This is a genomic window from Candidatus Methylomirabilota bacterium, from assembly GCA_028870115.1.
In the GTDB taxonomy this organism is placed as follows: domain Bacteria; phylum Methylomirabilota; class Methylomirabilia; order Methylomirabilales; family Methylomirabilaceae; genus Methylomirabilis.
Map to the genome: position 1 here is coordinate 1 of JAGWQH010000105.1, position 57671 is coordinate 57671.

Here is a 57671-nt window from a genome sequence, read left to right on the forward strand (position 1 = left end):
GGGACAGGACGTGACGACCCGTGCTATCTCACGGTCTCACCGGACCAAGACTGACGCGGTCTGTCACGTCCGGATGTGTTAGATCCTCGACCACGACTCTATACCTGTTCATGACGCTACTGTAAAGATACAAGACTGAAGGCTGAAGAATGAAGAGGGAAGGACAAATACGATGGTGAAATTGATGGCTCCCGGGGGCACACAGGCGATGGCGATCGCCGTGTTGGAAGCCGGCGCGGATGCCGTCTATGTGGGCCCCGCGGGCTGGAGTCGGCGACCTCCTGAGGATGAGCTTCAGGATGAGGAGATCCGGGATGTCCACGAGTTTGCGCGGAGCAGAGGGCAGGAGGTCAAGGTTGCGCTGAACAGCGTGCCCGGTCCGCACGAGATCGACCGCCTGTACCAAAAGGTTGAAAAGTACATCGGCTGGGGTCTGTCGAGCTTCATTCTTAACGATGTCGGGTGCATCCGGCAGCTTTGCCAGCGATTCCCCGGCGTAGACATCCACGCCAGCGTGACGTGCGCCGTCTGCAACCGGGAGGACATCCGATTCTACCAGGAGATCGGCGCCAACTTCGTCATCCTCTCGTATCGATGGGGCGTAGAGGTCGATCAGATCCGCACAATCAAGGCCGAGGTCCCGGTTGGCATCGAGGTCTTCCTCTTCACGTCGCTTCAGGAGGGGATCATCTGCCCAGGGCGGTGTACGATGAGCAGCTACCTCCGCTTTGATCGATGGGTAGACTCCGAGGGGAAAGACCATTGCTTTGGCAGTTCCAATCGCGGGGGAAGCTGCCATCGGGTCTGCCAGGCCGGATGGGATCTCGACCCCACGAATGGGTCTCCCGCGAAACGGCTAGGCCTCAAAAGCAGCCCGTCGCTCATCCTCCACGAACTGCCGGACTATGTCGAGGCGGGCGTCGATTACCTGAAGATCCCGGGGCGGGAGCACCCGGATGGGGTTATGCGGGATATCACCAGATTTTACCGCAAGGTGCTCGACGAGATCCTGGCTTCCCCAGGCGCTGCGGTGGTGGAACACTTTGTTCCGGAATGGGAGCAGTTGAAGTACAGGTGGAAAGTCGAGCGGGTCCAGCGCGATCGCTTCCGCATCTGGCGGGCCGGGCAGTCAAGCGCTTGAGAAGCATGACGGAGAGGCCCTGCATCATCGATCTTCAGGATGTCCGGGAGGGCGATCTGACCCGTGTCGGGCGGAAGGCGTTGCATCTGGGTGTAATGATGCGGGCCGGATTCCCGGTGCCGAGAGGGTTCGTCATCCCTACCGACGCCTGCGAAGAGGCGATCCGATCGCCCGGCGAACAGATCGAGCTCGACAAGCGGTTACAGTCGGCGATTGTCGCAGCCTATCGGGCGCGGGGATTGCAGCGGGTGGCCGTGCGAAGCTCGGCGACCTTGGAGGACCTCCGCCACGCCAGCTTTGCCGGCATCTATACGACACGCGTCAATGTCGCTTCCGATTCGGAGCTGATCCACGCCGTGGCCGAGTGCTTACGCTCTATGAGGGCGCCACGCACTGCCTTGTACAGGCAGCACGTAGGCCTGGAGGAGAATGACAGCAAGCCGGGCATGGCTGTTGTCGTCCAAGAGATGGTGGATGCCGAGGTCTCGGGTGTAATCTACACCCTCAACCCGGTTACCTTCAGCCAAGACGAGTGCGTGGTCAACTCGGTGCGCGGCTTGGGCGAGCCGCTGGTGTCGGGTCGGGTAACGGGCGACACGTTCCGAGTAGATCGGGAGGGCCTGGTGCTGGAGGCGCGAATCGCCGAAAAGGGCGCGAGCCTGACGCCAATCCAACTTCGCGGCCTTGTTGACGCGGGTATCGCCCTGGAGGCGCTCTTCGGCCATCCGCAGGATATCGAGTTTGCCGTCGCTAGAGGGCGGATACATATCCTACAGACCAGGCCCATCTCGACTGCCGGCGACCCGATTGAACGCAAGGCTGCACGGTACCGACGAATGGAGATCGACCGGCTGCGCGACAGGATCGCCGAGTTGAGACGAAAGGGGACACTCGACTGCGGCGAAGCAGTCTTCAGCGACGGTAACATCGCCGAGATCCTACCCACGCCAACGCCCATGAGCTTCGGGATCTTCACGGCGATCTTCAGCGACGAGGGCGGCATTCAGCTTGGCCGCCGCCGGCTTGGGTATACGTTCGGCAAGGAGACCTCCGAGGGGCTGTTCGAGCTGATCTGTGGACACCCCTACTTCAACCTTGAGCTGGATGCGAAGACGTTCCAGGTCGGCTTTCCCCTCGATATCACGGCATGCCTGAACCGGGTAAAGGCCGAACCGCACCTGGCCCACTACCCGGAGCTCGGGCTCTATCAGCAGGAGTTGACCCTTGATGAGGCTGTGAGGAGATTCGGACCGGATGAGGGTCGGAAATACCACGACCGTTTCCTCGAATTCTTAAGCGGGATGATGAGGTGGGGGAAGGCGTCCTACATACAATTCGCCGACGCGATAGAACCTGGACTACAGCACTACCTGGCCCGGGAGCGATCAGTTGCCCTTACAGACCTTTCATCTGAAGAGATTGTCGTAAAGATCTGGGGCTACCTGAATCACCTGAAGCAGTACACTGCCATGCACTTCGTGATCGCGGCGAGGCTCGGCTTTTTCTTTACTGAAAGGGTGAAGCGGCAATTGCAAGTTTGGTTTGGTCCGGAAGCCGATGGGTTAATTGAGAAGCTAATGCATGGGTTAGAGCGAAGCAAGATCGGTCAAGAAGGGATTGATCTGTCGAGGCTTGCGCAAAAGGAGATGTTGCGCGAGGAGTTCCTTGCATTGTATGGCCACCTCGCTCCGAACGAACTGGAGATTGCGATGCCTCGCATGGCTGACGACCCCCAGAGCCTCGATCGGCTGCTCAGGAAGGCCGCGGCTACCATTCATCACCCTGCAGCGGAATCGCTTCAGCAGGTGGAGCGCAGAGAGCGGGATGAGGCAGAGGTTCGGAGCCGAATGGCGCGGCTTGGCGCGAGTCGGCTTGACATTCAAACCCTGTTCATAGAGCTGACGTATGCCCAGCGATACTTGCCGCTTCGCGAGTCGATCAAATTTTACCTAGCTGCAGAGTATGCGTTCATTCGACAGGCGTTGATGGTCTTGAGTCAAAAGCTTGATATGGAGTCCGATGCGATCTTCTACCTGTTTCCGTCTGAACTGCCGGAATTGCTGAGCGATCTGACGCAAGCACGAGAAAAGATCCGTGTCAGACGCGAGGAGCGAGAGATCGCGCTACTGTTCTCAAAGCGCAAATGGATGCCGAGGGTCATTTTCGAGAGCTCGCTTGAGGAAATCGGCAGGCCGCCAAGACTGGATGTTGCACAGGAGTTTCAAGCCGTTCCCGTCTCTTCCGGTGAAGCGGTGGGGACAGTGCGAATTATTGACCCCGACAGGCTGGACTCGCTAAGCAATGGGAACGGCTGCCACGCCCACGACATCATTGTCGTGCCGGCGGTGAGTCTCGGTATGTTCCTTCACCTCAGAGGGGCGGCTGGAGTGGTGATGGAAACCGGGGGCATTCTTGCGCACGGCGCCTGTCTGGCCCGCGAGAGCGGGGTCCCCGCTGTGATATTGGAACACGCCTCACTGTTGCTCCAGAACAAGAGCCGGGTCAGGATAGATGGCAGCAGCGGGAAGGTCTCTCTGTTGAAGGATCCAGCCTCCCCTGAGGGGTCGTAGGTCCAAAAGCTTACCCCGTTTGTTCCTCACTGCAGATCGCCCTGGAGCGCCTGCCTCCATTCCGAAAATAGTTGACACCCTGACCCGGATACCATAGGTTTGCATCGTCAACACGCATTTCGTGCGAAGGAGGAACGGTGATTAAGGAGCTGGGCGAGCGGGTGATTCGGGCTGCCAGGCTGGATGAAAGCCTTTATGAGGAGATTAAGGCCGATCGGCGGGCCCCGCTGCAGGCCGCGCTAGTAGTGATCCTGTCGGCTCTCGCCGCTGGAGTCGGTATCGTCCTTCAGAGCGGGGTCGGAGACTTCTTTCTCAAGACATTGCAGGCGATGCTTGAGTGGTATATCTGGGCGTTTTTTACCTGCGTGGTCGGTACACGGTTGCTCCAGGAGCCGCAGACCAGAACTGACGTCGGCGCGGGGGTGCGGATGATCAGTTTTGCCAGCGCTCCGGGAATGATCAGGCTGCTGGGCGTCATCCCCGGAATAGGCGGCTTCGTTTCCGGGCTGGCAACCGTCTGGATGCTGGGAGCCACAATCGTTGCAGTGAGAAAGGCCCTCGACTATACGACGACGATGCGGGCGGTAGGGGCATGCGTGATCGGGTGGGTCGCGCAGTATCTTATCATGGGCGTCTTGCTCAGCCTGAGGGATCCCGTCACAGGGGCCTGAGGCAAAGCTATCAGCGATCAGCAGTCAGCCATCAGCACCATCCTTATCAGAGGCTGACAGCTCATCGCTGATAGCTAAGAGTTGATTTATGGCATCGTTGCGCATCCTTGTCACAGGGTCAACCGGATTCGTGGGGTCGGCGCTGGTTCCGTTCATCGAGGCTAGCGGACACCGTGTCACCCGCCTGGTTCGGGTCAAGCCGGAGCCAAGGCTTGCCGACGTCCTGTGGGATCCTGAGGCGGGCGTCGTCGATACTGCTCGCCTGGAAGGGCTGAACGGGGTCGTCCACCTCGCGGGAGAAAATATCGCAACCGATCGGTGGACGGCCGAGAAGAAAGCGAAGATCCGCGACAGCCGGGTGGACGGCACCAAATTGCTGTGCGATGCGCTGGTCGGCCTGAAGCAGCCGCCTAAGGTGTTGGTATGTGCGTCGGCTATCGGCTACTACGGCGATCGTGGCGATGAGCTGCTCACCGAAGAGAGCGAGCCGGGCGCCGGTTTTTTGGCCTCCGTGTGTCGCGAATGGGAGGCATCGACCCAGTCAGCCGAACAAAAAGGGATCCGAGTTGTTCACCTCCGGTTTGGGATGGTGCTGAGTCCGACTGGCGGGGCAATGGCCAAGCTCCTCCCGCCGTTTAAGAAAGGCCTCGGTGGAGTACTTGGAACGGGGCGACAATATGTAAGCTGGATCACCTTGGACGATGTGTTAGGTGTGGTCCTGCACGCACTGACGACAGAAACACTCCAGGGTCCGGTCAATGCGGTTACGCCGAATCCCGTCACTAACCGGGAATTCACGCATACGCTGGGGCGGGTGATTGGTCGATTCACGATCTTTCCGATGCCTGCTGCCGCAGCGCATCTCGTCTTTGGCCAACTGGCGGACGAACTGCTCCTGGCCAGCCAGCGCGTCCAACCTACCCAGCTCCTGGCCACAGGATATTGCTTCCTCTATCCTGATCTCGAAGGTGCACTTCGACACTTGCTTGGGCGCTAGCACTCGGCCTGGAGATTCCGCTACCTGCACAATCGGCACAGTGTAACCAGGGTACTGTGAACTGACAACCTCTCGAGATGGAACATGGCGAACATATTGATCGCGGGCTGCGGGTATATCGGTACGGCGCTGGGCTCGCTACTCGCGGCTGAGAAACATACCGTCTGGGGACTGCGTCGTCACCCCGAAACACTTCCGCCGGATATTCGTCCAGTCACGGCAGACCTGACCTCGCCGGATACGCTTCAGAGGCTACCGCGGGCCTTCGACTATATCTTCTACACCGCAGCGCCCGATACCCATGACGAAGCGGCCTATCGAGCGGTCTATGTGGAAGGACTCAACAACCTGCTCAACGCGCTCGCCTCCCAGGAGGCGCATTCCGGACGTGTCTTCCTGACATCGAGTACAGGGGTGTACGGGGAGTTCTCTGGGGCCTGGGTGAACGAAACGTCCCCTACCCAACCAAATGAGTTCGGCGGGATGCGCCTTCTCGAAGGCGAACGGCTGCTGCTGGATGGTCCGTTCCCGGCCACTGTATTACGCTTGGGCGGTCTCTATGGTCCAGGCCGCGCATCGCTGATCGAGCAGGTGCGTCGAGGCCAGATCGCATGGGATGATGAGTCGCCCGTCTATTTTAATCGTATCCACCGGGATGATGCTGCCGGAGCCCTGCGCCATCTGATGATGCTCCCGAGCCCGGACCCCATCTACCTTGGAGTCGATCACGAACCGACCACGCTGGCGGTGCTCCTTGACTGGCTGGCCAAAACGCTTGGCGTGCCCCCGACGCGGCCGAGTGAATCATCCGGGGCTCGGACGCCCCGACATCCCGCCAACAAGCGTTGTCACAACGCCAAGCTTCTCGCCTCCGGCTATGTCTTCCGCTATCCGACCTTCCGCGAGGGCTATGCGGCCCTGCTCACAGAACAGGCTGGTCAATAGTAGCAGGCACAGCCTCCCTCCGAATCAAAAACGCTCCTTTTACTTTTTGCGAAATTACTTGCTCATCTATTGACAAGATACCCGACGACAGTTAAATTTTAGGCATCTAGACTACCGTGAGTGGAAGACGCACTAGAACGCCGTGAGAGCGATGTTTTCAATATCAGTGAACGGACGGTAGTAGGATCCACTTAACGCAGGGAGGTGAAGTACCATGATACCAAAGTATCAGAAAGTACTGGTAACTACAGATCTTTCACCCCTCGGAAACACCGCCATCCCCCATGCCTATGCTATCTTGGCAGAACGGGGCGGCACTGTCATCCTTTTGTGTACGGTTGATGTGTCCGGGATGCCGGACCCGCTCTACTCTCAGCCCACGCCTGGGGAGACGCTCGCTGAGGAGCGGGCGGAGATCCGGGAAAAGCTGTTCTCCTCGCTGGAAGCACTTGTGCCTGAGGAGGTTCGCACAGAGGGAAAGGTGAAAACGGAGGTACGTGTGGTAGAGATCGCCGGATCAGTCCATGATGCGATCTGCGAGGAAGCTGCAACCAAGGAGGTGGACGTCATCGTGATGGCATCTCATGGCTATTCCGGGATGAAGCACCTTATCCTGGGCTCAGTGGTAGAGCATGTGCTGCGGTCAGCCGATCGACCTGTCCTCGTTGTCCGCGCTCGGAAGTGAGAAGATTGAGCCGGGCGCAACGCGCGCCCGGCTCAATACGCAACTGCAATCCCGAGTCATCAAAAGGTCGCGCCTTCAGTCTTTCGACCGACTACGACAGCCCATCAATAGGCGACTCGGGTTCTGGTAATTCAAAAGCTTAGCAGGGGCGCTAGGGGTTCTTCGCGAACTCACCTGCCAAGCTAACATTGCTTGACTCCGCGCCATATAAGGGAGTGCTCAGCAATACGGCAGTGTTATTGGAAACGAACATTCCAACCTTCAGCTTACTGAGTGGTGCCGCTGATTTTATGAGTTCGCGTAATCCTGGCGCTGCATCTGCTGGAACTACTACATGAACGAAATCACCATGGCGACCGTCACGAAGAGCAATAGGCCGCCAGCCGCAAGCCACAACAAAATTGTGTCGCCCCGATCCACTGCAATCCTCCCTTAGTTTGACTGGTTAGCGGTTAATCGTGGTTACTTAACAACACACACTACGCGACGAGGTACTCCAAGTAAATCATATCTCATGGGGGCCACTCTTGCAACTACCCATGGAGAGCTAGTCTCGAAACCACCACATCGATGCGGTTCCCATCCGACACCGACCGTATAATAACCCCCAACTACGGAGACCGACGTGCCCTCTAACGAACGCGACTCAGCTTCCTCATTGGGCGAATGCGCAAATCTTGAGAGAGAATCTAACTGAGGTGGACCCCATTGTCAAGACAAAAATGACGTGACCGGCAGGTTCATCATGGGTAGCACTTCCTCCTGCTGCGGTAGAAGAGATAGATCAACTACTTATCGTTCACCGAGCGAAGAGACTGGTTACCGCGCTTGCCTTGATCGGAGGTCCAATCTGATCGCCACCCATCGGTCAGGACTACGATGCTCCTGCCCGTTTCCGGCGAATCGATGCGAAGAGGCTCCGAACGAACGCCGTTGTCAGGAGCAGCTCCTTGAAACAGGTGATCGCAAGCGCAGAAGGCTGAATGTGCCAGAATCGCATCCCACTCATGTGCTCCCGTGTTGTGATCCAAAACGTTTTGAGATCCTGGCGAGAGCAGACAATCCGGTTACTCAAGGCATCATACCTGACATAGAGCCGATCCAGTCGTGACGGGAGCCTTCCCTGGATGTCGGAATAGACTTCTTGCCATTCATGGACCTTTATACTTTGCCAAGCATCCCGATGGAGAGCATAAAGATGTTCAAACCATCTCTTGGCAGGTCCTTCTCCCCAGATCCATGAGCGATGGAGTGTCTGGATCTTGCCATGAAGGTCTCCCCACTTCCTCAGGAATGTATTCAAGTCGTGACGACTGAGTAACATCTTGGAGGGAAGCTCCTCAAAGGGATCGAGCAGGGCCCGGGCCTTGGCAGGGAGCGCCGTCTTGGCATCGCTATACGCCTTTTGCCACTCCGCGATCTTCAAGGTCTGCCAGATCTCGCCCTGGATCCGCTGAACCTCGTCGAAAAACCGCTTCTCTCTTTCACTTCTCGGACGGGTCTGGAGCCATATCTCCTCCATCTCCTTCAGAAAGCGGGCCCACGCCACGAACAGACGACAGACCTCTTTCGTACGCTTCCAGAGATGGACCGGCACCGGATCGATCGAACATCCCGGTCTCCGTGCCAGCCGGTCCTTCAGGCGGAAAAAGCCCGCTACCATCGGATGCTGCTTCTCGATCACGGCAGCGTTCTTGTACCACAGATACAACATGATGAGATTCCAGTATATCACTGGGTTGTGCCGCCATCGCGCCAGAACGTTGGCCATATTCTCTTTGCTGTAAAACGCTTTCCAGGCCTCTTGATACGCGGCGGTCCACTCCTCGGCGGTCATATGGGGGTGTGCGGTCGTGGCGTGGAAAGAATCCCGCTTGTTGAGATCGGGGTCCATCCATTCCCCACGCATCTTCATCTCGCGATGATCCTCGGAGCCGGGAAGCGGGGTCAGCATAAAGAAGGAGGCCTGATCCGGCTGGATGACCTCCATGAGATACTGGATATCGCGGGCTACCTGCTCCTTCGTATCAAAGGGGAGGCCAATGATATAAGCTGCATGGACGACCACGCCGGCATCGTGCCACTCGCGGACCGCACTCACATACTCCTCGACCTTGTTCTGCCCCTTGCCCTGGGACTTGAGGTTCTCAGGGTTCACGCTCTCCATGCCGACGAACACCTGGCTGCAGCCGGCCTCCGCCGCGAGACGTACGAACTCCTTCGGCTTGCGGGCCAGGTCCACCTGCATCATGAAGGAGATGGCAATCCCTTCCTCGCGGAGCCGGATGATTGCTTCAAAGGTCTCGCGCCACAACTTCTTACGAGCAAAATTGTCGTCCGTGAGGAAGTAGTAGTTGATGCCACGCTCCAAGTAATTTCTTCGGATAAGTTCTGCGATCGCCTCCGGAGAGCGCTCCCGCATCATTCGACCCTGCACGTTGATGATGGTGCAGAAGGAGCATGAAAATGGACAGCCTCTGGAAGTTTCCACGGTCCCGAAGTTGGGCCTGGCAAAATGCTTCATCGTCTTGGGACTGGTCACGGGGAGAGGGGCCTTTTCGATGTCGACCAGGTTCTTGAGATCTTCAGCGAAGGAGTAAAGGGGTTTCAGTTGTCCGTTGAGAACATCGGCCAGTATCCCCCCCCAATGTCCTTCAACCTCACCGGCTACGACTACGATCGACTCCCGATAGAGTTCCTGAATGTCCGGTTCCTGGTCGCCGAGGATATTGATGGTTCCACTGGTATGGAATCCTCCCATGATGACGTCAATCCCATGCGCGCGGAACTGCTTGCCCAGATCGAGCGCCCTTGGGAACTGGGGGGTTTGAACCCCTACCAGACATACTACGAGTTTGGTGTGAAGGTGGCGACTCCATTTGACGATCTGCTTGACAGGGACCTTTTCCGCTACCTCATCAAAGGTATCGAGCTGAATGGCGATGTCGCCCAGAACGCGGCGTTTGTCGACATCTTCAGTCAAGCCCCGGAGTACACTGAGCGTGTTGCTGGGCAGTACGCCCTTCCAAAAGCGGATCACGTACCCGCCATCATCGAATTGCGATGGTTTGATAAGGACAACTCGAAGGGTTCTGTACTTATGGGCTTGGGAGGGAAGAACGGGTTGCGACGATTCAGGACAATTGTGCACGGGTTCCTTGACGGCTAGCAATGCGCGTGAACTATGAGTTGTCTCCTCCATGCCTCGCCTTCTTCGCTACTGTGCTTCCGAACTCGTACAAATGAGTCACAAAACAACACAGGTTGTTACTGTACATCAGACTTCCCGGACCTGTCAACGGAAAAATAAAATCTCAAACGGAGCTACCGATTCGACTGTCGAAAGGTCGCCACGTTGACCGTATTCCCATCGCTCGTGACGGTGACGGCGCCGTCCAGGTCGGTCCTGTACAGATTGACGCCGTTCGTGCGGTACCGGTCCAACGTCTCCTGGTGGGGATGTCGGAACCGGTTCCGATAACCGGCAGAGACTACCGCGACCCTCGGATGGACATGCGTCAGAAACGGTTCGCTGCTGCTGGTCCTGCCGCCATGGTGAGGCACCTTCAACACCTGCGCTGCAAGATCGGCTCCCCGCTCAAGCAGCAGTTGTTCCGCCTCCTGTTCAATATCACCGGGCAAGAGAAACGTCACCTTGCCGTACTTCACGGTCAGGACCAGAGAGTTGCTGTTCACATCAGAGAACCGGCCGCGAGGCGAGCCATAGAGCATCGGATTCGACGGGTGCAGCACGGCGATCTGTACCGGGGCGAACTCCGATGTCTGATAGCCGGCCTCGAGGATCTTGTGGGGGATTCGCCTGTCGCGCAATACCTCTTCAAACCACAGATAGGTCGGTATGGCGGCCCGCTGCCCGCTATCCCAGACCTGGCCAATCGGAAAATGGCGGAGGACGGCCTGCAAGCCGTTCAGGTGATCCGGATGCGGATGCGACAGGACCACGACATCCAGGTGGCCAATCCAGCGGGATAGCAGGAACGGAACCACCACCTGCTCTCCGACATCGAACCGATCATCGAACAGCCCGCCGCCGTCGATCAGAATAGCTCGCTTTCCGGGAAGCTCCAGGACAATCGCATCGCCTTGTCCGATATCCAGAACAGTCATCCGTAGTTGGCCGTTCTGAAAGATGGGCAGCAGGCGGACACCGATCAGGACGACGAAGGCAAGGGCGGCCGCGCACGCAGTCCATCGGAGCCACCGGCGTCCCATGGCCGCCATCGCGGCTCCTAACGCCAGATAGTAGCAGATGGCCATCGGTATAGACGGAGAGAAAAGCTGGATCGAGGCAAAAGGTAGCCCCGCGAACCATCCGGCAAGGAATGTCAGCAGATCGATCAGCCATCTCATGAGTGTGGCAAGCCATCCGAGAGAGCCGGGAATGACCGTCGCCAACACGGCAAACAGCATCCCTGCCCCTGTGAGCAGACCGCTCAACGGCACAATCGGGAGGTTGGCCAGGATGCCGATAGGCGAGATCCGATGGAAGGTGGAGGCGAGAATCGGGGCTGTCCCGAGGAACGCGGCGACAGACAGCAATACGGGCGTGGCAACCCATCGCCAGGGTACCGATAGTGAAGCCAACGGCAGCCGATCGACCGCCACCAGGATCGCCCCCGTGGCGACAAAGGTAAGCTGAAATCCGACATCGAACAGAAACAGTGGTTGCCACAGGAGGAGCCAGAAGGCGGAGAGGGCAAGGGTGTTGAGCGAATCGGCCTCCCGATCGAGGATCAGTCCCAGCAGGTATACATCAGCCATCACTGCCGCCCTGACCACCGACGCGCTCCCGCCAGCGAGGGCAGCATAAAAGGTGATAAGACCCATCGAGATCAGCGCGCTCGGGCGCAGCGGGACACGGACTGCCTTCAAAAGAAAAAACAGCGCGCCGGCGAGGATGCTCACGTTGAGGCCGGAGATGGCCAGAATGTGATACGTGCCGGACCCCGCAAAAGCCTCGGTGATCCGCCGCGGGATATCGGATCGCTCACCGAGTGTCATAGCAACGAGAAGAGAGGCCTGCTCGGGCGGCAATAGGCTGTTCACCGCCTGAATCATTCGATCGCGGAGCGCATATGTAAAAGCAAGCGGCCCGCTCCCTCCGCCTGTTCCTCGCCGCTCGATAGGAGAGGCTTCGCCCGCCCACCCTTCGAGGGTCACACCCTGACTCCTGAGATAGAGCGGGTAGTCGAACCCGCCCGGATTAAGGTATCCTCGCGGCCTGCGAAGCTTGAACTGTCCGCGAATGCGCTCCCCATAGGCAGGAACGATCTCGGAGCCAGGAAGAGTCAGACGCGCGCGCCCGATGACCTCGATCTCCCGCCCAGCCAGCCACATGGTTCGCAGGTCGAGAACGATCCGGACCCGCCTCGCTTCATCCTCGACGCCTCCGGCATCGACGGCTACGGAATCGCCCGGCGAGGCCACAACTCCCTCGATCAGAAGCGGCTGCTCCAGGACCTCTTCGGGTAAACGATCGATGTGATGTGGGGGAAGGAGGTAGGGCTCGACTCCGAGGCGCCCCGCGCCGAGGGAAAAGAACAGGAGCAGCAGGAAGGCGCTGGCGACGCGAAGTCGCCGATACGCGGCACTCAACAGGGCGAGGGCGGCGGCTGCAACTCCGGTGAATAACCAGATGGGCGCCGGACACTGCAGCAGGCGTACGGCCATAATGCCCAGAAGAAACGCAATAACCAGCGGTACGAGCGGACGGCGCATGGGCTGTGAGCGATCCTCAATCCATGCAGAGAAAGAAGCAGTCTCCTGCTCTACCTGGGGGCCCGCGTATTCATTTACCACCCCTGAGAAAGAGGATCCACATCGCGTCTACCATTGCATGGACCGTAGCAGATGCTGTGATAGAACTGGTTTTCCAGAACACAAACCCATATCCTAAGCCGGCAATAGTGGCCACCCCGGCGTAAGGCCAGTTCGGAACGTCATATCCCAGCGCCCTCTTATTCACATGCGCTAGCCCGAACACCGCTGACGCAATAACCAACGCACCGATCGGCTTCAGACGATGCCGGAGAAGATTCTGAATCGCGCCACGAAAAAGTATTTCTTCGACCACTCCGATACTGACGAAGATCATCGGGACAGCGACAAATACCGCTATCGGGACAGCGATGATGAGAGGTAATCCAAGAGGATTGAGTCTCACCGCCTTGGCGATCCCCAATGTGGTCAGCCCGGTAGACAGTGTAATCAACAACAGCGTGACGCTTAGAACCCCAAAGGTTGCTACCATCGGGGGCAAGTCCGACTTTTTAAAAGACAGATCACACTTCAGGTCACATCTTCTCCATCCAGAAAGGACAATAAGCGCATAAATAATGGCCGCGTACACGCCTAACGGCAGAGCGGTAGGCCGCGTGCTGCCGATTTGCACGCGAAGCCAATTCGTGTTCACAATCTTCAACTCAATCAGCAACCAGATCCACAGCACGACGGCAAAATTAATCACCAAGTCGCTTCCGGTACATGTATCGTCAGATTTCGGCCCGGTCAGGTAGAGTAGCAACGTCGGTAATCCAAAATATCCCGCCAATAGCGCAAAAAGAGTAAAGTCCCACTGATCGACCGCCGCACTCACCATACTGTAATACGCGAGCATGAGACACGGGAGCCACCAGACGCGAAGAGGCGTTTCCACAAGCCAGGCGCCCACGCCTTCTCGAGTGGATTTTTTCATCATCACAATGAACGTCACCGCCAACATGACGGTACCGATGATGGCTACTACGATCCCCATTCAGGAACCTCCGCGCTCTCAACACTCTGTTATACGCGCCTTTATAACAGCCTCTCCAAGGCTATATCAAGCGAATTATATTTACTTGATGAGGTCTCTTCACTACAATTAATAGGATGCAACATTCGCACCGCGCACCGCGCACTTCGCACCCTACCCCTCATATCAACGGGACAACCGTTTTCACCGGGCGGTTGCGCTTTTTCTGTCTGATCGATCGGCATCTGCTGAGAGAGATGGCGGCCGCCTTCGCGCTCGGACTCGGCACCTTTACCTTCGTACTGCTGATGGACCAGATGATGCGCCTAATGGATCTGATCATCAATAAAGGGGCGCCCGTTGGAGTCGTCCTGCGTCTCGTCTTGTATATCCTTCCTTTTTCTCTAACGGTTACGATTCCGATGTCCGTGTTGTTGGCGGTCCTGTCCACGTATGGCCGCGTCTCGTCCGAGGGAGAAGCGATCGTCCTTAAAACAAGCGGCCTCAGTTTGTACCGCCTTATGGCGCCTGGGGTTTTCTTCGGAATCGTTGCCACGCTCGCCACCCTTTGGATCAGTACCCTGGTTCAGCCCAACAGTACAAGGGCCTTCAAGACGTTGACTTACCAGCTCTACCACACCCAAGCGCTCACAGCCCTCGATGAGGGGGTATTCAACACCGAGTACCCGGGGCTTGCGATCTACGTGAATCGCTCGGAGAAACGGGACGGGACACTCCAAGGCATCCTGGTCATCGATCAAAGAGGCCAGGCCGATCAGCATCTGATCATCGCTCGAGAGGGAAAACTGCTCAACAAGAATGATGAGACGGAGGCACCGATCGGGCTCCAATTATCGAAGGGAACTCTCCACGTCAGCTCCCACGACAATCCAACCCGGTATCGAAATCTCGATTTTGAAACCTACGATCTACAGATCCTGGCCGGCGGTACCCTTGCTGAGACGGTAGGGCGAGTCAGGCAGGGTAAGGAGATGAATCTTGAGGAACTGCGAGCGGAGATTACACGACTGAACAAGACTGGGGATAAAGCTTGGTCGCTGCAGGTAGAACTGCACAAGAAATTTGCTCTCCCAATTGCCTGCCTCATTCTGAGCGCGATAGGCGCCCCGCTCGCGATTCGCATCAAGAAGGCCAGCCGCGGCGTCAGCCTTGCCCTCAGCGTGGCCTTTGCCGTGTTCTACTATATCCTGCTGGCGACCGGCGAGAGTCTGGGATCGCGCGGGGCAATCGAGCCCGCCATCGGCGTATGGTTCCCGAACCTCACCCTCGGTATCATCGCAATCAGCCTGGTTCTTATGGAGGGTCGCGAGGCCGTTCTACCCGTTAAGATTCGATTGGCCATGCGGACTCTGATGGTATACTTTACGCGGGCCACCTCACGGCAGAAAACCGTAGAATCATAAGTATCCAAAACATTGGGGAAAGCGCTTGCCCTGTCCCGAAGGGCGTAGCGCGCAGCGCCCTACATCGCGACTGAACGCTGATTCCTGCATACTTTTATGCGAATCCTGGATCGTTACCTTGCAAGAGAGTTTCTGAGAACATTCGTCTTCTCGCTGGCGGTTTTCCTCGCGCTTTCCGCCATCGTGGATCTGTTCGACCGCCTATCCCGCTTCCTTGACGTGTCCGGCATGGTGGTGATCCAATATTATTTTCATAGGCTGCCATGGTTCGGGTTCCAGGTCATGCCGATAGCAGTGCTGCTTGCCGCCCTGTTCAGCCTTGGAAAAATGGCTCGGAACAATGAATTGCTCGCCATGAAGATGGGCCGCCTGAGCTCCTTCCGTATTGTTGTTCCGCTCTTGGTCCTCGGTCTCATGGTGAGCCTTGCGGCCTTAATTCTTGGCGAGTCAATTATCCCTCGAATGAACGAGCGCGCGCTGGACACATATCGGGTCAAGGTACAGAAGGTCTCCCCCTTCCAGCGTACTAAGAACAACGATATCTGGTACCGGGCTAAGGGTAACCGGTTCTTACACATCTCGCTGTTGGATGCGGCATCGAGTACTGTCCAAGGATTCACACTCTTTGAACTCTCGCCGGATTTCAGACTGCTGAGAAGGATCGATGCAAAGGAGGCCAGATGGCAAGGCGGACAGTGGTGGCTTCGGGACGGCAACATTTCATGGACCAGGCCTGATGGAGCCTATCGAGTCGATCATTTCACGAACCTCACACTGAATCTGGAAGAAAAACCCACGGATCTCGCCCGGGTGGTGCGGGAATCTGAGGAGATGACCTCTTCGGACCTTCGAGAGTATATTGAACGACTGGCCAAAACTGGAGTGAACTCTATACGGTATCAGGTAGACCTAGCAGCAAAGGGCTCTACGGCATTCACGAATCTTGTGATGGCCCTGATAGGGATCGCATTCGCCCTTCGTACCGGCAAGCGAGGCGTGATGGCCTGGACGGGCGCCTGCGTGGTGGTCGCCGTCTGTTACTCGATTCTCAACTCCTTCAGCATTTCCTTGGGGCGTGGCGGCGTTCTGCCTCCGCTGGTCTCGGCCTGGCTTCCCAATGCTCTCTTCACTGCTGCCGGCCTCAGCTCCGTACTCACGGTGAAGAGTTAGCGCATCTGTCATTGCGAGCGACTAAATGGAGCGCAGCAAACTCAGCGTTCTTGAGGCTGCGAAGAGCGGTAGGATTGCTTCGGACGCTGCGCTCCTTCGCAATGACGCGGTCGGAGGCTACGTCCCCATACTCCAGGATTCCAGGTACTGTCGCTGCTCAGAAGTCAGCGTATCGATCCGGACCCCCATGGACGCAAGCTTCAACGCTGCGATCTGCAGATCGATCTCGGTCACGATGACGTTCGCGCCCATCCCCCGCCCGCATGACCGCACCCTACATTTTGGGGCCAATATTGCCTTGACCACAAGTCCGTTGCTGCTTATACTTTCCACGTCAGAAGCAATACCTTATCAAAAAAATCAAACAAATGAAATTCCCCTCACCGCGTTCCGCGCGGTCGGGAGGGCTAAATAGGGGCGCCTCGCACTCTTTATAAAAAGGACATGAACATGCCGACGTTAACAGAAAAAAACGTATCCTCTTTGCCTGATTTTAAAGTGGCAGATTTGTCCTTGGCCGATTTTGGTCGCAAAGAAATTGAAATTGCTGAAAAAGAAATGCCCGGCCTGATGGCGGTGCGTGAAAAGTACGGGAAATTGAAATCCCTCAAAGGCGTCCGGGTCACCGGTTCGCTGCATATGACCATTCAAACAGCCGTGTTGATCGAAACCCTGGTCGACCTGGGTGCTGATGTTCGCTGGGCCTCTTGCAATATCTTTTCAACCCAAGACCATGCAGCGGCAGCCATTGCCGTGGCTGGAGTTCCCGTATTCGCCTGGAAAGGTGAAACCTTGGAAGAATATTGGGACTGTACTTTTAACGCGCTGGTTCACCCCGGCAAACACGGTGAGGTCCTGGGACCCCAGCTCATTGTGGATGATGGTGGCGATGCCACTCTGCTCATTCATTGGGGAGTTAAAGCCGAAAACGACGCGTCTTTCCTGGATCGAAAACCGGCAAACGAAGAGGAAGGTTGTATTCTCAACTTGTTGAAAAAGACCTTGAAGTCCCATCCTGGTATGTGGACCCGCATGATCAAAGATTGGAAAGGGGTTTCGGAGGAAACCACCACCGGCGTCCATCGTTTATACCAGATGATGGAAAAAGGGGAACTTTTGGTGCCGGCCATTAATGTGAACGACAGTGTCACCAAGAGCAAGTTCGATAATCTGTACGGATGCCGAGAGTCATTGGCCGACGGTATCAAGCGCGCCACCGATGTGATGATCGCAGGTAAGGTAGTAGTCGTGGCCGGCTACGGAGACGTGGGCAAGGGTTGCGCGCATAGCATGCGCAGTTACGGGGCCCGCGTTATCGTCACTGAGATTGATCCCATTAACGCTCTACAAGCGGCGATGGAGGGCTTTGAAGTCACCGTTATGGAAGATGCCGCCAAGGTGGGAAATATTTTTGTCACCGCCACCGGTAACGTGGATGTCATTACCGTAGATCACATGGTGATGATGAAAGGGGAAAGCATCATTTGCAATATCGGGCATTTCGACAGCGAAATCGATGTGGCCGGGTTGAAATCCCTTCCGGGTGTACAACACGTCAACATCAAGCCCCAGGTAGATAAATATGTACTTCCCAATGGGAATAACCTCTATCTTCTGGCTGCAGGACGTCTTGTCAACCTGGGTTGTGCCACGGGTCATCCCAGTTTCGTCATGTCGAATTCATTTACGAACCAAACCTTGGCCCAAATCGATCTTTGGAACAATCCACGACCCATAGGTGTGTACACCTTACCTAAAAAGTTAGATGAGGAAGTCGCTCGACTACATTTGCAAAAACTGGGAATCAAGCTGACCCGGTTGAATCCCAAGCAGGCTCAATATATCGGAGTCTCTCCAGAAGGTCCCTATAAGCCGGATCATTATCGTTATTAATCAGCAATTGGATTGCCTCTAGAATCCTATCCCTTTGAATCCGCTGGGGGTTCATTCCCCGCGGCTTGCTGCCGTAAGTTCGTCATACCGGCGAAAGCCGATATCCAGAGGGCCCGACTAGATTCCCCCGTATCCAGTACGGGGCAGGCGTGTCAAGCACAGAATGACTGGCCAGAACAGAAGATGATACCTCGCAGCTTGCTTCGGAGGTTTTGAGGGGACCTTCAGAGGGGCAGCAACTATTTAAAATGAGAGAATTGTAAGAACGCCTAACGACTGTAGAACAACCCGATTCTAAACGCCGTACTCAGCCTCGGGCTGTTCCAGCCCTAAATACAGCTATCAGCGGTCAGCGGTCAGCCAAGAGTGTCTTTTGCTGAATGCTGATCGCTGATAGCTGACCGCTCGTCTATGCTCCCAGCTCCCAGCCGGCCGGCCTCTTTTTTCAGTTCCTCGGCCTTGTCGGTTCGTTCCCACGTAAAATCAGGTTCTGTGCGGCCGAAATGGCCATAGGCCGCAGTCTGCTTATAGATCGGACGCCGAAGATCGAGTGCCTTGATCATCCCGGCCGGGGTCAGCTCAAAGTGCGTCCGGACCATTTTCATCAACTCCTCATCCGGTATCGCCCCTGTTCCCTTCGTATCGACCAACACCGACACCGGGTCGGCGACGCCGATCGCATAGGCCAGTTGAACCTCACATTTCTTCGCTAAGCCGGCCGCCACGAAATTCTTTGCAATATACCTGGCATTGTACGCCCCAGATCGATCGACCTTCGTCGGGTCCTTCCCGGAGAAGGCGCCACCTCCGTGGCTCCCGACACCGCCATAGGTATCCGCGATCAACTTCCGGCCGGTGAGCCCCGTGTCGCCGTGCGGACCACCGATGACAAAGCGGCCGGTAGGATTGATGTGATAGGTAATCGAATCCAAGTCCACCAACGCCTTGGGGAGAATCGGAAGAATCACCTGCTCAATGACATCTTCCCGGATCTGCTTTAACGGAACCTCAGCGCTGTGCTGGGTAGAGATGACGACCGTATCGATTCGATTCGGCTTCCCATCAAGATATTCGACCGTGACCTGCGATTTGCCATCCGGCCGAAGGTAATCCAGGATCTCCGTACGCCGAACCTCGGCCAGGCGCCTGGCCAGCTTGTGGGCCAGCATGATCGGCATCGGCATCAATTCTGGTGTCTCATCGCTGGCATACCCGAACATCAACCCCTGATCTCCCGCCCCCTGGATATCCACCCCCAACGCGATGTCAGGGGACTGCTCCTGAATAGCGTTGATCACGCCGCAGGTCTCGTAATCAAAGCCGTATTTCGCCCTCGTATAACCGATGTCCCTGATCGTTTCGCGAACCACCCTTGGGATGTCCACATAACACTTGGTAGAAATCTCCCCGGCCACAAAGGCCAAGCCCGTCGTGACCAGCGTTTCACAGGCCACCCGGCCATAAGGGTCCTGCGTGAAGATGGCGTCAAGTACGGCATCAGAGATCTGGTCGGCGATCTTGTCGGGGTGACCTTCCGTCACCGATTCCGACGTGAACAGATACAGCTTGGGCATGAATCGGTCCTCCTCCCCTTCTATAAAATCCGCTCTGTTACTCCGACGGCGAGCCGGCGAACAGCGTCCCCTCGCCTTCGACGGGTCACTGTAACACACCTCTCCCGCTTGTCAAGAAAAAGCCGTAGCCCGGCCGCCTCCCCTGGAAACTCGCTCTCATCGTCCGATGAACTCTTCCCATCGACCCTGAGCCTTCAGAATCAGGTCGATTACCTCCCGGACCGCGCCGCAGCCGCCGGCCTGCGTCGTCACAAAGGCAACCTGCGCCCTCACCTCCGGATGAGCATCAGCCGGCGCCGCAGAGAGGCCGGCCCGACCGAGCAACGGTAGGTCGTTCAGATCATCACCGACATACGCCGCCGCCTCATCGGTCAGGCCATACCGCTGAAGGAGTATCTCGTACACTTCGAGCTTGTTCAGGGCTCCTTGGTGGATCTCAGAAATACCCAACTCCTTCGCACGGTGGGTAACCGCCCTCGACACGCGCCCCGTCAGGATCGCCGTCAGTAACCCCGCTTGTTGGGCCATGCGAAGACCCAGGCCGTCCCTCACGAAGAATGCCTGACTCTCCACCCCCTCAGCACTGTAGAAGATGCGTCCGTCAGTCAGGACGCCATCCACGTCCGTTATGAGCAGACGTATCGCCTTCGCCTTTTCCTGAAGTCTGAGGTTGCTTGACATGGAACTCCATACTCCCTCAAAAGGTCATCATGACCGCGCCCGATTCTTCACCAGGACAAAGTCCCGCTGGCGATACGAATGATTCGCAAGACGCATGATCGGGAGGTTGCCTCGGCGTTCAAGCTCCTCGAAGCTGCTTTTGCTCAGAAGACCGAAGATCTGCGGCCCGGCCTCAAAGGCCGCGTAGATCTCGTCCGGGGTCTGAAGTTCCGGCACCGGCGATGGTCGATCCAGATAATACAGGATATCCTCACCAAACGACCGCCCCGGGTGATAAATCACCAGAGGGGCGTCACCCACAACCGCGCTGATCTGCTCGGCAATGACCTTTGCAGATTCGTGTCTGGCAAGCGTAGGATAAAAGTACTGAACCAGACCGATAGTCATCGCGATGGCGACCGCCACCACGCTCGAAAAGATAGCCGGCGGTTGACACCTGCAGGCGGTGTAGAGGACAGCTATGCACCCGATACCTAAAAGCAGTGCAAACGGGATAGACCAGAAATCACCAGGCATGAGAAATCGCAGCTGAATGAGCCTTGGGCCAATAAACAAGCCCAACGCGCCAACCAGACCCAGAAGGCAGGCCGTAACCCGGAGCAGGCGGGTCTCCGTCGACGACAGGGTATTTGCATACCGAAAGAGATGGTCCCAGTATCGGGCCATCAACAGGGCAAAGGGCGGGATAAGATATACGAGAAACCGCTCGGCCTTCCCTGCCGGCAGGCTCAAGAGCACGAAAAATCCGATGAACCAGACGCGAAGCAGCAGGTCCGCTTCGCCAAGAGGACGAACATGCGATCTCCAGAGATACAGACTTACACATGGGAGAAAGAGGCTCCAGGGAAAGAAAACCGCAAAGATCATGACGAGGTAGAAAAACGGTGAGTTTGGCGCATGGACGACGCGGGTCAGATTCTCGTCGACAAAAAAGTGCCGGTTAAACTCATCGCCTAACTCCAGATAATAGGGCACGGTAACCAGCAGAAAGATTGCCAGGCCAACCAGCAGGTACGGAATTTCTGCGAGGACCCTGGATCGCCGTGTCAGCACCACAAAGCCGAACGCCGCAACTGCCGGCAGCAGGAAACCTACGGGGCCCTTCAAGATGGTTGCCAGGGCCATCGACAGGAAGGCGAAACACAGATAGCTGAGCCGACGCCCGCCTCCGCGATAGGCCACATAAAAGGCGAAGAATGCGAGATTCATCCAAAAGGCAAGCTCGACATCGAATCTCGCTTGATGAGCATGCCAGACAGCGGCAAGCGTAGTGGTCGTGATAAGCGCCGCAATTACGCCAAGCCGTCGGTCGAACAGCAGCTTTCCACTAAAGTACACGAGGAACACCAGCCCGATCCCGAAGGTCGCTGATGGAAATCGAATGGCAAACTCAGTCGGCCCCCACAGGACAAGGGACAGCGCCATAAGCCAGAAATGCAGTGGGGGTTTGTTCACATAGGGACGTCCCTCGTAGACAAGCTGCAGCCAGTCCCCGGTCCGAACCATCCTTCGCGCAATGGCCGCGTACATCCCCTCGTCGCCTCTGAGGGGTATGCCCAGATGCGAGTAGAAGACGAAAAGCACCCAGACGAGCAGAGCGCCCAGGACCAGCCACTCCTTTTCCAGACATCCCCCTATCCCACATCCCCCCGCACCGCCCTTTGCAAAAGGGGGGATGTCTGGGGCTGAAGGAGAATTTACTTCGTACCCCGCACCTCGCAGTTCGCCCATCTCTATACCACCCCAGCCCTCAAAAGATCGTGCAGATGGATGACCCCATCCGGCTTCGCCTCGTGATCTACACTCAGCAGGGAGGTGATCGCGTGCCGTTCCATAACCTCCAGCGCCTTGGCCGCAAGGGCGTCCTTGTCGATAGTCCTGGGGTTTGGCGTCATACAGTCTCTGACCTGCCGCTGCAATAGATCGATCCCTCTTTGGAGCGCCCGCCGAAGGTCGCCATCGGTCAGGATCCCGGTGAGGATCCCGGCCTCGTCCACCACAGCGGTCATCCCGAGCTGCTTTCGCGAAATCTCGGTGACTGCGTCACGCATGAGCGCATCCTGCGCGATGATAGGGAGTCGCTCGCCGACATGCATCAGGTCCTTCACCCGCCAAAGCAGTCGCCTCCCCAGACTGCCGGCCGGATGCAGGAGGGCAAAGTCGGCCTCGGTGAAGCCGCGCTGCTCGAGCAGGACAACAGCGAGCGCATCGCCCATTGCCAAGGCTGCCGTGGTGCTGGCAGTCGGCGCCAATGCCAGCGGGCAGGCTTCTTTCGCTACACCGACATCGATGGCAACATCGCTCTGTCGGGCAAGGGTAGAAGCAGAATCGCCGACCAGCGCGATCAGTGTGAGGCCGAGCCGTTTGATCGCGGGGAGCAAGCCCACAAGCTCATCCGTCTCACCGCTGTTCGAGACCGCAATCACGACATCGCCACGGACCAGCATTCCCAGATCGCCATGCCCCCCCTCGGCGGGGTGGAGAAAGAACGCAGGGGTTCCGGTGCTGGCCATGGTGGAGGCAATCTTCTGAGCAACCGAGCCGGACTTGCCCATGCCGGTCAGCACGACCCGGCCCCGGCAGTCCCGGAGGATCTCGACGGCCCGGTCGAACCGCTCATTAAGTTTCGGGATCAAGGCCAGGATCGCCTCGGCCTCGATCTGCAACACGTGTCGCCCTCGATCGGCAATCATAGAATCTCGGTCCGCTCTGGCGGAGTCCCGAGCATCCGCTCTACGACGGGGATCACCTCATCAAGCTCGATCAATCGCATGCAGTTCTGCTCCCCACGCTGGCACCCGCCCGGGAAGCAGGGCCGGCAATCCACCCCCTTGTAGAGCGTGGCATGACCCTGACCGGCCGGTCCCCAGATCCTCGGATCGGCAGGACCAAAAAGGCCGACCACCGGCGTGCCCATCGCAGCCGCGATATGCATTGGTCCGTTGTCGTTTCCAACAAGGAGGGCAGCCTGTCGGAGCAGCCCGGCCAACTCCAAGAGCGTCAAGCGCCCGACCAGCGAACGACAGCCGGTTTCTACCCGGCTCAGGATTGCCTCAGCGGTCTCCTGATCTGCAACGGAACCGAGCAGCACCACCTTGATCCCGAGCTTCCCCTGAATATAGTCGATCAGGCCCGCAAACCGCGCAGCAGGCCAGCTTTTAAACCACCACCGGGCACCTGGATGCACCGCCACAAAGCGCTCACCGGACAAGATGTCGACGGCGCCGAGGGCAGCGCCAGCGGCCGCCTCATCGGACGCTCGAATCTTGAGTATAGGCAACGAAGGGGCAACCGGAATCCCCAGCACCTCCAGCGCCATCAGATGCTGGCGGATCATCGGAATCGGCTGCTCCTGCACCGGGACCAGATGCGTGTAGAGTCGCCCACGCCAGCGACCTTCTCGATTGAAGCCGACTCTAGTCGCCGCTCCGGTGAGTCGGCTCAGGATCGCCGCGCGGTCTCCATCGGTCAGATCGAGCACGAGATCGAAGCGGCGCCGACGCAGCGCCGCAGCGAATTTCAGTTGACGCAGCGGCGACCCTGCCCGCTCCGCGATCAGCACCTCATCCAAATAAGGGTTGGTGGCAATCATCGTCTCGGTACCCGGATTGACCAGCATTGAAAGGACCGCTTTTGGAAAGACCGCCCGCAAGGAGGCGATAACGGGGGTGCTGAGCAACACATCGCCCAGGTATCTCAGTTTGATCACCAATATCCGCTCTGGTGCGACCATGCCAGAGGTCGACATCACCGACTTCCCACCCGGCGATATGCCTGCAGTGTCTCGCGCGCAGTTCGCTCCCACGAGAACTGCTTTATGCGATCGAACCCACGCGCTCGAAGCATGACGGCCAGCGTTTCATCTTCCAAGATAGCGTTCATCGCGTCAGCCAGGGCCTCAGGGTCCCGGGGATCTACCTGGAGAGCCGCCTCTCCGACAACTTCGGGGAGCGAAGATGTGTTCGAGGTGATGGTGGGAGTTCCGCACGCCATCGCTTCCAGGGGCGGCAAACCGAACCCCTCATAGAGCGAAGGGTAGACAAACAGGTCGGCGTAGGAATAGAGGCGTCGGACCTCCTCCGGGGGAAGATAGCCCGGCATGACGACCTCCCCATCCAGACCCGAGCCCCTGACGACATCAGAGATCTCCTCAATCCCCTGTCCGGGAGCACCAACGAGCACGAGGCAGTGAGAGCGCCGTATGCGAGTCATCCCGCCAAAGGCCCGCACCAATGTGGGGATATTTTTGCGCGGCTCGAGCGTTCCCACGAACAGCACATACCTGTCCCGAGGTAGGGCATACCGCCGACAAAGCGCCTCGCGACCCCCCGCAACACGCTCGGGGTAGTAGTCGTCGCCTACGCCCTGATTGATGATCTCAATCTTCTCGCGGGGCACGCCCATTAAATCGCCCACGTCTCGAGCTGCCTGCTCCGACGGAACCACAACAAGGGTGGCTTGATGAACTGTGCGCCTGGTCTTCTCTGATGCCAGGCGGGCTCTCCAACGCCGCGGCGCGATACCCGGCATCCGTTCGGCCGCCAGGTCATGGATAGTGACGATACTCCCACATCTGCCGATGCCCCGAAGCCGATAGCTCGTCCCATGGTAGACATCCAAATCGTCAAGCCGGCTCCTCACCCGCAGCAGGAGTTTTGGAGCGGAAACCACGCGAACATGCCCGCTCCATCCCGCCGGGCTCTTCGACTCGCCCCACATACCGGTGCGGTACAGCACAAACTCATCCTCGGGGGCCAAGCGCCCCATGTGCGTGACCAGGTTGGCCACATATTGGCCGATCCCGGCCTGTCGTATGAACATCGGATTCGCGTCAATGCCGATACGCACAATACGCTCTCGCGCGTTGGAACCGTCCGCAGATCAGCCAAGCACACCATTTACGGTACATAGACGGTCGCGAATAACCAAAACAACTTCATTACCTTCTCAGTACGCCCACGTGGGATCTGCATGATCACTGCCTCGAAAACGCCCACGAACCAGGCTGAGCGGAGAGCGACGGATTGCGCGCGAAATCCTTGGCCACAATGAGCAGTCCCGTAAGTGTTGCGAAAAGGAGGGCCACTTGGTGACCCAGCAGCGGGTCGATGATTCCGCCACCGAGAATCACGAGAAACGACCCCGCCGCCGCGTACCACAGCGCCCTGGCCAAGTCACACCCAAGTTGGCGCCGGACAGTCACGAGGAAATGCGCGTAGGCCCCGATCAGGGCCAACAATGCCAGCAGACCTAGACCACCGAGTTCGGCGGCAACATGGACGAACAGATTATGGGCTTGGCCGAACTCCTGTGGCACGTTGTACTTTTCCCGACTAGGCTTAAAGCACTTGGGCCCGACCCCGAGAAACGGATGATCCTGCACCATGCCCAAGGCGCCCTTCCAGATAGGAATTCTGCCCAAGAAGCTTGTATCCTGCCAGGGAGCCATCAAGCTGACTACCCGCTGCTTGATAAGCATATCCGATTTCACGGCCCCAAAGGCCACGGCCACAAAGAAGGCGAGCAAAATAATAGGCCACTTCCAGACCCGCCCCATCACACTGAGGATCCCCAGATTGAGCCCTGTAATGAGCCACATTGATCTGGTATGGGTAAACACAAGGGCAACGACCGATAGGACCATGACAGCCCCGATACATATTCGCCAGCGAACATCGAGCCGAGCATGGATCAACAAGGCTGCCATGGCAACAAGCGCCATGGCAAGAAAGGCGGCGGTGAAAGACAGTCCCGGGACACTCAGGCGCACCGCTGTGGTTGGAACAAGAAAATATCTGTATATCCCCGCAACGTCACCGATTCCGGTAGCGACTATCATAGTCAGCAGTGTCGACTTTACCTGGGATTCTGAATTGAGCGTATTCACGATCAGGAGGAAAAAGGAGCTGTAGATGAAGACATCCGCGATCCCTCTGGCGACATTCAGGACGCCGCAAAAATTCAGCACATCCCACCGCATTGCGCTCATGAAGGAGACTCCCACTAGTCCGAAGAAGAACCACCCCAAGGTGGGTATTCTCATATCGAAGCGTCGACGCCCAACCGTTCTCAGCGCCCACATAGTAAGCGCAGATGCGAATCCGATATTTTTTGCGGACTCTGAGATCGGCATAACAAACACCGTGAAAAGAATGGACAGGCGCAGACCCTGTTCAGTAAACCGTATGAATCGTTCTCGATCTATCGTCATCATCCGGTCATACCACCCTGGTGGCGCGACCCGATCGGCATTGCACGATCTGTATCGGTCATGTCTATCCGCGCCTTTCGGATTTCCCTGGCATCCGACTAAGCACTTGATCATACAGATCAATCAGAACGCTCATCTGTGAATCCAGGCCAAAGACGCACTCGATCCGCTCTCGGCCCTGTTTTCCCATGCGAGCGCGTCGCTCCGGATCTTTCAGTAGCTCTACAAGGGCTTTGGCCATCGCGTCAGGGTCTCCAGGAGGCACCAACAGGCCAGTCCGCCCGTCCTCCACGATCTCAGGTGGGCCATCCACTCTCGTCGCCACTACCGGCTTTTCGCAGGCCATCGCCTCAAGCAGCACGATCCCGAATCCCTCATCGACCGAAGCCAAAACGAACAGGTCCATGGCATCAAAGTAAGGATATACATCGTCCTGGAACCCGGCAAAGCACAACCTGCCGTCGAGACCGAGGGATCCTCCTAATCGCTCCAATCCCCTCTGCAACCCGCGCTCATCGGCTCCCACAATGAGACAGACCAGGTCATTGATTTCCTGCCTTGCCTTGGCCATCGCTCGAATGAGGACGTCGTAGCCCTTTTTGGGAACGATGTTCGCCACGCTCCCGATCACAAGGGTCTCCGGAGAAATGCCGCGCTCCACTCTGATTCTCAGGCAGTCTCTGGCTGCCTTGGCCCTCTCAGGATCAATACCGCTATAGACAGTCACCACCTTCTCTGCCGAAAGTCCGCCTTGGATGGCTTGCCGCCGCACGCCCTCTGAAACGGCGATCAGGAGGTCAGCCCACTGTAGGCGTAGCTTCCTGAATTTGTTCGGCACCATTTCGCTCCGCATGTGGGCCACACAGGGGATTCCAGCGAGACGACAGGCCACGGACGCGATGGCAGCGTCGTCGGCGTCATTAACGTGGACAAGAGCGATCTCTCTTGCGCGAAGTAGTCGCCAGAGCCTCAGGACTGCAAACGGAAGAAAGGGAATCGACTTCCCCTTCCTGAGCGGCGGGAGGGGGAGAGCGACCGTCTCTACCCCGAGGCGATCGAATCTGGTCATGGGTTCATCCCCACACGAGAGGAGGACCGTAGGCACGTAGTGTGCCGGATCAAGCCGCGCCACTATATTGAGAAGGTCTGCTAGTGCCCCGCCATAGCTCCCACCGACCGACCGATAGATGTAGAGAATTCGATGCGGACGAACCATCCCCTATCCAGAGCACCTCGGGTACCCGCTCAGTTCCCAGGCCTTCACGTAGCGTGCGAAGGTGTAAAGACTAGCGAGCCCGGCGTAGACGAGCCCGTGGAGACCATCGCGAAATCCCTGTTTGAGAATGTACAGCTTCACGAAGACGACCGCAGGACGGAACACCAGATCCCACCACGCAACTCGCTTACACTTTACCAACGTTTCGGTCGCCACGGAGTCGCTATAGCGGTTGAGCTTAGCCACACGATCGGTTACTGTGCGGCCTGCCTCATGGATCAGGTGCCCGGAGAGGTGTCCAACCGTTCCGTCTACCAAAAGGTGCTCATGCAGAGGAAGGTCGTTGTACCTGCCCTTACCGCGTCGGATAAGTCGAATCTGTCGATCTGGATAGGCTCCACCCCACCGCAGCCATCGGCCAAAGAAGTAGTTCCGCCGTGGAACGTCATAGGCTGTACAGGCCGAGAGCGTCCCCGCCTTCTGAAGGGCGAGGATCTCGTCCGCCAAGGCGGCGGAGACCCGCTCGTCAGCATCGATCACCAGCAGCCACTCGCCCGTGGCTTGATCAAAGGCAAAGTTCTTCTGCGCGCCAAACCCTGTCCAGTCCTTGGACCACACCAGTGCCCCCGCCGCCTTCGCAACGTTGACCGTCCCATCGTCGCTGCCCGCGTCCACCACCACGATCTCATCAGCCCAGCTCACGCTCTCCAGGCATTGCCGGATGTTCTCCTCTTCGTTCAACGTAATTGCGAGAGCCGAGATCCCGACCGTCCGTTCATCCTGTCCGACGAGAGGTGTGATCGCTGGCGCACTGTGTCGATCGAGCCACCGTTCCTGCCGACGTTCGGTTCCCTGACCCGGCTTCGCGCGGAGCCCCAATTCCCAGACTTTTGCATATTTCATGAAATTGAAATGGGCGGCGCCCACTGCTGCGATCAATCCATGCGTCCCATCGAGAAAGCCCCGCTTGACCAGATACACCTGCACGAACTTCACCAGCGCGCGCAGCGCCAGTTCTATACCAGTGATTGATCTTGCCCGATGGCCCCCGCGCACCCGCCCTTCTGCCGAGATCCCTGTATACCAATCCTGTTTTTGGATGTACCGGGAGAAATCTCGATAGGTCAGGTGGACGAGATAGCCATCGAGCAGATCGATGGAGCCATCAGCGATGACGACACGGTCGTGAGGATTCAGGCCGCCGAACCGCCCTTTCCGCCGATCAAACAGGCGCAGAACGCGATCGGGGTACCACCCCCCATGTCGCATCCACCGTCCCAGGAAGTAGTTTCTACGGGTGATCCGGTACCCCGCATGGCGAGGCACGGACAGTTCACGTTCAATCGCCTCCCGAAGCTCTACTGGCACCCGCTCGTCGGCATCGATGCTCAGGATCCACTCATGGCTGGCCAAGGAAATGGCCACGTTCTTCTGCTCCTGATGACCTGGCCATGGGTTGATACACACCTTATCGGTGTAGTCGCGGCAAATCTCTACGGTGCGATCCGAGCTTCCTGAATCAACAACAACAATCTCCTTCACCCATGTCAGACTCTCCAGGCACGCCTGAATATTCTCTTCCTCGTTGTAGGTGATAATCGTCGCGGTGAGATCGGCCATCGTTGTCTCAGGTCCCGGCAAGCTGTGTGTTGTACAGCCGGCAGTAGACGCCACCCTTTGCCATCAGCTCCGCGTGCGTTCCTTGCTCGACACAGCACCCACCATCTAATACCAGGATTTTGTCGGCCCGGATCACGGTGGAAAGCCGGTGCGCAATCACAAAGGTAGTCCGATTCTGCATAAGCCGATCCAGGGCCTCCTGGACCAGCCGCTCCGACTCCGCATCGAGGGCTGAGGTCGCCTCGTCCAGGATCAGGATGGGCGGGTTCTTCAGGATGGCCCTGGCGATGGCAATCCGCTGCTTCTCGCCGCCCGACAGGCGGACACCCCGTTCGCCGATCCTGGTCTTGTACCGATTTGGGAGGGCTTCGATAAACTGCACGGCATTGGCGATCCTGGCAGCCTCCAGAACCCGGCTCGGATCTACGTCACGTTGCCCGTAAGCGATATTGTTGAAGATGGTGTCATCGAACAGGATCGTCTCCTGTGTCACGATTCCCATCTGCGCGCGCAGCGACGAAAGGGTCACCTGCGTGATATCGATCCCATCGATCGTAATGAGACCGCCCGTGGGATCATAGAAACGAGGGATGAGATTGACCAGGGTACTCTTACCGGCCCCGCTGGAGCCGACGATGGCCACAATCTCGCCCAGCTTGGCCCGAAGACTGACCGCGTGCAGCACAATCCGACCTGGCTCGTAGGCGAACGAAACATTGTGCAACTGGAGCCCCTCCTGCATCCGCGAAAGTATCGCGGCGTTCGGTCGCTCCGCCACCTCGGAACACTGATCCATCAGCTCGAAGACGCGGGCCACTCCGGCCATGCCGCGCTGGATGTTGTTGTTGACCTGACTGATCCGTTTTACAGGTTGATAGAGAGAGGCCAGGGCCCCAAGGAAAGCCATGAACGCCCCCGGCGTGAGGCTCTTGGAAAAGACCAGGTAGCCCCCGACCCAAACGGCTACCACGATGCCGATCGAACCAAGGCTCTCCAACACGGGTGAAGTAAGCGCATCTACCCGCGTGATCCGTAAGAGGGCGCTGAAGACCTGATTACTTGCTTCCCAGTAGCGCTGTTTCTCGTACTCCTCCATGCTGAAGGCCTTGACGATCCTGATGCCGGAGACGCTCTCATGCAGGATTGTATTTAGCTCGGCCCGCCGCTCCTGGACTTGGGTCCCTCTCCGGCGAATCTTCTGCCCGAACTTCACGATGGGCACGAGGGCCACAGGGAGGACTAAGAGCGAAAGGAGGGCGAGCTGCCACTTGATGAGGAAGAGAACGGCGATGAGCGCAACGATGTTCAGCGGCTCTTTCAGGGCGTTGCGGAAGAGCTCGGTCGAGGCATCGCCCAAGGCTTCCACGTCGGAACTGAGACGGGACATGATCTCACCTGTTGAGCGCCGGCTGAAGAACGCCAGCGACAGTGTCTGCAGATGGGCGTACAACTCGTTACGAATGTCCCGCTGGATCCCTTCAGCCACGTACCGCATCTGTAACTGCTGGAGATACGTGAGCAGGCCTTTGGCCAGAAACACCAGGAAGAGGGCCGCGCCGATAAAGGTGAGCACGCTGATCCGGTGAGCCTGCAAGAACGTTTGGAGCTGGACCAGTCGCTGGCCCAGCAGGGCTTTGATTGGATCCGGCAGGCTGATCCCTGACCCGCCGCCTTCAGCGGTAAAGAGACCGTCGAAGATCGGCTGCAGCGAGCCAATGGAGACTGCATTGAGGATGGCCACGAGGACCAGGTAGACGAGGGCCAGGATGACCCGAGCCCGATACGGGGTAGCGTACCGAAGTACGCGAAGGAATTGTTGCGAAGGGGTCTGCATACCGTTACAGAGAGCTGTCAGCTCTTAGCTGCCGGCTGCTGGCTGGTTCACGTACGGCGCTACCGCCCGCTGAACCTCCAGCAACTGGTTCAGAAGTCTCGGAAGCGCATCGAGTCGGAGCATGGTGGGGCCGTCGCTGGGCGCATTGGCTGGGTCGGGATGGACCTCCATGAAGAGCCCATCAACCCCTGCCGCCACAGCGGCTCGCGCGACATAAGGAATGAAGTCCGACTGTCCTCCCGAGGTATCGCCAGCGCCGCCGGGTAGTTGCACGCTGTGGGTGACATCGAACAGGACCGGGTAGCCGAAGCTGCGCATGATCGGGAGCGCGCGGATGTCCACCACCAGGTTGTTGTAGCCGAAGCTGCTGCCCCGTTCCGTCAGCACGATCGCCTCCGATCCGGCAGATCGGAGCTTCTCGACGATATTGCCGGCATCCCATGGCGAGAGGAATTGTCCCTTCTTGACATTGACCGGCTTACCGGACCTCGCTACGGCGACAAGCAGGTCGGTCTGCCGGCACAAGAAGGCCGGGATCTGAAGAATATCCAGCACCTGAGCCGCAGCAGAGACCTGATGTACATCGTGGACGTCGGAGATCACAGGCACCTCCAGTTTCGCCTTTACCCGCTCCAGAATGCGCAACCCCTCTTGCAGGCCCGGACCCCGAAATGAACGGCCTGACGACCGATTAGCCTTATCGTAAGAAGACTTGAGCACAAAGGGCACCTGGTACGTCTCGCAGACCGTCCTGATCGTCTCACCGATTCTGAGCAGGTGATCTTCACTCTCGATCACACACGGACCGGCCACCAGCAAAAGCGGCGCCCCGCCGCCAAGCGTCAATTTTCCGATCTGTACCTGTTTTGTCAGTGCCGCCTCTCCTGATGTTGCAACGACGCCTTAATGAACTCACGGAACAACGCGTGAGGTCGCCTGGGACGCGACTTGAACTCGGGGTGGAATTGGCCGCCGACGAACCACGGGTGATCCGGAAGCTCGATCATCTCTACCAGCATGTTGTCGGGCGAAGCCCCGGATAGCCGCATTCCGTAGCGCTCCAGGATATCCCGGTAGTCGTTGTTGACCTCATAACGATGGCGGTGGCGTTCGCTGATCTCAGTGGTCCCGTAGGCCTGATGGGCGACAGACGGCACAACGATACGGCACGGGTACGCCCCCAGCCGCATAGTCCCTCCCAGGCTGGTAATCCCCCGCTGCTCAGGTATGAGATCGATGACCGGGTGAGGAGAATTCGGATCAAACTCGCGGCTATTGGCGCCTTGCAGGCCGCACACGTGCCTGGCAAATTCGATGACAGCGCACTGCATCCCCAGGCAGATCCCGAAGAACGGGATTCGTTCTTCCCGCGCAAAGGCGATGGCCGCAATCTTCCCCTCGATCCCCCGACTTCCAAAGCCCCCCGGAACCAGGATACCTGCGACATCGTGCAGATGCTCCTTTGGGCCGTCGCGCGCCACGATCTCCGCATCGACCGCCTTGATATGGACCTGACAGTCGTTGGCGATGCCGCCGTGGATAATAGCCTCGGTCAGGCTTTTATATGAGTCTTTGAGCTCAAGGTATTTCCCGACGACTGCGATCGTTACGTCGGTTGTGGATCCCTTCACCTTCCGAACGATGGCCTCCCAGGCGCTCAGATCGGCCTCGGTGTGCGGCAAGCCGAGCATCTGGGCAATGATGGCATCCAGTCCCTCGCTACGCAGGACCAGCGGCACCTCATAGATGTTGTTCACATCCTTCGCAGTGATGACCGCCTTTTCGGAGACGTTGCAGAATAGCGCAACCTTAGCTTTCAACTCCTTCGGAAGGAGTCGATCCGTCCGGCACAGCAGGATATCCGGCTGAATCCCGATCTGAAGCAGCTCCTTCACGCTGTGCTGGGTCGGCTTCGACTTCAGTTCGCCGGCCGGCGCAATATACGGAACCAACGTCAGATGGATATACAGTACGTTCTCTCGCCCGACATCGCTCCTGAACTGCCGGATCGCTTCGAGGAATGGCAGGCTCTCGATGTCGCCGACCGTCCCGCCGACCTCAACAATCACCACATCCACACCCGCCGCCACCCGGTGGATCGCGCGCTTGATTTCGTCCGTAATATGCGGGATGACCTGCACTGTGGCGCCCAAGTAGTCCCCGCGCCGCTCTTTGGTGATAACCGAATGATAGATTTGCCCGGCGGTCACATTGTTCCACTTGGTCATGATATGGTCGGTAAACCGCTCGTAATGGCCCAGGTCGAGATCGGTTTCAGCGCCATCATCGGTAACAAATACTTCCCCATGCTGGAAGGGGTTCATGGTCCCGGGATCGACATTGATATAGGGATCGCATTTCAGTATGGTCACCTTGACGCCGCGGCTTTCCAGCAAACAGCCGATGGATGCGGAGGCTAACCCCTTACCGAGCGATGACAGTACGCCCCCGGTCACGAAAATGAATTTTGTCGCCATCGTATTTCCCCTCAAAAGAAGGATATGAAGGTCTCGGGGTAGAGTGTAGTGTTACATCGTCATTGCGAGCGACCCACGGGAGCGCGGCAATCTCATCGTATTTGCAGTGCGAGATTGCTTCGGTCGCTACGCTCCCTCGCAATGACACCTGGGGGGACGTTCAGGGCGACGACACTCCTACGCTCACCCAACTCCCTCCACCCTGTCTTTCAACGCATCCAGCAGCTCTTTACGGCTGATGGTTGCCGTCCCAGCCCTCCCCACGACGACACCGGCCGCGTGGTTGGCAATGACGGCCGCGCCTCGCAGGGAGGCGCCGGATGTCATGGCCAGGGCAAGGGTTGCTAAGACGGTATCCCCCGCCCCTGTGACATCATAGACCTCCTTTGCGACCGCCGGGATATGAGTCACTCGTCCATCCTCAAAGAGCGACATCCCAGCCTCTCCCCGGGTTACCAATATGGCCTTGGCCTCAAGTTTCCGAAGCAGCTCTCTTCCCGCAACGGCGAGGAGATCCGCTTGCCCCCATGCGGGAAGATGGGCGAAGGCTAAGGCCTCGTAATGGTTGGGGGTGATTACTGTGGCCCCCCTGTATAGGGGGAAGTGATGCACTTTCGGATCGACAACAACGATCTTCCGGTCACGTCGCGCGAGAGAGAGGATCTGCCGGGCGACCCGCTTGCTGATCACTCCCTTGGCGTAATCCGAGATGAGTACGGCATCCGCATCAGCAAGCCGCTGCGTAACCATCTCAAGCACCCGATCCTCCGCTTCCTTCGAGAGGTCGGCCATGCTCTCCCGGTCGAACCGGACGATCTGTTGGCTTCCTGCTACCACTCGGGTCTTGATGGTGGTCGGGCGGGCGCGGTCCACCACCACACCATCGCTTTTTATCCCGGCAGCCTCAATCTGATGAATCAGGCGTTCCCCGGACAGATCGTTACCGACTACCCCTACCAGGATCGCCTGTCCGCCTAGGGATTGGATATTAGCCGCCACATTGCCCGCCCCACCCAGACGAAAACTTTCCGCCTTCACCTCCACCACGGGGACCGGGGCCTCCGGGGAAAGCCGCGACACGCTCCCCCAGATATACTCGTCCACCATGATATCTCCCAGGACGAGAAGCTGTTTCCGGGGAAAATGTGTCAAAACCTGTCGATACCGAATAGCTACACTCCCTGGCGAAGCCTTCCTGAACAATACATATCAGGTGCCAGATTAGCCGAAATCGTGAGAAATTTCAATTGCTTTCTCCTCCGCAATAGCGCAGTTACCCTCGATAAAACGCCACAGTCCGGGAGATTCCCTCCTCAAGGGAAATGGTCGGCTTCCAGCCCAACTCTGCCTTAGCCAACGAGGCGTCCAGGCAGATCCTGTCGATCTCTCCGGGTCGTTTGGATGCGGTAATCGGCTCCAGTGTGGCGCCAACCGCCCCGCGTATCATCTCAAAAATCTGCCGGTCGCTTACCTCGCGCCCCAGACCCACGTTATAGCTTCGGCCTGAGGCCCGCTTCTCCGCCATTGCTAAGAGGTTCGCCCCAACGATGTCATCAACGTAGACGTAATCCCGGGTCTTTGTGCCGTCACCGAAAATTGTCGGACGCTCACCGGCAAGCATCTGCCGGCTAAATATCGCCACAACGCCGGCCTCCCCAGCAGGATTCTGCCGAGGACCATAGACATTGGCATACCGCAGGATCGTGTAGTCCAGCCCGGATCCATCAAAGAGGCGCAGGTACTGCTCTACGGCGTACTTGCTTACTCCGTAGACGGACAACGGATTGATTGGATGGAGTTCGTCAACAGGTAGCCGCTGGGGTTCGCCATAGACAGCTCCACCCGACGAGATGTCAATGAACTTTCTCACCTTGTGGGCAAGGGAGAGCTCGAGCAGATTGAGCGAGCCAAGAATGTTCACGGAGGCATCGAACGATGGTTCAATCATCGACCGGCGCAGGTCGGCCTGGGCTGCGTGATGATTGACTACTTCAGGGCGCTCGGCGCGAAAAACCTCCTCCAGTGCCTGACGGTCACGGATGTCCGCCCGGTAAAAGCGCGCCGAAGGATGGACCTGCTCTCGTTTCCCCATCGAGAGGTCGTCCACCACAGCAACGTCATGGCCCCCTTTCACCAAGGCGTCCACAACATGCGACCCGATAAAACCGGCCCCACCCGTTACCAGCACCTTCATAAGACCTCCTTTTAAGGCGGGGTACAGGGTCTAGGGGATAGGGGTTAGGGTTAAAGGCAAGAATAAGAAGAGAAATGACGCCAGTAGGTTTTTGACCCCACCTAACACCCAACCCCCAACACCCATTCCCCGATGCCTCACATGGCGTTCTTGTGGATGAACCCCCTCCAAAGACTTAGCCAGAGAATCCTCAGATCGAAGAATATTGACCAGTTCTCAATATAGAACAGGTCGCACTCGATTCGTTTCTCGACTGAGGTGTCGCCCCTCCACCCGTTGACCTGAGCCCACCCGGTGATGCCCGCCTTCACCTTGTGTCGAAGCATATACCGGGGGATCCGTTTTCGAAACTCCTCTATAAAGACCGGCCGCTCCGGTCGGGGACCGACCAGACTCATCTCCCCCTTCAGCACATTGAACAGTTGCGGCAGCTCATCCAGTGAGGTTCGGCGGAGCAAGGCGCCGATCACTGTCCGACGCTCATCACCGCGCGCGGCCCAGACCGGGCCGGTGTCATCTTCTGCATCGGTCCGCATCGATCGGAATTTCAGCATCTGAAAGGTCCTGCCGTCCAGGCCCATGCGCTCCTGACGGTACAGAACCGGGCCAGACGATGTGAATTTGATGACCGCCGCGAGCAGGAGCAGCAGCGGCCCGGTGATCAGGAGGGCCACGCTTGACAGTGCGATGTCCATCACCCTTTTGCCGACCAGGCTCCAGCCGTAAGTGGGCGAGTCCTGCAGGCTGATCAGGGGCAGGCCGTCGAACTCCTCCACCCCTCCCCGCAAGGTCATGTACTGGTAGAGATCCGGAACAACGTTGATGTCCGCAATCCCCTCCTCCAAGCTTCGGAGGATCCCTTCTATCCGCCCGTAAGCCTCCAGCGGAATGGCGATGAGCACCCTGTCGATCGACAGCTCTCCTGCCAGCTCCCCCGCCTGTTCATAGGTGCCAAGAGCGCTCAGCCCACCAACCTGTTGCCCAATCATTATTGGATCCCCAACCAGAAGCCCGACAATGCGAAGACCCAATTCCGGGCGCGCATGGATCCTCTCGACCACCTTCCGCGCCAACACCCCCTCTCCGACAATCAGGATATGGCGGAGGTTATACCCCCTGCGCCTCATAAAGCGGAGACCCTCGCGGAAGGAACTCCTGATCAAGCTGACTGACAGGATGCTGAAGATCCAGAAGTAGAGGATCACTAACCGCGAGACCTCGAACGGCTTGAGAAAGAAAGTAGCCGCGACGAGGATCAAGACTGCAACGGTACAGGCCTTGGCGATATCCCTCACTTCGGCAAGGCGCGATGAGATTCGCCTCGGGCGATACAACCCGAAGGCCTTAAAGGCGACACCCCAGACGATAGCGATGAGACCCAGAAACAAGAGGTATGGGCGAATGTCGGGGATGCCGCGGTAGACGGGAACCATGCCCCAATAAAAGCGGAGATAGTACGTGCCGAGCCAACTGGCGCTGATCGCCAGCAGGTCTGCGAGCAGCATAAGACTTTCGAGAAACTGGCTGTGGCGTTTCAGCATGGCCGATGGCGGCCCTCCCCACGCTTCCATTCCTCGAAGCGTTCATCAATATAGCTCGCGATCCGCTTTTCGAAGATCGAGCGGTCGAAGGTGAGGGCATACGCACGAAGCGTCTCCGGATCGAATCGTTCAGATGAGCGCTCGAAAAGATCGACGGCTTGGACTAACGCCTCAACCGTCTGCTCGTAGAAAAATACGCCGGTAGGAGGTCGAGGTTCAAGGCTGCAGGCTGAAGGCTGCAGGCTGAAGGTATTGTGCGGCTCTGAACGTTGAATATTGAACATTGAACGATCCAACGGGATCACCGTTTCCGTTACACCGCCCTTCCCATACGCAATCACCGGCCTCCCACAGGCCATGGCTTCAACGGGGAGAATCCCGAAATCCTCTTCACCCGGAAAGACCAGCGCACGGCAGCGGCTCAGAAGGTCGGCAACCTCGCGGTCTGATCGCCACCCAAGAAACTCGATGGTGGGGCCGGCCATGTGCCTCAGGCGATGCCCCTCCTGACCTTCTCCCATAATTACCAGGCGTCGCCGCAGGCGGTTAAAGGCTTCGATCGCCAGATCGATTCGCTTATACGGGGCGAAGGCCCCAGCCACGAGGTAGTAGTCATCTGTCCGGTCAGCGATGTGAAAGCGGGCGGTCTCGACCGGGGGGTAGATCACCTCAGCCTCACGCCCGTAGTGGCGACGGATCCGATCTGCTACATAATGAGATATAGCAATGAAGTGATCGACTCTGGTGTTGACTGCCATGTCCCACTGCCGTAAACGCCCGGCAATGATGCGCAACATAAGTCTGGACACCGGACCCATCCGGCCAGAGGCTACATAGGTATCCTGCATATCCCAGATGTATCGCATGGGGGTGTACAGATACGCGATGTGAAGCGCCTGTGGCGGGGGCTTGACCCCCTTGGCCACGCAGTGGCTGCTCGACAGGATCAGATCGTACCCATCGAGCTTGAGCTGCTCGATGGCCCACGGGAAGAGGGGCAAATAGTAGCGATAGCGGCTGGCGGCAAACGGCAACGCCTGGATAATCGACGTCCGGATCCGCCGTTCTTCGATGGTCTTTGATACGCTTCCCTTCATGTGCAGCAGGGTAAAGATATCCGCTCCTGGAAAGAGGTCACAGAACGCTTCCAGACAGCGCTCTCCGCCCCGCATCCCCGTCAGCCAGTCGTGAATAATGGCGACCTTCGGCCTCATCGATTTCCCGCCTCCAGCAGAATCTCCAGGGTCGTCTTGGCAGTCCGCTCCCAGCTAAACCGTTCGGCCTGTTTGAGGCCCTTCTGTCTCAGATCCTCCCTCACCCAGGGGTCACTCAGGACAGCCTCCATAGCCCCAGCAAGCTTTTCTTTGTCGTAGGGATCGATGAGTAGCGCCGCTTCCCCGGCCACCTCCGGGAGGGAGCTGATGTGGGAAGTGATGACCGGGGTTCCGCAAGCCATGGCCTCCAGGACAGGGAGGCCAAAGCCCTCGTAGAGGGAGGGGAAGACGAACGCCTCCGCTCCCGCATACAGGGCAGGCAGATCCGCCTGGGGAACATAGTCGAGAAACGAGACCCTTTTCTCAAGTCCCAAGGCTCTTGCCTCCGCTTCCAGGGCCGGATAGTAACGCGGGTCCTTTCTCCCGGCGATGACCAACCTGTGGGGGAATCTTTTCGAGATGAGGGCGAAGGCGTTTAGGAGACGATGAAGGTTTTTATGGGGTAGGAGGTTACCTACATAGAGAAGATACGCCGCAAGCCCATATCGTTTCTTGGCCCCCTCTGCGTCGATCCCCACCCGATAGCGACTGTTGTCATACCCATCCAGAACGACGCGGATCCTTTCGGCCCCGATGCCGTAACAGGTCATGATGTCCCGCTTCGTATTCTCTGAATCGGCGACGACGGCCCGAGCCTTCCGCAGGATCATCGGGACGAAGTAGCGGAAGTAGTGCTGCTGCCTCGGATACTCCTCGGGAAAATGGAGGGGGAGGACATCGTGAACGACAACGACTTGAGGAATGACGGGAAACAGCATCCCTTCGGGCATAGGGGATAGAAGCAGGGACGCCCTGTCGATCAGGAGCCGAAATGGGAGGATAGTTTGGATCCAGGCTAGCCGGTGGAGGTGGCCCTTCCGACCGTGGAAAGGCTGAACCTTTGGGCTGATCCTCCTGACTTTGGTCGAGCCTATGCCGCAGACCTCCGGACAGGAAGTGTACACCACCAGATCATCATGGAGCTTGACCAGCTCCCTGAGGAGGTGGACGGTATACGTTCCAAGGCCGCTGAGGATGGGATCGATGATAGAGGCGTTGACACCAATCCTCATCTGTAACGCGATCCCTCCATGTCTACGACCTTCTGAACTGCCTCCGTCACCCCTGTACGCTGCATCGCCTTTCCCTATCCATCCTATCCGCAAAGCGCTTGGTAACTTTCCACAGTCTTCCGAGCGACAGCCTCCCAGGAGAAGTGCCGCACTCGATCCATCCCCTTGCGCCTGAGATCATCCCTCAGCGCCCCGTCATCCAAGACAGACGCCATGGCTTCTGCCAAGGCGTTGGCATCCGTTGGATCGACCAAGAGGGCTGCCTCCCCTGCTACCTCCGGCATCGCGGAGGTGTGGGAGGTAATGACCGGGACGCCGCACCCCATGGCCTCCAGGATCGGCAGGCCGAACCCTTCGTAGAGGGAGGGGTAGACGAAAAGCCGGGCCCCTCGGTACAGATCCGGGAGGTCCTCGTCATCGATATAGCCAGGAAAGCATGTGTGACCCTCAAGACCCAGAGACCTGACTGTGTTAAAAATCTCCTGCTGTTTCCACCCGCCTCCTCCAGCGATCACCAGCTTAAGATCTCGGTTCGGCTTTTCAGCGAGGAGAAGGGCAAAGGCTTGAAGGAGCGTTGGGATGTTCTTCCTCGGCTGCAGGGCGCCGACAAACAGGATGTACTCAGGGGAAATGCCATACTTCTGCCTCACCGCTTCCAAGCGGCCTGAGTCGCCGAATGGCTGAAACCTTCTCTCGACCCCCTCCGGGATGACGGCAATCCGCCCCCGTTCCACTCCGAGATAGCGAACCGCGTCTTCTTTGCCCGATTCAGAGGGAACGATGATGAGATCTGCCTGCCTTCGGATAGCCGAAAAGGCCGTCTTGAGCACCAGACGGTATTTCAAGGGGAACGTGTGAGGCATGAAGCAGGCGATCGCATCGTGGAGCGTGACGACGTACCGCCCTTTCTTGAAAAAAAAGGGGATCCCGGCCTGATCGAGCCCGTGAAAGAGATCGATCTCATCAAGGAACAGACCGGCCGGCAGAAAAAGAGATGACCGGAGCAGCGTGCTTTTCACACGGCGAAAGCGATCGGATGGATTGGCTTGAAGCTCGCTAAGAACGCCCCGGTCGGTTTGCGGAGAGGTAAAGATCACGAACTCCACATCGAGCTGTTCTCGGGCCGAAATCGAAATGAGAGCCTTAACTAGATTGACGGCATAGCGCCCGATTCCGCCGATTGCCGGCGTCAGAACCTTCCCCTCGATCCCGATCCTCATCACATTATCGGTAGACGTTCAGGGCTTCGCGCATCGTCACGAACTACGCTTTCGCTTACGGTCCTTGAGAAGTGCCAGGCATTGATCCAAGACATGGCTCGCCTCTTTGAGATAGGCGACCGCATCCTCTCTACCGTAAAGTTCCTGGGGCGAGGCCCCTGTCTCTTCGTCTCCATAGAAACTGAGCTCGCGCTCCATCCGTAACCTCCGCGAGATCGCCGTCAGCCTCTCAATCTGTCGCCGAAAGGAGAGGGGAAATTTCTCCTGGTGGCCCTTAAGCAACTGCCCAACATCATGCGTCTTCAAGGTTTCAATCCCTATGTCCCTCAACGACGCCTTCAAAGCCAGCTCAACCACTTCCTGCGAGCGTCGGACAACCAGGTTCCACACTCTGCGTCGATTCAGATCCTTTGCCTCCTGAAGGATCTGTTCGGCTTGCCGGAGATAACTTCTGGCCATATCAGCGTTGGTCATAGTTCAAAAATCTCTCCGGGCCGCAAATCGGGTTTGAGGTCCCAGTAGCGAGTTTTGCCCATCCGGCGGCGGACTGACCTGAGCTCCTTCAATCGACTTTTCAGGCGATCGAGAACGCTCGCGAAAAAGCCATCCGGGTCAAACAGAATAACCGCATCCTCCACAAAGTCCAGGTAAAAGGGCCTAAGGGGTACGGCCTCTTCGGGGGTCTGTAGGATGGGGCACACATCGCTGTAAATCTCCTTGCCACGCAGCTCTTTCAATCGCTTCTCGATCCGTTGGTCCGCCGCTCGGACGCGTTCCAGACGCGCCCTGCGCCCCCGTGGGAGGTTCCTCACCACGACAAACAGATCAACATCCGAATACGGATTCGCTTCCCCTCGAGCCACCGAGCCGAACAACACGACCGAGATCACGTCGTCTCCCAGATCTGCCCTCAAACCCTGAGCGAACGCCTCGGCCAAGTCTCTCAATCGCCTGTTCAGCACATCCATCATCTATTATCCCGCAATCCTCACCCTTCCCGCCTCTTTCCCTCGCGCGGCTCGAAGCGAATCAGCAAGCGCGATCTGGTCGCCTCCGCCAGGCGCTCCAGTGTACGCATCGACGGACGCGTGCGCCCGCTTTCCAGCCGGGCGACAACGGGTTGCGTCGTCCCCATTCTTCTGGCCAGTTGCTGTTGCGTCAGGCCGGCGCGATTCCGTGCCTTGATTACGGCCGACGCCTTTTGCCAACAGGCCAGCTTGGTGACAACCAATGTGAAGCCCTTCCCGATGCCCGACCTGAATGTTTTGACCATGGACGAGCAGGGCGCGCTCGTCTGGGTCCTACCAACTATTCGAAGGCCTGCCCCTTGATCCAGAAGGCGAAAGATCTTTAGGTTCGTGATCAACCCTCTGGCTCCAGCGTTCATTAACTCAATCGAATCGCTCAGCTCCCACATACTGTGGGGATCAGGCCCTGAAACTCCGTCGAGGGGATGAAGCCCGCGTTGATGATCTCAAGCAGATGAGTTCGCAGGAACCCCTCCCAAAAGTCGAGACCACCCGGGTCGGGGTTTCGCCCCAGAAAGGTTCGATATAGAACGGTCACGTAGTCCCGGAAGGTCAAGGCTCGGGCCTCAAACTCTGGCGAGGCCGAGAACGCTACCGCTGCTCCCTCCAGATCCCCTGTCGCCACGATGTGATCAACCCAAAAGGCTAATCCGGCGGGTTCGGGGGCTCGCCCGAGGATCTCCGTGTAGAACCGGGTGACCACGGCTGTGACCGCTGCACGGTCCGTACGATCAGGCAAGAGACTCTGGAACTCCGCCGAGAGAATGAACCCCTCCAGGGCCAGGGAGAGACGTTCCTGACGAAACTGGTCGGCCCAGAACACCAGGCCGCTGGAGTCGGGATCCCGCTCTAGGAAGGTCCGGTACAGCACCGTCACCAGCCCCGTCAGGGTCAGCGGCCGTACGGTCCGAAACTCCTCGGAGTCGAAGAAGGCCTGGGCGATGGTGCGGAACCCGTCAGGGTTGCAGTTGGCCCTGAGAAAGCCCGCCCACGCTGCTAGCCCTGCTTGGTCGGGCGTTCGTCCTAGAACTTGTACATAGAGGCCCGTAACGAACGCAGAAATAGCATCTTTGAATTGGACCGCGGTGAGGGCGTCGATGCGTCCGAAGCCGAAGGTATTGTTGGGGACCGGGGGACCCAAGGGCACAGCCGTCTGAGTCAGTCTGGCTGACAATTGGGCTGGCGTGAATGTTGGATTCGCGCCCAGCACGAGAGCCGCAGCGCCAGCCGCATGGGGAGCGGCGGCAGAGGTTCCAAAGAAGGAAGTAAATCCGGCAACACTGGTCGTAACACCGTCCGGAGCGACAAGTTCGGGCTTTACCCTGCCGTCGCTCGTAGGTCCGTGGGAACTAAAGAATTCGATCGCATTCGGTGTTTGCCAGTTGACCGCCCCAACGGAGATGACGCCGCCCCCAGCGTCGCCTCCATTCGGAACGCTCCCCGCGGGGACTACAAACTCGTTCATCACACCGCCGAGAATGAACAGATCAAACACTCGTGGGGCAGCCCCGCCTACCCGATGAATGCTCACCCCGATAGTAACAGGCGTGGATCCATTGTTTGTGACGAAACCAGCCTCTGTAGGGTTTTGAGTCCCGGTCTGAGGGTTTGTAGAGCAACCCAGTGGCGAAGCAGGAACATCGGGTGGATAGTGGACGCACAGATCGTAGTTATTTGTAGAGCCGCCAAAGGGATCATTCCATTGCAAGATGATTGCAGCTATCGCTCCTGGCTGGATGGTCACATTCAGCGTCTCACCCGCATTATCGACTCGGGGAAGCCCAAGGCTTACATCGAACTCATGGAAGGTATCCCCATCGGTATCGGTGAAGAGGCCCCGATAGTGGCGTTGGGCATAGTTGCCGACCGAATGGAAGTAAGAGACCCCGCCGGCAACAGCATTGGACGCCTCCTGGGAAACCACACTCGTCCCATCGTAAGGCCCAACATTGAAGAAACTGATATCGTCGGCGATCACCTTGACGCCTTGAGATTTCAGCCACCGGATTGCCCTCTGGTCGGCGAGCGTCGTACCGCCGAACGGCGCGAAGAATAATTGGGCATCGGGGGCGATATCATGAATGATCTCAAGCAGCGCCGTGCCCTCAGCGCCCGACGTCAGATCTGATCGACCTACAGGGGTCACCGTAAACGTCGCGCCTCCGGGCAGCGGGCTGTCGAGCGAGATGCCGCCCCCAGTGAGCGGAGCGGCTGGCATGGTAATCCCTGCGGCAGGCAGATCGCCAGAGGCTATGCTGGAGGTGAGGCTGTTGACCCCATCGGAGATCACACCCACCTTGACGCCGTTGCCCGTGATGCCCTGTGCCCGCACCTGATCGGCCCGGATGACCGCGTCGCCTTGCGTCATCACAGAGCCGGCATAGGTCATGCCGTAATTCGGAAGATCGACAAAGGTTACACTGGGGAGATCCGCGACGGCCTGCACTTGAGACGGCGCAATCCAGCCCTGGACCAGTCGCTGCGAGACATCATAGATTTCAATCTCCACCCCAGAATCCCGAAGGGCGTTGAGCGCGCTTTCATTCACGTGATCCAGGGTGATGTAAACCTCAACTCTCCCCTGCTGATCGAATCGAGCGAAGCCCGACAGTCTTTCAGTCAAGGGGACGGGTGTGAGACCAGGCTGTGTTGACAGCGGTGCGGTGCCCCCCGCCTGCGTCAGCCTCGAGGCGATCTTCGGGTGGCCTTTGGACTCAGGCCATATCTGAGTGTTCGGAGCTGACAGGCCGCCCCCAGAAAAAAGCCAGTCAGATGGCTGGGCTTCACTCTTCGTACTCTTGTCGTACGCCAGCAGTAACGCTACCACAGCAATGAAGGCCGCTTTTCGCTTCATCATCTACGTCCCTGCCTCGTTTTAAGAACATGTAAGGGCAACCGTTCCTGCGGGGCTTCTTCCCACTAATGGTCCCTCAATCTTCCGATCGATTAGTGATACCGTAATTAGGTAAGTCGAGAAATTTCACGAACGGGAGGCCTGCCACCTCTCGGAGTCGCTCCATCGGGACCCAAGCCTGCACAAGGTGCTGAGCCGGATCGTAGATCTCAATGGAGCACCCACGAGCCTGCAGCTCCTTTAAGGTGTCCCCGGTAACCTCCGTCATGTCGATCATAACTTCCAGCCGGCCGGCTTCATCCAGGCGAGCTCCCTGAAGTGATCTCATTCCCTGGAGCCCCCTATTCCTCTGGGCGGAAGTGCCCTCCACCGCCTGCATGAGCGAGAGCAATCTCGACGAGACATTGGGCAGGGGACCCTTGCCTGCCGTGCAGGCTACCAGGAAGATATGTGCCATCATGAGAACCGCACAGGCCGCCACGCGCGCCCTCCCGTCGATCGGTTTCCTCATGGGGCGAGATGATAATTGCTTGGATAGCATGCGGCTTGACAAAGAGAGAGCCTACGCACGCCGTGGAAAAATCTCAATTCGGACGAAAACCGAACCAGCCGCTGCGCCGATCTAACCAGGACCCTTGACGCTATCGAACCCTTCCGGTCATTCTGGCACTGCCTCTCGGCGGGGCAAGGCCCGCCAGGCTGTCGAAGGTTCGGCCAATCTACCCGCTCCTTCACGGGGTGAACTGGAAAGGCTGCACCGCGAGGCTGAGCCGATTCGCGGGTTGGAAGGGATCGGTTCCCGCCGCCACGATGCCCGCTCCCCCCAGACGAAAACTTTCTGCCTTCACCTCCACCACGGGAACCGGGGCCTCCGGGGAAAGCCGCGACACGCTCCCCCAGATATACTCGTCCACCATGATATCTCCGAGGACGAGAAGCTGTTTCCGGGGAAAATGGGTCAAAACCTGTCGATACCGAATAGCTGCACTCCCTGGCGAAGCCTTCCTGACCAATACCGCATAGGCCGGTAGCACGGCCATGGGCATGAAAGTCCGCATCCCCCCTCACCTTCATCCTCTCCCCAAAGGGGAGAGGAGATTTTTTGGGCTCGTGCCCCATCCGTCGAAGCATCATCAACAACAATCAGCTCCTTGCGAAGATCCAACGTAGCCGCCCCGACTTACTGGATGATCTGCGCGGTGGGAGGAAGTAAAACGGCTGTAGTGCTTCCAAGGCCACTGCCGCTAGAGAAGGATTTTTGCACAGAACCACGCACCCCGCGGTGGATGCAATCCGACCGGGACATCTCAGCCTGAGCGTTCGAAGCCGGCCAAGAACCGCCCACAATCTGGCCGTAGAGGTCATAGACATTCCTGCCGACCACATCCCATGTATGGTGCTCTACTACTTTCTTATAGCCTGCCTCTCCTAACCTCTTGGCCAACGCAGGGTTCGAAATCAACCACGCGCTTCTTTCAGCTATCTCCTCGGCACTCGCGCACAGATACCCATCCTCTCCATCCTCGATGACGGAGGCGACTGACTTACAAAAGGCGTTCCCAATTACCGGCTTCTTCCTCATCCAGGCCTCCAGAAACACCATGCCAAAGCTTTCGTATTCTGACGGCAGCAGGAAGACGTCACAGGCATCATAGGCGTTGAGTAGATCGCCCCGAGGAACTTTCCCGAGATAGAGGACGTTAGACGAAAGGATCGGCTTTCTGTCCACATCGTTCCCGACCATGACCAGTTTGACCCGCTCGTCGTCGATGAGATCGATAGCCTCGATGGCTAGGTCGTAGCGCTTGGAAGGTTCCTTCCGACCCACGAACAGGATTATCTTCTTTCCCACCAAACCGTACTTCGCTCGAAAGCACTCCCCAGAGATTCCAGGATCTGTAAAAACCTTATCGTCTACTCCAGGCCCAACTTGGATCGGCTTAGAACCTGGAAAGAGCCGTCTGAAGAGTTCAGCGCTATAAGGAGTCTGGGCTAGGATCGCATCCGCCTTGGAAAAGCACCGGTAATAGGCCCTAAAATGATGGTAAATGTCATCGGGATGGAATAAGGCTAGAATCACAACAGGCTTCTTGAACACCCTGGCGATATGGGTTATCTGCCAGATCATGGCGAAGGGCATGAAGCCCACGAGGAGGACATCGTAGCGTTTGATGGATCGTATGATACGGGCAAGGAGGGGGAAGGAAAAAGGACCACGCCCCAAGAGGCTCAGCCAGTCATAGATGAAGGGACGAGTGACAGCTCGTTGAAAGTAGTAATCTATCAAATTCTTCGAGCCCTTGATCATGATCCCATACCGCCCTTCCTCTCGCTGCCACCGCCTAAACATCAGTCGAGAGATGACATGGCCCATCGCTGCCGGAATCGAGAAGGTAGCAGGAAAACGGTAGATATCGATGTCGTCCGCCTTCTCGAACCCCTCGTCATACTCATTAACCCATTTGAGCGAAAACGCAGAGGTCGGTTCAGCCTTCTTTGACCGGGTCGTCAGTACATCTACCTCAACCCCTACCTCGACCAATTTCTTCGAGAGCATGTACTCGTGGTACTCAGCTCCATGGATTAGATCAGGACCAAAGAAGGGAAAGATGTGCAACGCCCTCATAGGCTTACCAAAAGATGACGGAGGAAACCGCTATCCCCACCGTCCTCCGAAAAGGATCCACAAAACCTCTTTCGGTTACCAGGATCAGCTCGTAAAACCCTCCCTCCAGGTTCAAAGAGCAAACCCGCTCCTCCCACGATGAGGAGGCAGTGAAGGAAACCTCTAACTCTGGCTCGATCTCTCCCAACCGTCGGAGGACGACCTTGACCTCCTGCTGTGCCCATGGAGTGCGAAGCATAATGGAAAAAGACCGAATGGGAGACGTGAAGTGGAAGAAGGCCGAGGCCTGGGGCTCTATCCACCGGTAGCTGATCAGGCCGTCTCTTTCCAAGTCGTACCAGCCGAAATTCAACTGCCAGAGGTCAGTAGTACCATCACTGATCAATCGGCTTCCCGCTCGCCTTAGATCAGGTTGAAAGGCGAGATTATTAGGAACAGGCGGTGGGAAAAAGCGCCAAGAAGGATGAATTAAATGCCAGAAGGAGCCCCTTTTAAACGTAAATCTCAAACGCCATTTCAGAGCAGAAGGAAGGTGGAAAAGGTTCCATGCCCAAGCTTTGACTGGGATGCTCCAACGGAATTTGAGATGATGCAGAAAGTGACAGAATTCTCGAAGAAACCAATAAGGTAGCTGGCTCAGGGGATAATACTTAAGGACTGTTCGGATCCTTGCCTTTTCGCAGAGGTAGATCTTATCCGGAAGGAACTGGTCAGAATGGCCTATATCATGATCCACCCAGGCGTTTGGCGAGACGACTACCCGGAACCCCAGCTTCCAGATCCTGATCCCTAGCTCTGTGTCCTCGTACCATTTGATGGGAAGAGGGTCGAGCGGTCCGCATTGATCCATCACGCTTCTCCGGATCACCATTCCAATTGCCATAGAGTAGAGGACCTCATAAGGGAACTGGGCAAACTCATATGGGGCATTAAAAAAGAAGTCCCCCCCGTAGCCCTGTAAGTTTATCGTCCCTCCTGCTCCATTCAGGATGATCTTCTTTTTGTTGAAAAATACCGTGGAAGCAACTGCTCCTATCCCCTCATCCGATTCAAGCGTCCGGACGGCTTCCTCGAGCCAGTTTTTATCAGCATATCCATCATTATCCATATAGGCAATGATGTCTCCCTTGGCATGGAGGAAGCCAAGGTTGCGGCCTCTTGGCACCCCTAGGTTCCTTTTGCTACTGACCACGGAGACTTTCCCAGTACTCAGGTACTCCTCAAGGATGACAAGGCTTCCGTCCGAGGAGCCGTTGTCGACCACAATAATCTCGAAGTTGGAATACGTCTGCTTCAATAGATGATCGAGGCATTTTCTGATGATCTTCTCACCGTTGAGGTTCAGGATGATGATGCTAACAGTCTTCGACTCCACATCAGCCCCTATTTCTTCCCAATCACCGCATAATCGGAGCTACCATAAAGCAGCTTGTTGAGATACTCGGTCGCGTCATTGAACCGGCATAGCGCTTCATGGGGATAGTCTCGAATCTCAAGCGGAGGAATCGTCAGAGGGCCTGCCGGGGCAACGAGGAATCGCGATACAGTCTCATCAAATCCAACCGACTCGAAGAGGAACTTCAGCATCTCGGGATGGATCAAGCGGATGTGGGTAAGATCCATCCAGAACCATTTGAAGTGGACAAACAGGGATTCAGGGTTAAGGGTCTCCAGAACCAGAATACCCCCGGGCTTCAGCTTCCGGTGGCATAACTTTACCAAATGGATGATCTGACCTGACTCCAGGTGCTCGATCACCTGGGCGGCGAAGATGCCCCCGAGGGATTCATCAGCCAGGGATTCAAGGTGCGAAAAGGCATCCATCCTAATTACGTCCAAACCCTTGTCCTGGCAGTGGAGCGCCATATCCAGATCAAGATCCACCCCTTTGGCTTTGATCCCAGCCTCCTGTAGAAGCTCCAAGAACTCTCCTCGCCCGCAGCCGATATCCAGCACGTCCCCTTTACCCAGGAAATACTCGATATAATTCCGCTGGCGCTCCTTTACGTCGGCCTCACTCCCTCGGAATCGGTCCTCAAAGGCGAAGTAGTCAAAATCGGGCTCGAGAGATAGGTCGGGCACTTTCTTCGCTTCGACTTGAGCCGTGGGTCCTTCCGCTATGCGAGAGGACATCAAGCCCTTCCCTACTGCCTGGTCATCCGTCAACAGATAGAGGATCCGTCGAAGCTTTCGCTCCGCGCCGGAGACTCGCTTCCGCACCACATCAAAGGCCTGAGCATGCCCTGTTGGGACTTCGTTCTGCAACCGCCGAATCTCCTGCGAGAGTATCCCCGGGACCTCTTCCCGAAGCTGCGCCTGCAGTTCCGCGATAGCTTGCAGTTCCTTCGCCTGCTGCTCCGCGATAGCTTGCAGTTCCTTCGCCTGCTGCTCGCTTAGCTCCTGGCGAAGCTGCACGTGCTGTCGGATGGTCTCAATCTCCTCCTCCAGATGCGCGGCAATCCTGGCGTTAGCCGCATTGTAGGCGACCTGCCGCGTAAAAATTGGGTTGAGGAGCTTCTGAAGGATTTTTTTTACGATGACGATAAAGGATCCCAGGAATTTCCGGTGAGAAGTGAAGTGTACGCGATAGACATCGTAGCCGGAGCGAAGGGCGGCAAGATCGGCCGCCATCTGGCCATCGGTCTGTAGGGGCGGGGTCCCATTCCCTGTTCCGTAGGGGCGGGGTCCCATTCCCTGTTCCGTAGGGGCGGGGTTTATCCCTGCCTGTTGAGCGGAAGGGCAAAAGCCCTCCTCTCCGGTTCGCTTCCTCCGGATATTCTCTCGAATCCGGTCCATGACCTGTTCTACGTCGATCTCTTGCAACTCGTCCATTTTATCTTCCTTCCAACTTGCCGCTCGTTGCAGGGGAGGGCGTCAAGCCCTCCCCTGCAACCCAGGCCGGATGGCCCACCGATGCGGGACCCGGAAGACCCCCACGTCCTGCACCTCCGAACTGACCGAGAACGGACACAAACGGCTGTGGTAATCGTAGGGAGCGCCGTCCTCGCGATGGACAGCCACATCCAGGCAATACCGCCCTGCGATCAAGTTGAGCGATTTCAGATAGACCTCTACCACACCTTCTCGACCAAGAGGGGGAATGGATATCTTCTCAGTTTGCGTGTTAGTCCCATAACACCACAGCCCATCCTCCCTGATGATGGCGAACCCAAAGACCGTCTCCTCCACCGCGTGATGCACCTGGTAGCGAATTTGCACCGTGGCGCCTTCGCCGCTCTGGTACAGGGACCGCTCCTGACCATGCTGGTCAAGAAGCCGAACGGAGACGATCTCGATCTCCCCGCTCCCCCACCGCCGCCCACCTCCCCTTTCCTCGCTCTCCCTCTCGTCAGAAACCCCCTCTTTTGTACTGGGAGGTTGGGGAGATGTGATGGTAAGGGCTGGGGGAGCATCCTCGGAAATTTCGATCTCCTCTTCGAGCACCTGATCCGACACCCCGGCACCTGCCTCTCGGTCAGCAACGGCCTGAAGGTACAGTCCGATCACCTGCTCCGGCGTCCCCCGCACACGCACCGCCCCTTCATCTAACCAGACCACCTCATCGCACCACCGCTCCGCCGCAGAAAGATCGTGGCTGACAAGGATGATGGTCTTTCCTTTCCGCTGAAATTCGACGATCTTCTCGGCGCACTTCTTCTGAAAGATCTCATCCCCCACCGCCAGGACCTCATCGATCAGGAGGATGTCGGGGTCCGTATGGACGGCAACGGCAAAACCCAGGCGCATGTACATCCCGGAGGAATAGGTCCTCACCGGCTCGTCGATAAAAGGTTCCAGTTCAGCGAAGTGGACGATCTCCGGAAATCGCCTCTTCACCTCCTTTTTGGTAAGACCGAGGACGATCCCATTGATAAGGACATTCTCTCTCCCGGTGAACTCCGGGTGAAAGCCGGCCCCCAGCTCGAGGAGCGCGGAGACCTTACCATTCACTTCGACCCTCCCGCTATCCGGTTGGAGAATTCTCGCCAATAGTTTCAACAGCGTACTCTTACCGGAGCCGTTGCACCCGATGATACCCAAGGTCTGACCCTGTTCGACGGCCAATGTGACGCCTCTCAGGGCCTGAAAGCTTGACTCTCGCTTGGGTTGGCTCTGACCTGCGAAAAAGTTCACGAGAGAGGTTTTCAAGGTGGTGTGGGAGACCACCGTCCGCATCCGGAACTGCTTCGAAACGTTTTCGACCTCGATGGCTCTCACACTCTACACCTCTTCCTACACCTCTTCGGCAAAAGAGCCTTTGAAACGGTCAAAGACCCGAATCCCGATCAGGTACACCATGGCCGCCACAAGGCCGGTCCCCCCCAGGGCCCTCCAGTGGGGAAGTCTATTATAAAACAGACCATCCTGGTAGGCAATGAGGGGGGAAGCCATCGGGTTAAGGATGAGGGTGAAACGGAACTGCTCCGGAATCTGAGAAGCCGGGTAAAGAACAGGGGAGAGAAAGAACCAGAGCATAAGGAGATTAGAAAGAAGCTGGGAGAGATCCCGGTACCGGGGTGTCAGGGCCGAGACGATTAAGACGAGGCCCATCGTCAGAAGAAGCTGGATCACCATGACAGGGAAAAGAGCCAGGGATGCCCATCCGATTTTGACCCTAAACACGAAGAAGAGAAGGAAGAGAAGCGGAAGACTCAGGAGAAAGTTCACGGTATTGGCCAGGACAGTGACCGTCGGGAGGATCTGGAGAGGAAAGAAGACCTTCTTGATCAGGCCTCCCCCTTCGACGATGGAGGTTGCCCCCATCAGGAGGGACGAGGCGAACCAGCTCCATGGCAGTAACCCTGTCAGAAGAAAGGGTGTGTAGTTCTCCATCCCGTTCCGCATGTACACGGAAAAGACCAGCCCATAGGTCGCCATCAGGAGTAAGGGGTTGAGGAATGTCCAGAGAAAGCCCAGGACAGATCCCCGGTAGCGAACCTTCAGATCCCGAACCACCAGGCTCTGGATCAGAACGCGGTAGGCATGCAGCTCTCTGAGGTGGGCAATAACGATTTTTCTTCCAGGCAAGGGCTCACTGCGAGAGCAGCGTCACAGACACTGCAGCCAGGTTGGTGATCCAATGTTGGCGGTCCATGGGATCGGTTCCAGGATCGACGCCAAGGGCGAAGAAGGTATACGTGCCGAGAGGAAAACTATCCGGGATCTGCACCGAGAGGACCTGGCCGCCAACGTCCACGACCTTTGCGGAGGAGACGACTGGAGTTGGGGTCGCGCTAAAGGTCTGCAAGCCCGGTCCGGCGAAGAAGATAGTGCCATCGGGCACCTGGACCCCGAACCAGAAGTCGATAACTTTTGGATCACGGCCGGCTTGAATCGCCACAGCAACTGCTAAGGTCTCGCCGGGGGTAAAACGAGGCTGGTTGGTTGAAAGCACGATTCGTGGTGTCGCCGGCTTGACAGCAGAGGCGGCGTCAAGCTTGCCGAACCCCCATTTTGCATTCGGGACTCGCCCTGTGAAGAAATCGGTCCGGCTCGAAGAGGTCAGGATCCCACGAGCCAGATCGGCGTCGAGGCGCGGGTTCTTTTGGAAGAGGAGCGCCACCGCCCCGGCCACATGGGGGGCAGAGAAACTTGTCCCCTGACCGATGGCGTGAAGGCCGTCGTGGAGAACAAAGCGCTGGTCAGGAAAGATACTGGTGTCCCCGGGGGCGCCTGGATCAGTATCCTCCGAAAGGGCGGAGCCGATAACACGCCCGGGGGCCGTCAGCTCCGGCTTGATCCGTCCATCTCGGCTGGGCCCGGGACTTGAGAAGAAGGCCAAGTCTCCAATAGAGCTATTGGTGATCAGAGACCACGTCCTCCCGAGGGTGTCTGTCCACTGGTTCTTCGTCACATGGGCACCGACGGTGACGGCGTGGCGCGCTGTTCCCGGGATACCAACCACGCTCGTCAGATCCACGTGATCACTGAAGGTCGCATCGCCATCAATCCAGCCATCAAAGCGGCCGCTCACCACAGCCTGTCCAGAGATGGTGATCGTGAAAAAGGGCGCCCTGCTTGTCACGAACAGTAACTCCTTGCTCCCGTTCACCGGATTGAGCACCACCTGATCGCTGATATCCTCAGGGGCGAGACCACCTCCCTCGATCACCGCAGTGAACGTGTCGCGACCATCGAACCAGAAGTCGAAGATGGAAGCCGCCGATTCAAACTGAGAGACTTTGATGGTCACACTCTGATTAGGGGCGCCTGCCGGACCAAAAGAGCCTTTGGCATGGATCGGATTACCCCCATCGTTTCCAGCCGCGACGGCGACAGCCTTTCCAGGCTTTCCAGGACCAACAAGGCTGTCGATGGCCAACTCGTCCAGATCTGTCCCATCGTGAGCTCCCACCTGGGTACCCAGGCTCAGATTGATGACATAGGGGCGTCCCATCTCCGCCGCCTTCTGGTCGATGAACTGGAAGGCCTGCACCAGGTCGACATCGGCGTCCAGGAACTCACATGTGGGGCCGAAGACCCGGACGGCCACAATGTCCGCCTCCGGGGCCATTCCAATGAAGGTCGCCGCGGAAAATGCCGATTGACTTACCCCGCCATTTCCGGCGGCCACACCAGTGACATGGGTGCCGTGGCCGCATTCATCGCGCACACTGACCTTGCCACGCCCTTTAAGGGCCGCATTGATCTGGCTCTCTGTGTACACGGTCCCCGCGCCTCCCAAGGGTGGCGGAGAACCAATCGTTCCTTGCGATTCCTCAAAGCTCCGATCAGAGGGGTCCCAGAGGAATTTGATTCGCGTTGAACCGTCCCGGCGCCGGAAATCCGGATGACGCCAATCGAGTCCGGAATCGATGATCCCGACGACAACTCCCTTCCCTGTTATGCCGCTGAAGGTTCCAAACAACCCGCGGCTCCTGAGCTGATTCGCCCGGGTGTCCGGGACGCTGCGATCCAGGACAGGTCGATATCGCGTCGCCCCTTCGACATACACAACGTCCGGCAAGCCGGCGAGGGACTCCAGCCGATCAAGGGGAACAGCGGTAGAAACGACATGTCCGATGTGACCCTTAATGGCAAACCCAGCCTCCTCCAGTTGCGCCGTTCCTCCTTCCCGCATCAGAACGAGGGCACGCACAGCCGCCCGAGGCTTTCCTGGATCAAGGCCGAAGTGCCTGGCGAGAGCCTGAAGCCCTGGACCATGAGGAATCGAGGCCTCCCGTCGAATCAACTCGAGCCCCGCCCCTATCGTCCCACCCCAAGCCTGAATCGGGAAGGAACCACCCAAAACAATCAGGAGCATGCCGAGGCAAACAGCGTAAAGGTACCGCTCATTCGTAGTCGGTTGTCCTGGCATCCCAATGACCCGTCCAGTATCACGCACACGATCACCTGGCAGGGCCGAACTCTACGGGAGGCGGCGTGATCCGGAATAGCTCGGGAAGGTCGATGAGAACGACCTCGTTGATTGCGGTTATGGCGGGGATATTAGAAGCCTGAATGCGCCCGCTGACAACGCTGCCGACTATGCCTTGAACCGTCAGTCCCTTTTCCTGCAGCTTCTCCTGAAGGGAAGGCGTGAGGTTTCCCTGGATCAGGATCACGACATTCACGCTTTCGTCCAGCCGGTGCTGGGTCGTGAGCGCCTGAAGCAAAAGGATCAAACCGGACCCGATCTTTGCCGGCTTCAGCGCTATCCACTCAGCGGTCACGGATCCACCCATCACCATTCACTTCCCCTTCTTCTCCGTAGCCTGCTCTTGCAATGCCCGGCCGTGCTGGATCAGGATCTCTCCCATCTTTACCATCAGCTCACCTTCGAGAACCAAGGCACGCCCTGCCGCCTCGGGATCGGCCCAGAAGCCTGCTCGCATCTCCGGACCCAAGAGTTGAAACATCGGATATGCCGCGTCACCGGATTGAGGAGCGCCCTGGCCTTTGGATTTCTGGGCAAGGAGACTCAATAGCGGCCCATAAGCCCCAGCCCCACCTATCCCCTCCAGCATCTTGGGCTTGCCGCCAACCTCGCTCCCCGGTTGAGGCTGCTGCTGGGCCGAAGTGAGATCTGCCGCAGCCAGGACAGCCACAAGAGCCGATACGAACAAAACTCTTTTCATCACGCTCCCCTCCCCGTCCGCATATGCAAAGATCAGAGGGGCCCAGAGTACGGGCCCCTCTCCAAAAGCCGACCTCCCGGAAGACACTACGGAGTAGTGAAAAAGAACGGTGCCTGTATATTGAAGGCGCCAGTGTCCGGGTTGAAAGTGATAAGCTCTGCAAAAAACAAGACATTGTTATTCGGCGCGCGATGCGCGATTACCTGACACCCCGGGCTTGGGCACGGCACAGAGAGGCCGACTCCAGGGGCAGGTGGCGTGACAAATACGCTTCCTAGTGCAGGTAGTAGCACTTGGACGCTGCCTCCAATCGACCCGCCTGAGAAGAAGATCGAATCGACGGTGACAGTTAAGTTGTTTATAGTGGTCAAATTCGAAATAGCCAGCACCCACTGAAATCCGGAAAACCCGTTGAGAGCAATCGGGAAATACTCATATGTGTTATTTGGCGGGAAATCTGCTGGAGTGACGTCTTGAGGTAACATCGGATAATTTGCTGCTAAGGCAGAGTTACAGGGAACCCACAAGAGCGCGGCAAGCAGCACTGCGGTCGTAAACCCCTTTTTCATGGCCCCCTCCTCCATTTATGAGGTTGTTTGAAGTACATGCCTTCCCCTCGTCCCTCTAAGAACCATTCCCATCGCACCGGCATAAGCGTCTCCTCGATACCACCTCCCTTCGATAGCTCACTTGCCCCACCCATTTGAGCCAGCATAGCATCATCAGTAGCCTCTGATTGACGCCATGTCAACAAAAAAAGTCGCCTTTACCTCGCGGGCGCAGGAAGCTTCGGAACCTCCTGAAGCATCCTCAGACCCCCCTCGGTCCTTGCGCCGGCAGCAAGCGATTCTTTGACCGCCCGAAGGGCCTTCAGATTTCCCTGTACTTCGTCGATGTTCTTCTGCATCTGCTCAATAAGGGAACCAAGTTGAGTGATTTTTGCAGTGAGCGGGCTTACGAGGCCTTGGGCATGAACGGGCGCGATCGACAGCCGCCCCAGCACGAATCCCCCCAGGAATACAGCAATAATGAACCCGGCAAGCGTTGTTTTTGAGAAAGGCATGACCGTACCTCCCGGCTGCTAAGGGTTGACCGTGGAACGCTGAGGTACCTCTACCTCCTTCAGGAGTTGCTCATCAATGATCACTTTCTCCCGCTTCCATAATTCCGTTTTCGTCTTTTGTATAAGATCGCCCATGCTATTTTGTAGAAGTTTCGCCTTGATCTGTCCCTCCACTTCTTTCAACCCCTTTCCCTGAAACTCGCCTTGGTGGCCCTCAAAGAACGCCATAACCTCCTTATCGCCGATGGAAACCCCTTGGGCCCGAGACTTCATATACTCCTGCGCCAGGATGTTCGTCCGAGCCTGATTAAGCTTGACCTTCACTGGCGGCGCCTGATCCAGGCCCATTCGGACCGCTTCCCTGGCGAAAAGCCGCTGGTTGATCAGGCCTTCCAGGAGCTTGCGCTTCCTTGCCTCAGCATCACCCTGAGCGCGGAAGGCCGACAGTGCGGGAAGCATCTCCTGAAACTCCTGGAGTGTGATTTTCTCCTCTCCCACTCTTGCTAAAATCTTTTCATCCGCCGCCGCGAATGCTCCGGCTCGCCAGAAGATCAGGAAGGCACCGACTGCTACCACCATACGTTGTTGTCTCATCAGCTCCGCTCCCAAGTACAAGTAAAATACGCTATTACATATAATATATTATATCATTTTTTGAGGGTTTTAGTCAAGGGAAATCTTTCTAAATCCAATAAGGTCAATTCCGTGATCGCAATCCCCAGATCGCGCGGATCAGAGGAAAGGTTGAGGGCTCGAGGGGAAAAGGTCCGATTCATCCTTACCTCCAACTCCCCCCAAGAGGATACGCCCAAAAGCTCCTGAGGGATGAGGTATGTCCTGGTGAATTCCCCCGCGTCCACGACCTCTCCCAGTTCGCG

48 protein-coding genes (1 of these 48 running past the window's edge) are annotated in these 57671 nt (G+C 57.5%); 9 read left to right on the top strand and 39 right to left on the bottom strand.

Features of this window, described 5'->3' with window-relative positions:
* Positions 1-172: 172 nt before the first annotated feature.
* The 6 genes from KGL31_13000 (at position 173) to KGL31_13025 (ending at position 7009) form a co-directional block, all read left to right on the top strand.
* Positions 173-1141, top strand: a complete 969-nt coding sequence (locus KGL31_13000; GenBank protein ID MDE2322806.1) for a U32 family peptidase — start codon at positions 173-175, stop codon at positions 1139-1141.
* 5 nt (positions 1142-1146) lie between these two features.
* The gene (locus KGL31_13005) at positions 1147-3711 is read left to right on the top strand and encodes a hypothetical protein (GenBank protein MDE2322807.1); all 2565 of its coding nucleotides are present in this window, start codon (positions 1147-1149) and stop codon (positions 3709-3711) included.
* A gap of 140 nt (positions 3712-3851) precedes the next feature.
* Positions 3852-4382, top strand: a complete 531-nt coding sequence (locus KGL31_13010; protein ID MDE2322808.1) for a hypothetical protein — start codon at positions 3852-3854, stop codon at positions 4380-4382.
* Positions 4383-4470: 88 nt separating this feature from the next.
* The gene (locus KGL31_13015; protein ID MDE2322809.1) at positions 4471-5379 is read left to right on the top strand and encodes a TIGR01777 family oxidoreductase; all 909 of its coding nucleotides are present in this window, start codon (positions 4471-4473) and stop codon (positions 5377-5379) included.
* Between the two features lie 84 nt (positions 5380-5463).
* Complete coding sequence (locus KGL31_13020; GenBank protein ID MDE2322810.1) at positions 5464-6324, top strand: SDR family oxidoreductase; 861 nt, start codon at positions 5464-5466, stop codon at positions 6322-6324.
* A 214-nt stretch (positions 6325-6538) separates the two neighbouring features.
* Positions 6539-7009 carry a universal stress protein gene (locus tag KGL31_13025; protein ID MDE2322811.1) on the top strand — a complete coding sequence of 157 codons (471 nt, stop codon included), beginning with the start codon at positions 6539-6541 and terminating at the stop codon, positions 7007-7009.
* 874 nt (positions 7010-7883) lie between these two features.
* On the opposite strand, the gene KGL31_13030 is transcribed toward KGL31_13025, so the two are convergent.
* The 3 genes from KGL31_13030 to KGL31_13040 form a co-directional block, all read right to left on the bottom strand.
* Positions 7884-10049: a radical SAM protein gene (locus KGL31_13030; GenBank protein MDE2322812.1), complete on the bottom strand. Its 2166-nt coding sequence runs from the start codon at positions 10047-10049 to the stop codon at positions 7884-7886.
* Positions 10050-10333: 284 nt separating this feature from the next.
* Complete coding sequence (locus KGL31_13035) at positions 10334-12748, bottom strand: DNA internalization-related competence protein ComEC/Rec2 (protein MDE2322813.1); 2415 nt, start codon at positions 12746-12748, stop codon at positions 10334-10336.
* A gap of 70 nt (positions 12749-12818) precedes the next feature.
* Entirely contained in the window at positions 12819-13784 is a 966-nt protein-coding gene (locus KGL31_13040) for a CPBP family intramembrane metalloprotease (protein MDE2322814.1), read from the bottom strand.
* 194 nt (positions 13785-13978) lie between these two features.
* Between KGL31_13040 and KGL31_13045 the strand changes: the two genes are divergently transcribed.
* From KGL31_13045 to KGL31_13055, 3 genes are all read left to right on the top strand, one after another.
* The gene (locus KGL31_13045) at positions 13979-15187 is read left to right on the top strand and encodes an LptF/LptG family permease (GenBank protein MDE2322815.1); all 1209 of its coding nucleotides are present in this window, start codon (positions 13979-13981) and stop codon (positions 15185-15187) included.
* A gap of 96 nt (positions 15188-15283) precedes the next feature.
* On the top strand, positions 15284-16357 hold the full coding sequence (gene lptG, locus KGL31_13050; protein MDE2322816.1) for an LPS export ABC transporter permease LptG: 1074 nt from the start codon (positions 15284-15286) through the stop codon (positions 16355-16357).
* Between the two features lie 450 nt (positions 16358-16807).
* Entirely contained in the window at positions 16808-18250 is a 1443-nt protein-coding gene (locus KGL31_13055) for an adenosylhomocysteinase (GenBank protein MDE2322817.1), read from the top strand.
* Positions 18251-18606: 356 nt separating this feature from the next.
* Here the strand turns inward: KGL31_13055 and metK are convergent, their stop codons facing one another.
* The 36 genes from metK to KGL31_13235 form a co-directional block, all read right to left on the bottom strand.
* Complete coding sequence (gene metK / locus KGL31_13060) at positions 18607-19824, bottom strand: methionine adenosyltransferase (protein MDE2322818.1); 1218 nt, start codon at positions 19822-19824, stop codon at positions 18607-18609.
* A gap of 156 nt (positions 19825-19980) precedes the next feature.
* A complete protein-coding gene (locus KGL31_13065) occupies positions 19981-20505 on the bottom strand; it encodes an HAD hydrolase family protein (GenBank protein ID MDE2322819.1) in 525 nt (174 codons plus the stop codon).
* Positions 20506-20532: 27 nt separating this feature from the next.
* Positions 20533-22236, bottom strand: a complete 1704-nt coding sequence (locus KGL31_13070) for a glycosyltransferase family 39 protein (GenBank protein ID MDE2322820.1) — start codon at positions 22234-22236, stop codon at positions 20533-20535.
* 2 nt (positions 22237-22238) lie between these two features.
* Positions 22239-23198 carry a KpsF/GutQ family sugar-phosphate isomerase gene (locus tag KGL31_13075; GenBank protein ID MDE2322821.1) on the bottom strand — a complete coding sequence of 320 codons (960 nt, stop codon included), beginning with the start codon at positions 23196-23198 and terminating at the stop codon, positions 22239-22241.
* Complete coding sequence (gene rfaQ, locus KGL31_13080; protein ID MDE2322822.1) at positions 23195-24253, bottom strand: putative lipopolysaccharide heptosyltransferase III; 1059 nt, start codon at positions 24251-24253, stop codon at positions 23195-23197. Before rfaQ ends, KGL31_13075 begins: the two co-directional genes overlap by 4 nt.
* Positions 24253-25353, bottom strand: coding sequence for a glycosyltransferase family 4 protein (locus KGL31_13085; GenBank protein MDE2322823.1), 1101 nt, complete (start codon positions 25351-25353; stop codon positions 24253-24255). The genes rfaQ and KGL31_13085 overlap by 1 nt, the downstream gene beginning before the upstream one ends.
* Before the next feature lie 127 nt (positions 25354-25480).
* Positions 25481-26494: an O-antigen ligase family protein gene (locus tag KGL31_13090; GenBank protein MDE2322824.1), complete on the bottom strand. Its 1014-nt coding sequence runs from the start codon at positions 26492-26494 to the stop codon at positions 25481-25483.
* Positions 26495-26780: 286 nt separating this feature from the next.
* A complete protein-coding gene (locus KGL31_13095) occupies positions 26781-27932 on the bottom strand; it encodes a glycosyltransferase (GenBank protein ID MDE2322825.1) in 1152 nt (383 codons plus the stop codon).
* A 3-nt stretch (positions 27933-27935) separates the two neighbouring features.
* Positions 27936-29552, bottom strand: coding sequence for a glycosyltransferase family 2 protein (locus tag KGL31_13100; GenBank protein MDE2322826.1), 1617 nt, complete (start codon positions 29550-29552; stop codon positions 27936-27938).
* Positions 29553-29559: 7 nt separating this feature from the next.
* On the bottom strand, positions 29560-31386 hold the full coding sequence (locus KGL31_13105; GenBank protein MDE2322827.1) for an ABC transporter ATP-binding protein: 1827 nt from the start codon (positions 31384-31386) through the stop codon (positions 29560-29562).
* Between the two features lie 24 nt (positions 31387-31410).
* The gene (gene kdsA, locus KGL31_13110) at positions 31411-32259 is read right to left on the bottom strand and encodes a 3-deoxy-8-phosphooctulonate synthase (protein ID MDE2322828.1); all 849 of its coding nucleotides are present in this window, start codon (positions 32257-32259) and stop codon (positions 31411-31413) included.
* Entirely contained in the window at positions 32256-33863 is a 1608-nt protein-coding gene (locus KGL31_13115) for a CTP synthase (GenBank protein MDE2322829.1), read from the bottom strand. Before KGL31_13115 ends, kdsA begins: the two co-directional genes overlap by 4 nt.
* A 183-nt stretch (positions 33864-34046) precedes the next feature.
* Positions 34047-34970, bottom strand: coding sequence for a D-glycero-beta-D-manno-heptose-7-phosphate kinase (gene rfaE1 / locus KGL31_13120; protein ID MDE2322830.1), 924 nt, complete (start codon positions 34968-34970; stop codon positions 34047-34049).
* Between the two features lie 166 nt (positions 34971-35136).
* Positions 35137-36057, bottom strand: coding sequence for an NAD-dependent epimerase/dehydratase family protein (locus KGL31_13125; GenBank protein ID MDE2322831.1), 921 nt, complete (start codon positions 36055-36057; stop codon positions 35137-35139).
* 137 nt (positions 36058-36194) lie between these two features.
* A complete protein-coding gene (locus KGL31_13130) occupies positions 36195-37598 on the bottom strand; it encodes an undecaprenyl-phosphate glucose phosphotransferase (protein MDE2322832.1) in 1404 nt (467 codons plus the stop codon).
* Entirely contained in the window at positions 37592-38770 is a 1179-nt protein-coding gene (locus KGL31_13135) for a glycosyltransferase (GenBank protein ID MDE2322833.1), read from the bottom strand. The genes KGL31_13130 and KGL31_13135 overlap by 7 nt, the downstream gene beginning before the upstream one ends.
* Positions 38771-38808: 38 nt before the next feature.
* Complete coding sequence (locus KGL31_13140; protein ID MDE2322834.1) at positions 38809-39924, bottom strand: glycosyltransferase family 4 protein; 1116 nt, start codon at positions 39922-39924, stop codon at positions 38809-38811.
* A gap of 83 nt (positions 39925-40007) precedes the next feature.
* Positions 40008-41144 carry a glycosyltransferase family 4 protein gene (locus KGL31_13145; GenBank protein ID MDE2322835.1) on the bottom strand — a complete coding sequence of 379 codons (1137 nt, stop codon included), beginning with the start codon at positions 41142-41144 and terminating at the stop codon, positions 40008-40010.
* Between the two features lie 36 nt (positions 41145-41180).
* Positions 41181-41618 (bottom strand): HEPN domain-containing protein, encoded by a 438-nt coding sequence (locus KGL31_13150; protein MDE2322836.1) that lies wholly within the window; start codon positions 41616-41618, stop codon positions 41181-41183.
* Positions 41615-42115 carry a nucleotidyltransferase domain-containing protein gene (locus KGL31_13155; protein ID MDE2322837.1) on the bottom strand — a complete coding sequence of 167 codons (501 nt, stop codon included), beginning with the start codon at positions 42113-42115 and terminating at the stop codon, positions 41615-41617. The genes KGL31_13150 and KGL31_13155 overlap by 4 nt, the downstream gene beginning before the upstream one ends.
* A 17-nt stretch (positions 42116-42132) precedes the next feature.
* Positions 42133-42417, bottom strand: coding sequence for a helix-turn-helix transcriptional regulator (locus KGL31_13160; protein ID MDE2322838.1), 285 nt, complete (start codon positions 42415-42417; stop codon positions 42133-42135).
* 131 nt (positions 42418-42548) lie between these two features.
* Complete coding sequence (locus KGL31_13165) at positions 42549-45029, bottom strand: DUF4214 domain-containing protein (GenBank protein ID MDE2322839.1); 2481 nt, start codon at positions 45027-45029, stop codon at positions 42549-42551.
* Between the two features lie 73 nt (positions 45030-45102).
* Positions 45103-45507 (bottom strand): hypothetical protein, encoded by a 405-nt coding sequence (locus tag KGL31_13170; GenBank protein MDE2322840.1) that lies wholly within the window; start codon positions 45505-45507, stop codon positions 45103-45105.
* A 250-nt stretch (positions 45508-45757) separates the two neighbouring features.
* Positions 45758-46084, bottom strand: coding sequence for a hypothetical protein (locus tag KGL31_13175; GenBank protein MDE2322841.1), 327 nt, complete (start codon positions 46082-46084; stop codon positions 45758-45760).
* Positions 46085-46206: 122 nt separating this feature from the next.
* Complete coding sequence (locus KGL31_13180; protein MDE2322842.1) at positions 46207-47652, bottom strand: glycosyltransferase family 4 protein; 1446 nt, start codon at positions 47650-47652, stop codon at positions 46207-46209.
* A gap of 4 nt (positions 47653-47656) precedes the next feature.
* The gene (locus KGL31_13185; GenBank protein ID MDE2322843.1) at positions 47657-49027 is read right to left on the bottom strand and encodes a glycosyltransferase family 2 protein; all 1371 of its coding nucleotides are present in this window, start codon (positions 49025-49027) and stop codon (positions 47657-47659) included.
* An 8-nt stretch (positions 49028-49035) separates the two neighbouring features.
* Entirely contained in the window at positions 49036-50484 is a 1449-nt protein-coding gene (locus tag KGL31_13190; protein MDE2322844.1) for a methyltransferase domain-containing protein, read from the bottom strand.
* 42 nt (positions 50485-50526) lie between these two features.
* On the bottom strand, positions 50527-51870 hold the full coding sequence (locus KGL31_13195; GenBank protein MDE2322845.1) for an ABC transporter ATP-binding protein: 1344 nt from the start codon (positions 51868-51870) through the stop codon (positions 50527-50529).
* A gap of 15 nt (positions 51871-51885) precedes the next feature.
* Positions 51886-52680, bottom strand: a complete 795-nt coding sequence (locus tag KGL31_13200; protein MDE2322846.1) for an ABC transporter permease — start codon at positions 52678-52680, stop codon at positions 51886-51888.
* 4 nt (positions 52681-52684) lie between these two features.
* On the bottom strand, positions 52685-54997 hold the full coding sequence (locus KGL31_13205; GenBank protein ID MDE2322847.1) for a S8 family serine peptidase: 2313 nt from the start codon (positions 54995-54997) through the stop codon (positions 52685-52687).
* Positions 54998-55001: 4 nt separating this feature from the next.
* Complete coding sequence (locus tag KGL31_13210) at positions 55002-55337, bottom strand: hypothetical protein (protein ID MDE2322848.1); 336 nt, start codon at positions 55335-55337, stop codon at positions 55002-55004.
* Positions 55338-55343: 6 nt separating this feature from the next.
* Positions 55344-55730, bottom strand: coding sequence for a hypothetical protein (locus KGL31_13215; protein ID MDE2322849.1), 387 nt, complete (start codon positions 55728-55730; stop codon positions 55344-55346).
* Between the two features lie 86 nt (positions 55731-55816).
* Positions 55817-56299 (bottom strand): hypothetical protein, encoded by a 483-nt coding sequence (locus KGL31_13220; protein ID MDE2322850.1) that lies wholly within the window; start codon positions 56297-56299, stop codon positions 55817-55819.
* A 197-nt stretch (positions 56300-56496) separates the two neighbouring features.
* A complete protein-coding gene (locus KGL31_13225) occupies positions 56497-56793 on the bottom strand; it encodes a hypothetical protein (protein MDE2322851.1) in 297 nt (98 codons plus the stop codon).
* Positions 56794-56811: 18 nt separating this feature from the next.
* On the bottom strand, positions 56812-57387 hold the full coding sequence (locus KGL31_13230; GenBank protein MDE2322852.1) for a SurA N-terminal domain-containing protein: 576 nt from the start codon (positions 57385-57387) through the stop codon (positions 56812-56814).
* Between the two features lie 53 nt (positions 57388-57440).
* Positions 57441-57671 carry part of the coding region annotated (locus KGL31_13235) for a hypothetical protein (GenBank protein MDE2322853.1) on the bottom strand (this coding region is incomplete at its 5' end). The annotated region continues 1080 nt past the right edge of the window, so 231 of the 1311 annotated nt are shown.

Excerpts from the sequence above, each read along its gene's own strand:
- KGL31_13070 (MDE2322820.1), bottom strand. The coding sequence starts at position 22,236 with ATGGGCGAACTGCGAGGTGCGGGGTACGAAGTAAATTCTCCTTCAGCC.
- KGL31_13215 (MDE2322849.1), bottom strand. The coding sequence starts at position 55,730 with ATGAAAAGAGTTTTGTTCGTATCGGCTCTTGTGGCTGTCCTGGCTGCG.
- KGL31_13025 (MDE2322811.1), top strand. The coding sequence starts at position 6,539 with ATGATACCAAAGTATCAGAAAGTACTGGTAACTACAGATCTTTCACCC.
- rfaE1 (MDE2322830.1), bottom strand. The coding sequence starts at position 34,970 with ATGGTGGACGAGTATATCTGGGGGAGCGTGTCGCGGCTTTCCCCGGAG.
- KGL31_13015 (MDE2322809.1), top strand. The coding sequence starts at position 4,471 with ATGGCATCGTTGCGCATCCTTGTCACAGGGTCAACCGGATTCGTGGGG.
- KGL31_13100 (MDE2322826.1), bottom strand. The coding sequence starts at position 29,552 with ATGGCCGATCTCACCGCGACGATTATCACCTACAACGAGGAAGAGAAT.
- KGL31_13095 (MDE2322825.1), bottom strand. The coding sequence starts at position 27,932 with ATGGTTCGTCCGCATCGAATTCTCTACATCTATCGGTCGGTCGGTGGG.
- KGL31_13155 (MDE2322837.1), bottom strand. The coding sequence starts at position 42,115 with ATGATGGATGTGCTGAACAGGCGATTGAGAGACTTGGCCGAGGCGTTC.
- KGL31_13160 (MDE2322838.1), bottom strand. The coding sequence starts at position 42,417 with ATGGTCAAAACATTCAGGTCGGGCATCGGGAAGGGCTTCACATTGGTT.
- KGL31_13230 (MDE2322852.1), bottom strand. The coding sequence starts at position 57,387 with ATGAGACAACAACGTATGGTGGTAGCAGTCGGTGCCTTCCTGATCTTC.
- KGL31_13125 (MDE2322831.1), bottom strand. The coding sequence starts at position 36,057 with ATGAAGGTGCTGGTAACGGGTGGGGCCGGTTTTATCGGGTCGCATGTT.
- KGL31_13220 (MDE2322850.1), bottom strand. The coding sequence starts at position 56,299 with ATGAAAAAGGGGTTTACGACCGCAGTGCTGCTTGCCGCGCTCTTGTGG.
- KGL31_13055 (MDE2322817.1), top strand. The coding sequence starts at position 16,808 with ATGCCGACGTTAACAGAAAAAAACGTATCCTCTTTGCCTGATTTTAAA.
- KGL31_13105 (MDE2322827.1), bottom strand. The coding sequence starts at position 31,386 with ATGCAGACCCCTTCGCAACAATTCCTTCGCGTACTTCGGTACGCTACC.
- KGL31_13135 (MDE2322833.1), bottom strand. The coding sequence starts at position 38,770 with ATGCGGGGCGGAGAGCGCTGTCTGGAAGCGTTCTGTGACCTCTTTCCA.
- KGL31_13065 (MDE2322819.1), bottom strand. The coding sequence starts at position 20,505 with ATGTCAAGCAACCTCAGACTTCAGGAAAAGGCGAAGGCGATACGTCTG.
- KGL31_13040 (MDE2322814.1), bottom strand. The coding sequence starts at position 13,784 with ATGGGGATCGTAGTAGCCATCATCGGTACCGTCATGTTGGCGGTGACG.
- KGL31_13075 (MDE2322821.1), bottom strand. The coding sequence starts at position 23,198 with ATGATTGCCGATCGAGGGCGACACGTGTTGCAGATCGAGGCCGAGGCG.
- KGL31_13115 (MDE2322829.1), bottom strand. The coding sequence starts at position 33,863 with ATGGCGACAAAATTCATTTTCGTGACCGGGGGCGTACTGTCATCGCTC.
- KGL31_13210 (MDE2322848.1), bottom strand. The coding sequence starts at position 55,337 with ATGGGTGGATCCGTGACCGCTGAGTGGATAGCGCTGAAGCCGGCAAAG.
- KGL31_13005 (MDE2322807.1), top strand. The coding sequence starts at position 1,147 with ATGACGGAGAGGCCCTGCATCATCGATCTTCAGGATGTCCGGGAGGGC.
- KGL31_13150 (MDE2322836.1), bottom strand. The coding sequence starts at position 41,618 with ATGACCAACGCTGATATGGCCAGAAGTTATCTCCGGCAAGCCGAACAG.
- rfaQ (MDE2322822.1), bottom strand. The coding sequence starts at position 24,253 with ATGTCGACCTCTGGCATGGTCGCACCAGAGCGGATATTGGTGATCAAA.
- KGL31_13000 (MDE2322806.1), top strand. The coding sequence starts at position 173 with ATGGTGAAATTGATGGCTCCCGGGGGCACACAGGCGATGGCGATCGCC.
- lptG (MDE2322816.1), top strand. The coding sequence starts at position 15,284 with ATGCGAATCCTGGATCGTTACCTTGCAAGAGAGTTTCTGAGAACATTC.
- KGL31_13140 (MDE2322834.1), bottom strand. The coding sequence starts at position 39,924 with ATGAGGATTGGTGTCAACGCCTCTATCATCGATCCCATCCTCAGCGGC.
- KGL31_13175 (MDE2322841.1), bottom strand. The coding sequence starts at position 46,084 with ATGCGGACTTTCATGCCCATGGCCGTGCTACCGGCCTATGCGGTATTG.
- KGL31_13145 (MDE2322835.1), bottom strand. The coding sequence starts at position 41,144 with ATGAGGATCGGGATCGAGGGGAAGGTTCTGACGCCGGCAATCGGCGGA.
- KGL31_13130 (MDE2322832.1), bottom strand. The coding sequence starts at position 37,598 with ATGCTGAAACGCCACAGCCAGTTTCTCGAAAGTCTTATGCTGCTCGCA.
- KGL31_13090 (MDE2322824.1), bottom strand. The coding sequence starts at position 26,494 with ATGAGCGCAATGCGGTGGGATGTGCTGAATTTTTGCGGCGTCCTGAAT.
- KGL31_13225 (MDE2322851.1), bottom strand. The coding sequence starts at position 56,793 with ATGCCTTTCTCAAAAACAACGCTTGCCGGGTTCATTATTGCTGTATTC.
- metK (MDE2322818.1), bottom strand. The coding sequence starts at position 19,824 with ATGCCCAAGCTGTATCTGTTCACGTCGGAATCGGTGACGGAAGGTCAC.
- KGL31_13165 (MDE2322839.1), bottom strand. The coding sequence starts at position 45,029 with ATGATGAAGCGAAAAGCGGCCTTCATTGCTGTGGTAGCGTTACTGCTG.
- KGL31_13190 (MDE2322844.1), bottom strand. The coding sequence starts at position 50,484 with ATGGACGAGTTGCAAGAGATCGACGTAGAACAGGTCATGGACCGGATT.
- KGL31_13180 (MDE2322842.1), bottom strand. The coding sequence starts at position 47,652 with ATGAGGGCGTTGCACATCTTTCCCTTCTTTGGTCCTGATCTAATCCAT.
- KGL31_13035 (MDE2322813.1), bottom strand. The coding sequence starts at position 12,748 with ATGCGCCGTCCGCTCGTACCGCTGGTTATTGCGTTTCTTCTGGGCATT.
- KGL31_13020 (MDE2322810.1), top strand. The coding sequence starts at position 5,464 with ATGGCGAACATATTGATCGCGGGCTGCGGGTATATCGGTACGGCGCTG.